Origin of the sequence: Enterobacter cloacae complex sp. R_G8 (genome assembly GCF_024599795.1) — a bacterium.
In the GTDB taxonomy this organism is placed as follows: domain Bacteria; phylum Pseudomonadota; class Gammaproteobacteria; order Enterobacterales; family Enterobacteriaceae; genus Enterobacter; species Enterobacter dissolvens.
Genome location: NZ_CP102246.1, coordinates 4,474,014 through 4,529,526, shown reverse-complemented (window position 1 = coordinate 4,529,526; position 55,513 = coordinate 4,474,014). Strand labels below are relative to the sequence as shown.

The window sequence follows — 55,513 nt, the reverse complement described above, 5'->3', positions numbered from 1 at the left end:
CCATACGCCGTTAATATTGCTCACTTCATGGCGGGCAGCCCAGGGAATAAAGTGGTCAACATCCGCCAGTTCTGCGTCTCCCGGTACCAGGCTGATGGGTTTAAAGCAGTAAAAACACCGTCCTTTCTGGTATCCATTCAGACTGTCGCGACAGCTGGTGATGTCTACGCGACGCGCATTCACCCTCGTGAACAACAGCTGATTATCTTCGTCAAACTCCACGCCCACAAGGTTACGTGAAATCCCCATCGACCAGGCCTGTTCTACCAGGTTCCAGCGGGCATTGGTTTCAAAGGCGAGGTTTTTATACTGCAGGCGTTCGCCCAGTAAAAAGAAGTTGTCCGTCAGGCGGATCCCGTTGTGGGTTTTGCGCTCATCGAGGAAAAAACGTTTATCGATCTCACCCTGGTTCACGTAGTGAAAGGCATCAATCACGTTGTTAAAGCCAAGGCGCACCGTCACTTCAATGAGCTGAGCGTGGGTGATTTCACCTCTGTTGAACTTCAGGCAGGTTTCCAGAAATTGACTGCTGCGGGAGGTGATCTGTTTTGGTGCATGCTTCAGGTGCTCGCAAAGATAGCGGCTGAACGGCACGGCAAGCTGGTCGAGCGTAATCAAATCTCTGCCCGTCTTATCTACTTCATACAACGCTGATGCCAGCGCGAACTTGTAAGATGCGACGTTCCTTCCAAAGAGGATCACACCACGCCAGTAGTTCTCAAGCGTCGGATCGGCCTGATAAAATTCCATCGATGAAGTCCTGTTACGGTTGGCTGGGCAGGGCGTTACTAAAGCCTGTAACAGGATCACATAACAAAATCAGGATGATGTAAATCGTTAATCTATAGGTTTGATGAATTTTTGAGAGGTCTGAGATAAAGGTGTTGAGGCAACCGATGCGGCATTAGCGCCAGGTTTGCGAACGAACAGATATCTGGAGGAGGTGAGTTGAACAGGTTTCCAGCCGAAGCGTTGTCATTTCTCGAATTAAAACCCTATTTCCTGAATCCCCCTCGCAAATTCCAAATTTACCCTACACCAAACCGCTGTATTTATATTCAGCCCTGTATAATGAGCACCAGAAATTACGCCGAACGGCAAAGGAAGTATCAAAGAAAAATTAAAGAAGAATTCGCGATATGAAGGTGCTGCAACACCCCCATACCGCTAACCACCAGCAACTGAAAAGGAGTTGAAAATGGCTGCGACGAATTTTAAGCCAGAGTTTACTGTTTGCAAAACAGAATCAGACGCTTTCACCGGCATGATTAAAAACCGCGAGCTGGTACGCAAAAACAGCGCCCGCCGTCTTCACGGCAACCCGCCCAACGCGGCACCCATTCATCCCCGCGCGGAAACGCCGCAGGACAGTGTAGCCTGCTGCGAACTGTATGCACGCATAGATATGAAATACCTTCTTCTGGGCGGAGACTGGTTAACCCGCGCGGGCTTTATCAACGGCATGCCGGTTAAAATACGCGCTATGAAAGACTGCATCGTGATTACGCCACAGCATACAAGAGAATTATGGGGATGCCTGGAAGGGATGAGTGTGATGAATATAAATAAACAGAAAGTCGCGCAGTGGTTAAAAACGTTTCCGGGGGCGTTGAATGATACCGGTGATATACCGGTCATTAAGCGTAATGCCTGAACATAGACCGCAGGGTGAAAATGAATTTCACCCTGCATCACTTTAGCGCGTCACGATCAGATTCACATCGTAACCGCCCGTGTTATTGGCATATTCCGATGCCTTATTGGTATCGTTAAAAATAAAGGCGATTTCACCCTCTACCGGGGCTTTCCACGGCTTGCCGCCGGAACCGATTGAATGGATGTGCTCGCCTGTTTTAATCAACAGCGCACCAGCAATGGCACCCGGCAGAACAAACGACGGGTCTGGTGCCTTAGCGGAAGGATGCTGGCTGTCGCCATCCGGTCCGAAGGTGCGCCCGCGGCTGTCATACTGGGCCTGACCTGCAGCAACCAGCAGAATGCTATCGCCCTGGCGGACGGTGATCCCGGTCTTCACCCATTCACTGCTGGTTGCAGGAATGTGGCCTTTCCACTGAACGGGGTCTTGTGTCGCGAGTTCTTCATCACTCCCAAGATAAACATCCGCCTGGAATGAACCGGTATTATCACTGTGGGATGAGTCGCTAATAAATAATCTCAGCTCGCCGCTTTCCGGTGTAGCCAGTTGATATACGCCGGTACCGATATCATAGCTTTTGCCAGATTCGCTAAAACGCGCCTTAAGGATGGCAATATCCTTTTTTTGCCCGTTCTTGCCAATATTACCGCCCGGGTAAGCCCATGCGTGATCTTCCTTGCCATATTTGATCAGGCCCGTAGCGATAATGGTGATCTTATCGCCTTGGTTGACCTTCAGACCGGTATTTATACCCTGTTCTTTTGTTGAATCAATGGCGCCAGACCATGCGCTTTTTCTAGACATGTTCTATCTCCCTTCGGATGTCAGGTTATGTATTTCAGCAGGGCTTAATTATTCCCGGCGTGATAATAGTTATCTGATATCAACGGTACGAGACCGTGTGACGTAGACAGCGTAGAATTGGTTATCGGTGACGGCAAATATAAAAATAACGAATTGATGGGCGTTATTTTGCTAAAAACAGGTCATGCCTGGGTTTGAGTATTTGCCTTTTAAGATAAATCTGAGTTAATTTGCGTTGGCAAAAAACGGTTCTGAATGAAAAGCGAGGGTTATATATAGCAATTTAATTCCCCTGAGAAAATACAGGTGTTTTCTCAGGGGCGGGATTATTATGCAAGCGCTACTGAATATTGACGGTTTTGCCGTCTACCCAGACGCAGCTGATATTATTGCGTCTGGCGTTATAGATAATTTTCTACAACCGGTCTTCCGGCGCGTCCTCAGCCGTATCAATATAAATGTCGCTCCCGGCGACCCGGGTATCGGGGATCCTGCTATCAGCTGAAAAAGACATGGCAGTGAAGTAGTACGCGAATAAGCCCGATTATATGTCGGCTAGCCTGAATGCATCCGCCATCTGTTCCTGCTCGCGAAAGGGCAGAGCAAGCCTTTCCGCAAGAGCTCTCCACTGACTGACTATTCCTCTGAAGTCAGCAATAATTTCATCCGCTTGCTTTAGATTAAGCCGGAAATAGTCAGAGACTTCCCGCGCTAACTCCAGATCAAGCGCATTGTCCGCCTCTGTAATATTTAACTTCAAACCGTCTGCTCTGGAGACCGGGTTCATATCGTAAGCTTCGGAGAGACGCCAGCCTTTACCAGGGACCAGAATAAACCCGTGGTTACGCAGGTGATCGTCAGTGTTCGATACCAAAATATTAAAAACGATCCGCGACCAGAGTTCGCGCAGGTCAGCCTGGGTTTGTGCGCCGTGCCTTATCAGAACTTCAGCAAGTTCCAGATAGCTGACGCCTGTTGAGGCATCCTCGCCATCCTGATGTCTGGTTAATGTCATGGCGGAAGCAAAATGAAGACGCTGGCCAGTATCGGTCCGGTCGAAACGGCGCACCATGAAACAGTGATGGTCGCTGGCAAATTTGTGCGCTTCGGCGGCAGCTACGTTGAGCCCGCAACCGACGGCAAGCGCATTAACGACCATCTCCCAGCCGCCAACATCATACTCATCTCTGGTGCTGGGAAATTTAGCGATATAAAGATGTCCATTGTCATCCGCAACGCTGGCCTTTGGGCGAGCGCCGCCCAGAGAACCGCCGGGTGCAATCAGCATCCTTAGCCATTCCTGGCCCATGAGTGCGCGGTTATCGGGATCGTCCTCCAGTGCCCGACTTGCTCTCTCTAATGCAGCGATTTCGGTAAAAGGCGGTGCCGCTATGTCGATTCGGTTATCGAGAAATTCACCTTCGTCTTCCAGTCGATAACGCAAAGCGCCAACCCGATAAAGATCGTGTACGCCCAGTAAATAGTCGGATTCATACAGTTGCGTTCCTTCTGCCCTGATCCCTTCACGGATATCCCGTTCCAGACGTCGTTTCATCAACATCCGTCCCCAGCGGTCCGGGCTGGAGTCACCGAACATACCGAATTTATCGCGCGGAGGCGTTGGGTACTGAGCACCTGCAAACAAGCCAATTTCCGGGTCAAGCTGCAGGACATTTAACTGAGGATCGGCCAGTGCCTGTGGATCGTACTCAAATTCAAATAATTCACGTGCACGGGTTCGTCGGCTGTGCAGGAACCCAATCCTCTTGGGGCCATTCAAACCTTCCCAGTCTGCGTACACGCCGATCATTGTCATTGCCAGTTACCTGTTATGGTTTTTTCCTGGGTTTTAAAAGCGCCGCGAGTGAGGCCGATGTTGCACCTGTCGTTTTTGCCCGAGATTTTTTTTGGGGGGTAGGGGCGGTTGTGGGCGTTTCAGCCCACTTACCCCATGTGTTGGGCGTAATCGAGGAATTCACCTGCGCATTTCGCCTGGATGCTTTGAGCGGTCTTGCTGATAATCGCTCGCTATACGATTTCCTTATCAACCGGGAGTCCTGAAGCTGGCGTCCCAGGTCATCCTCAGCCGCAAGCTTGTTCAAATCGCTCTCAAGTCCCAAAACCTGCATAACGGACAGGTATGCGCCTATGGTGACTCCCGCTCCGCCCGCTTCAAGAGAACGCAACGTCATTGGCGACATGCCTGCCCGCTCTGCGACCTGTTTAGCGGTGAGTTTACGGCGCAGGCGCGCCAGCTTGAGCCGCTCACCAAAATCGATCAGCAACTGGTTCGTATCAGGAAGTAGTGGTGCGGTTTTTTTAGCCATAGTGCTAATATTTTATCTCTTTACGCTCAATGTTGCCATAATTCTATTCTTCCTTTTCCTTACGATACTGAACGTTCTTCAGGCGCTTGAATGAGACATAATAATGCTAATATTGCTGCTTTTATGGTAATAAAAGGCCAGAATATTTACACTTTTCACCTGAGGAACGAGTATGAGATGGTGTAGGTAAATCGTCCAGTGTCACTCATTCCTCACCCTTAAAACACCGGCACCCCCAGCCCAACCTTCACCTCCCTCAACGTCCCCTGCGTCACCCCCTGCGCCCGTTCCGTCCCGCGTTTCAGCATCGCCATCAGCTCGCCCCTGTCACGCATATACATCGCCCTCCGCTCCCGCATCGGCGCAATTAGCTCCTGCAGGCACGCCTCCAGCTCGTTCTTGCACGCCCTGTCACCCAGCCCGCCCGCCTGATAGTGCACCTTCATCGCCGCCACTTTCTCCTTGTCCGGATGAAACGCGTCGAGATACGTAAACACCACGTTCCCCTCAATCTGGCCCGGGTCGCTCACCTTCAGGTGGTTCGGGTCGGTGTACATGGCGCTGACCGCACGGTGGATGGTCTCTTCGCTGGCCGAAAGGTGCAGCGTGTTGCCCAGCGATTTCGACATCTTGGCGCTGCCGTCGATGCCGGGCAGGCGGCTGGTGTCGCTCAGCATCGCTTTACAGTGGCGCAGCACCGGGGCGGGCAGCAGGCTGTTCATCTTGTGCACAATCTCGTTGGTCTGCTCAATCATCGGCAGCTGGTCGTCGCCGACGGGGACGCACTCGGCCTTAAACGCGGTGATGTCCGCCGCCTGGCTGATGGGGTAGGCCATAAACCCGACCGGCAGCGAGCGGGCGAAGCCCTTCTGCGCAATCTCGTTTTTCACCGTCGGGTTACGTTCCACGCGGGCGACGGTGACGATGTTCATATACAGCATCGTCAGCTCGGCGAGGGCGGGCAGGGCGGACTGCAGGCAGATCGTGGTCAGGTTCGGGTCGATGCCCGCGGCGAGGTAGTCGGCCAGCACTTCGGGGATGTTGTCGCGGATCTTCTGCGGGTTGCTGCCGTTGTCGGTCAGCCCCTGCAGGTCGGCAATCAGCACAAACTGGTTGTGCGTCTGCTGCAGCGCCACGCGCTGGCGCAGCGATCCGACGAAGTGGCCGAGGTGCAGCGGGCCGGTTGGACGGTCGCCGGTGAGGGTGGTTGGTGCGTTCATAAAGACTCCTTAACGTTGTAATGCCGAAAGGGGTCTTAGATGTGAGAAAGCCGCCTTTCGGCGGCTATCTGAAAATGGGGAAAACTACTCCGTGCCGCCTTTAAGAAGGCAGCCACCAGCGGTTTACGGTGAGCACGGCGTGGTTTATGTTCATCTCTTTACCGTATCACGTCCGGCGCGAAAAACAAAAGGGCACGTCATGCTGCAATCACTCAACCATCTGACCCTCGCGGTCAGCGACCTGCAAAAAAGCGTCACCTTCTGGCACGAGCTGCTGGGGCTTGCGCTGCACGCCCGCTGGAATACCGGGGCCTATCTCACCTGCGGCGATCTGTGGGTCTGCCTGTCGTACGACGAGGCGCGCCAGTATGTGCCGCCACAGGAGAGCGACTACACCCACTACGCGTTTACCGTGTCGGAAGAGGATTTTGAACCGTTCTCGCAAAGGCTGGAGCAGGCGGGCGTTACCGTCTGGAAGCAGAACAAAAGCGAGGGGGCGTCGTTCTATTTTCTCGACCCGGACGGGCACAAGCTGGAGCTGCACGTGGGCAGCCTCGCCGCGCGGCTGGCGGCGTGTCGCGAGAAGCCCTATGCGGGCATGGTGTTTACCTCAGACGAGGCTTGAGGCGCGCACCTTCAGCCTGCCCGCCAGCGTCACGTGCGTGGCGGCATCTTCCTGATTGCACAGGTACTCCACCGCCAGCCGTCCCAGCTCGCTGTAGGGCAGTTGGATACTGGTTAGCGGTGGGGTGAGCTGCTCGGAGATCTTCTGGTCGTCGTAGCCCGCCAGCAGCATGTCCTGCGGGATGCGCACGCCGTTCACCGCCAGCGCCTGATAGCAGCCAATCGCCAGCCAGTCGCTGGCGCAGAAGATGGCGTCCGGGCGCTCGGCCAGTTTCAGCAGGGACGTGGTGGCGGTAAAGGACTCGCTGAACTGCCAGTTGGTCTGCCGCACCAGGTCGTCGTCGCACGCGAGTCCGGCCTGCTGCAGCGCCGCCTGGTAGCCCGCCAGACGCTGGCGCGAGGCCTCCATCCAGCTCTCACCGGTGATGTGGGCGATGCGCGTCGCCCCGCAGGCGATGAGGTGTTTAGTGACCTGGAAGGCGTTGGCGTAGTCGTCCGGGATAAAGGACGGCAGCAGCGGCGAGCCGGGGTCGCGCTGGTTGAGAAGCACCAGCGGAATGCGGGTGCAGTCCTGGAAGGCCGTCATGTCCACCAGCGTGGTGACCGGAGAGGCGAGAATAATCCCGATGCAGTTACGCTTCTCCAGCTGGCGGATGATGTTCAGCGCCAGCTCGATGTCGTCGCCGTAGTCGTAGACGGTGAGCAGGGTCTCGTTGCGCCACGCCGCTTCCCGCGCCTGGCTGATGGCGTCGATAAACGGGTCGAAGCTCTGCATGGAGCTCACCAGCAGGGCGATCTCTTCCTGGTTGCGCGGGGCGTGAACGGCGGGGAGGCGGTCGTAGCCGAGCTCAGTGGCCACATTAATCACCCGCTGGCGAGTGTCGTCGCTGAGCTTGATGTTGCGGGACTGGTTAAGCACCAGCGATACCGTCGCCTGCGACACGCCTGCCGCCCGCGCAATATCGTTCATCGTTACTTTCGTTTTTCGCTTCATCCATCCTCTCCCTTTCGCGATTTCGCATCATACCCTAACCGCACGCTTTAGCGCCGTCGATCACGTTTCTCATTCATCGAAGCGTGAACTTTGTGAGGGGCATCGCTTTTCTCAACGCCGTGATTTGCGCATTTATCCCGCAGCTAATATTTATTAGCTAAATATTATCAGTAAGAGGACGCGTAATGAAAGAGCAGTGGAGCAGGGAGCAGGCACAGGCGTGGTACGAGCAAAAAGGCTGGCTGTGCGGGTTTAACTACCTGCCGTCGACGGCGGTGAACTGGACCGATATCTGGCAGGAAGAGACCTTCGATGCCGCCACCATCGAGCGCGAGCTGGGCTGGGCGGCGGAGGCGGGTTATAACACCCTGCGCATTAATCTGCCGTTTATCGTCTGGGAGCACGACCGCGACGGGCTGATGGCGCGCATCGACCGCTTTTTGACGATTGCCGACGGCCACGGCTTCAGCACCATGCTGACCCTGATGGACGACTGCGGTTTCTCCGGCGACGAGCCGTACCTCGGCCCGCAAAAGCCGCCGGTACCGGGCAAGCACAACAGCCAGGCGGCGGCGAGCCCGGGGCGCGACAAGGTGTGCGATCCTGACTGCTGGCCGCAGATTGAGCGCTATATCCGCGACGTTGTCCGTCAGTTCCGCGACGATAAGCGCGTGCTGCTGTGGGATCTCTATAACGAGCCGGGCAACCGCGGCATTTTCGCGACGGGCACGCAGGAGGTGCAGTACGACGCGAAGCTGGAGACTTGCGCGCACGAGTTAATGAAGCTGGCGTTCCAGTGGGTACGTGAAGAAGACCCGACCCAGCCGCTCACCGTCTGCGCGTGGCGTCTGCCACCGGAAGAGGAGGGCGAGACGTTCTTCCGGCATCCGCTGGACCAGACCGCGCTGGCGCTCTCGGACGTGGTGAGCTTCCACGCCTACACCCACACGGGGCGCATGACGGCGATTATTCAGCAACTGCAACAGCTTGGTCGGCCGCTGTTCTGCACCGAATGGCTGGCGCGCCACGTGGGCAGCACGATGGAAGAGCAGCTACCGCTGATGTATGCGGCGAAGGTCGCGCCGTACCAGTGGGGGCTGGTGCGCGGCAAAACCCAGACGTGGCTGCCGTGGCCGGTGGTGATGAAGGAGTCCACGGACTACTGCCGCCTCTGGTTCCACGACGTGTTCGAGGAGAACGGCATTCCGTTCTCACGCCGTGAAATCGCCCTGATGCAGCAGCTGCGCAAGATCGCCCCGCAGGCGCAGGGCTAATAATATCGACCCGGCGGCCGACCGCCGGGCAACCAGGCAGGCATATAACAATGGCAACGACAATGAAAATACCGTCTCGCGAGTTGTGGTCTTATTTTGGTTATGGATTAGGTCAGTGTTTTAGCTTTGGTTTAGTGGGCTCGTTTATTAACTATTTTTACACCGACGTGCTGGGGATCTCGGCGCTGGCGGCCAGTACCATCTTCCTGATTGCCCGCGCGTGGGACGCGGTTCACGATCCGCTGTTTGCCAGCATCATGGACACCATTAACAGCCGGTTCGGCAAGTTTCGCCACTTTTTGCTGATCGCCCCTTTGCTGATCACCGGGGTCACGCTGCTGTCGTTCTATAAAATCGAAGCGGACATGACCACCAAAATCCTTTACGCCGGGGTGACGTATATCCTGTGGGGGACGCTGTACGCCATCTCCGATATCCCGTTCTGGTCGATGTCGTCGGTGATGACCAACGACTCCGCCCAGCGCACCCGCGCGGTCACGGCGGCGATGCTCGGGGTGAACGCGGGCATTGCCTGCGCCAACATCTTCTTCCCGAAGCTGGCGGCGTTCTTCGCCCAGTACAGCAATGATAAAGGCTACTTTATGGCGGCGCTGGTGATGATGCTGGTGGGACTGCCGCTGATGCTTAACGGCTTTATGCAGATCAAAGAGCGCGTGCCGCCGAGCCCGGAAAAGGTGACCATCCGCGACACATTCCATAACCTGCGCCAGAACAAGCCGCTGTTTATCGTCCTGCTGTCGTTCTTTTTCTGCGTGTTCCACAACGTGGCGGGCGGGCTGTATATCTACTTCTTTATCAACAACCTGGGCGACGGCAGCCTGCAGATGGCGATTGGCGTGATGGGGATTGTGGCGGCGGTGCTGTGCCTGGTCGCCCCGATGCTGACGCGCCGGATGCAGAAGCGGAAGCTGTTTATGATCCTCTGCGGGCTGGACGTGGCGGTGCGCGTGGTGATGTGGTTCATCGGCTATCAGCAGGTGACGATGCTGTTTATTCTGCTCGGCCTGAGCACGCTGTTCGTGATGATGACCAACATCCTCACCTCGTCGATGATTGCCGACACCATCGAGTACGCGGAGTACCACACCCACAAGCGCTGCGCGGCGATCACCTTCTCCGGGCAGACCTTTACCGGCAAGATGTCGGTGGCGGTGGGCGGCGGGCTCATCGGCGTGTTCCTGACGATGATCGGCTACGTGCCGCAGGCGCAAATCCAGAGTGCAGGCGTGCTGTCGGGGCTGTTCTTCGGGATTTGCCTGCTGCCGGCGATAGGCTCGCTGATCCGCATGGGCTTTATGTCGCGCTTTACCTTTACCGAGGAGAAGCATGCGGAGATTTGTCGGCTGCTGGCGGAGCGGAACGCGTCTGTGAAAGCGCCGGGTGGCGGCTGCGCCTTACCCGGCCTGGAAAAAATTACAACGACTTCACAAACGCCAGCAGATCTTCGTTGAGCTGGTCCTGGTGGGTCAGCGCGAAGCCGTGCGGGGCGTTGTCGTACACCTTCAGCGTGGCGTTTTTGATCATCTCTGCCGCCAGCTTGCCGGTGCTTTCAAACGGCACGATCTGGTCATTGCTGCCGTGGATCACCAGCGTCGGCACGTCGATTTTCGCCATATCCGGGCGGAAGTCGGTTTCGCCGAACGCGGTCACGCAGTCGATGGTGCCCTTCAGCGACGCCAGCAGGGCGATGTTCAGCGTCTGGGTCAGGGCACCGGCAGAGACGGTCTGCCCGGCATTGATGCCGTAGAACGGCGTGGCGAAGTCGCTGATGAACTGGGCGCGATCTTTACGCAGCCCGTCGCGAATGCCATCGAACACGCTCTGATCCACACCCTGCGGGAAGGAGTCGGATTTACCGAAGATTGGCGTGACCGCGCCCAGCAGCGCCAGACCGGCGACGCGTGCGCTGCCGTAGTTGTTGATGTAACGGGTCACGTCGCCGCCGCCCATGGAGAAGCCCACCAGCGTGACGTCCTGAAGGTCCAGGGTGGTAATCAGGTCGTTGATGTCGGACGCAAAGGTGTCGTAGTCGTAGCCGTTCCACGGCTGATCCGAGCGGCCAAAGCCGCGACGGTCAAAGGCGATGGCGCGGAAGCCGCGCTCGGCCAGGTAGTTCAGCTGGCTGTCCCACATGTCGCCATCCAGCGGCCAGCCGTGGCTGAACAGAACCGGTTTACCCGCGCCGCAGTCTTTGTAGTAAATCTGCGTGCCGTCTTTTGCCTTAAACGTTGCCATAGTGTCTTCCTCTACAGGTGATTGTTATGTTTAAACCGGCGCGACCAGATAACGAATAGCCGGTGATGTTGTGCCCTGATGAAAAGCCAGAACGCGGCTCTGCAGCAGGAGGTCATTCATGGTGTGGCGCTCCTGCTGGCGCAGATGCTCAATCCACGAGCCCATCAGGAAGGTCTCGATAAACAGACCGGGGCGCTCAATATCTTCGTATACCGCCCAGCTCATCGCCCCGGCGCGACGGCGCACCCGGCGCAGCTCGTGCACCGCCTGCAAAAACGCTTTCGCGTTGTGCGGCTCGACGATGTACTCGTGCGACACCAGCACCGGGCCGCGCTCGTTCGGCAGGTCGATCTCCACGCCGTCCAGCGGCTGGCCGCTGAGGTCGAGATTTAAATCCGGATCTTTCTCCAGCTTCCAGCGGAACACCGTGGTGCTCGCCAGCACCATCCCCAGCGTGGCGACCACCAGCGAGGTCGGGGTACCAAACTGCGACGCGATCTGCCCCCAGAGGGCGCTGCCTGCGGTCATCGAGCCGAAGAACACCGTCAGATAAACCGCCAGCGCGCGGGCCTTCACCCAGCGTGCGGCACTGCGCTGCGCGCCGAGGTTGAGGGTGGAGAGCACCGCAATCCACGCGAAGCCGGTGAAAAACTCAAACAGGTTCAGCAGCCAGAAGTGGCGCACGAACGCCAGCGCCAGCATGGTAAGAGCAAACGTCAGGCTGGCAGCCACCATCAGCCGATCGGCATTCAGCCGCTGGCGCAGACGTGGCAACAGGATCGCCCCGGCAATCGCCCCCAGGCCAATGCACGCCAGCATCACGCCGTAGCCCGCCGGGCCTAAGCCCAGCTCGCGGCGCGCCACCAGCGGCAGCAGGGCCCAGCCCGCGCTGCCGAAAACGAAGAAGGCCACCGTGCGCACCAGCACGTTGCGCAGCACCGGCGCGGCGTGCACGTAGCGAATGCCAGAGCGCACCGCCGAGAAGAAGTGCTCCGGCGGCAGACGCTGCACTGTCGGTGCGGGACGCCAGCGCCACAGCACCCACGCCACGCCGACCACGGAGAGCGCGTTCAGGGCAAACACCATCCACGGCCCGGCCAGCGACAGCAGAAAACCGCCCAGTGCGGGGCCGATGGCCCGGCTGATGTTCACCCCGAGCGAGTTGAGCGCCACGGCGGCACCCAGCTCCGGCTTGCTCACCAGGTCGGGCACCACCGCCTGAAACGGCGGCGAGCTCATGGCGGCACCCACGCTCAGCAGAAACGTTGTTACCAGCAGAACCGCAGGCGTGACGTGGCCGGTGAAGGAGAGCACCGCCAGCCCGGCGGCGGCGATAAATACCCACAGCTGGGAGAAGAGCAGGTATTTACGTCGGTCGACGATGTCCGCCATCACCCCTGAGGGCAGGGCGAAGAGGAACATCGGCAGGCTGCTGGCCGCCTGTACCAGCGCGATATCCAGCGGATCGGCGCTCAGGCTCAGCATGCTCCAGTTGATGCCGACGTCGCTCATCCATGAGCCGACGTTAGAGACCACCGTGGCGATCCACAGCATGCGGAACACCGGCTGGCTCAGCGGCTGCCAGGGCGAGACCGTCTGCGCGGATGTCGGCTCAACGTGTGCGTCGCGAACGTCGTTAACCTGAGTCATGCGAATTTCTCCGTGGCGTTACGCTGCAGCCGCCACTGGCCAGGCCCGGTCAGGGCAAGGGTGGTGAAGATGATCAGTAGCAACCAGCCAAACTGCCCTTCGGCAATCGACCAGTCCGGATGCACCGCCAGCATCGCCACCAGCAGCACGGCGATGATCGGCAGGCAGGCCAGGCGGGTGTAAACGCCCACAATGATAAACAGCGGGCAGATCACCTCCGCGACGATCGCCGGGATCAGGCTCATATACGGCCCCAGGCCAAACGGATCTTCGATGCGCGTCAGCTCTTCGCTGAAGTGCAACACCTTCGGCAGGCCATGCACGTAGAGCAGCAGCAGGCTGCCGGTGAGGCGCAGGAAGAACAGCCCCAGGTCGACCCGGGGCGGAGCAATGGTATTTTTCATCAGAATGCAAAGCAGCTGCAGCCCAGCGCCCCCCAGAAAGCGTTATCGTCGGACACCGGCATCTCTGACGTGCGCGCAAAGTCATGCTGGTGGCTGTGAACCCCGCACGGGCCGCTGCAGTGGTGGACGGCATTCATACCTACGCGGGTGGCCTGTGGCGGTGCGCTGCGGTAGTGGCCAGGGACTTTTACCACCGGTGACCACTCGGGCAGAACCGGAATGGCTGGCGGGGCCAGCGGGCCAAAGGTACCTGCGGCGTAGACGATATCGCCGTTGACCACGGTGAGAACGGACTCGATGCCCTTGATCTCCTCTTCCGGCACGCGGAAGTAGTCTTTGCTCAGCACGGCCAGATCAGCGAGCTGGCCGACCTTGATCTGCCCCTTCTGGTTCTGCTCGCTGGAGAACCACGCGCTGCCCTGGGTCCAGAGCATCAGGGCGGTATCGCGATCCAGTCGGGCGCTGTGGTCGTACATCTGCATCCCGCCGACGGTACGGCCGGAGACCAGCCAGTAGAGGGCGGTCCACGGGTTGTAGCTCGCCACGCGGGTGGCATCGGTGCCTAAGCCCACCGGTACGCCGGTCTCGAGCATTTTTGCCACCGGTGGCGTATGGCGGGTGGCTTCAATGCCGTAACGCTCGGCAAAGTATTCGCCCTGGAAGGCCATGCGGTGCTGCACGGCAATGCCGCCGCCGAGCGCTTTGATGCGGTCGATGTTGGCCTGGGTGACGGTTTCCGCATGGTCGAAGAACCAGTGCAGACCGTTGAACGGAATGTCGCGGTTCACTTTTTCGAACACATCCAGCATGCGGCTGATGGACTCGTTGTAGGTGGCGTGCAGGCGGAACGGCCAGCGGTGCTCTACCAGATGGCGCACCACGCGCTCCAGCTCATCCTCCATGCCCGGCGCGAGGTCAGGGCGCGGTTCGAGGAAATCTTCGAAGTCGGCAGCGGAGAAGACCAGCATCTCGCCCGCGCCGTTGTGGCGGAAGAAATCGCTGCCCTGGCCCGGCGTGAGCATGTCGGTCCATTTCTCAAAGTCTTCCAGCTCGTGGCCCGGACGCTGGGTAAAGAGGTTGTAGGCGATGCGGACGGTCATCTGCTTTTTCTCGTGCAGCTCGGCAATCACCTCGTAATCTTCCGGGTAGTTCTGGAAGCCGCCGCCCGCGTCGATGGCGCTGGTCAGCCCCAGGCGGTTCAGCTCGCGCATGAACTGGCGGGTGGAGTTGACCTGCTGCTCCAGCGGCAGCTTCGGCCCTTTGGCCAGCGTGGCGTAGAGGATCATGGCGTTAGGACGGGCAATCAGCATCCCGGTCGGGTTGCCGTTGGCGTCGCGCTGGATCTCACCGCCCGGCGGGTTCGGCGTGTCTTTGGTATAACCCACCACCTTCAGCGCCGCGCGGTTGAGCAGGGCGCGGTCGTACAGGTGCAGGATGAAGACCGGGGTGTCCGGCGCGGCGTCGTTGATCTCATCCAGAGTTGGCATGCGGCGCTCGGCAAACTGAAACTCGGTCCAGCCGCCCACCACGCGCACCCACTGGGGCGACGGCGTGCGCAGGGCCTGCTCTTTCAGCATCCGCAGGGCATCGGCCAGCGAAGGGACACCTTCCCAGCGCAGCTCGAGGTTGTAGTTCAGCCCGCCGCGAATGAGGTGCAGGTGGGAGTCGTTCAGGCCGGGGATGGCGGTGTGGCCTTTTAAATCGACCACTTTGGTGCCGTCGCAGTGGTGTTGCATCACCTCGGCGACGGTACCCACTTCCAGGAATTTACCGTCGCGCACGGCGACGGCTTCGGCGACAGGATTCTCGCGATCGACGGTGTGAAACTGGCCATTAACCAGAATGAGATCGGCTTTTCCAAGGGTAACCATAACTGCTCCTGACTGAGAGGGGAATGGTCAGGATTATGGGAACCGGTTTCGGCAAAGATCCAGTTATACAATAGGATAGGTATACCAAAGTATAACTATACCTAAGGTTAACTATACGAAGAGATAATTACGCACAGGGACGGAAAACCGCAGGATGAGGGTGACTTTATCGTCGTGGCACTCACGGCGATTTCACCCTTAACCACTGGAAAATGCTATGACCACTTCAAAGCTCGAAGTTTTAACCCCTGCGAACTGTCAGATTATTTTCATCGACCACCAGCCACAGATGGCGTTTGGCGTGCAGTCTATTGACCGCCAGGTGCTGAAAAACAACACCGTGGCGCTGGCGAAAGCGGCCAAAGTGTTCAACATCCCGACCATCATCACCACCGTAGAGACCGAAAGCTTCTCCGGTAACACCTACCCGGAGCTGCTGGACGTGTTCCCGGGCCAGGACATCCTGGAGCGTACCTCCATGAACTCCTGGGATGACCAGAAAGTGCGTGACGCGCTGAAAGCCAACGGCAAGAAGAAGGTGGTGGTTGCCGGTCTGTGGACCGAAGTGTGCAACAACAGCTTTGCCCTGTGCGCGATGCTGGAAGGCGATTACGAGATCTATATGGTGGCGGACGCCTCCGGTGGTACCTCAAAAGAAGCCCACGACTTCGCCATGCAGCGCATGATCCAGGCGGGCGTGATCCCGGTGACCTGGCAGCAGGTGATGCTGGAGTGGCAGCGTGACTGGGCGCGTAAAGAGACCTACACCGCGGTGATGGACATCGTGCGTGAGCACTCCGGCGCGTACGGCATGGGCGTCGATTACGCTTACACCATGGTGCACAAAGCGCCGTCTCGCCAGAAGAGCGAGCACCGTACCTTAGCGCCAGTTCCGGCCCGCTAAGTCCCGGCGGCAGGCTGGTCCCTCATCCGGCCTGCCACTGACTGCTTTCTGGAGTTCTCTATGAGTACAGGGTTGATATCCCTTGCGGCAGGCGTGTTGATCGGCCTGATGTATGCCGTGCTGAAGGTACGCTCTCCCGCGCCGCCTGCGCTGGCGCTGATTGGTCTGCTGGGGATGCTGGCCGGGGAGCAGGCGACGCGCCATCTGTTAGCCCGCGACAGCGTAGCCAGTGTTCCGGTAGTGGTTCACCATCCGGCAGGAGAGTCGTCATGAAGGCCTGGATAATTTCGCTGGTGTGCGGCGTAGTGGCTGGGGTAATTTACGCTCTGCTCGATGTCCATTCTCCGGCACCGCCGGTTGTCGCCCTGCTTGGCCTGTTTGGTATGCTGGTCGGCGAACAGTTGATCCCGGTGGGACGTCGGCTGATGAGTCGCGAGCCGCTGACCCTTGCCTGGTTTCGTCACGAATGTGTGCCGAAAATCAGCGGCACGGCGCCTCCCGCGCCTGCGAAGGAAAATCGCGACGTTTAATGATTTGTTTGAGGAAAGACCGCATGACGCTGCCGTGGCGCATTGCCATCATTGATGACGAACGTTCTGTCCGCAGCGGGCTGAGTAACCTCCTGGAGTCGGAAGGGTATGCGACCCATGCCTTTGATTCGGCAGAGGTGTTTCTGAGCCACCCTTTCGCGCTGCCGAATGCGGCCCTGGTGATCACCGATATCAAGCTGCGGGGCATGAGTGGCCTGGAGCTGTTCGAAAAGCTGCGGCTGCTGGCCGCACCGCCACCGCCCGTGCTCTTTATCTCCGGTCATGCTGATGAAAATATGCAGCGGTACGCCCTTAGCCTGGGCGCCGCTGCATTTTTGCGTAAGCCCATTAACATCGATATTCTGCTGGATCATATTCAGCGGGAGCTGGCCCGCCGACAATAAGGATCGCGGATGAACGAAAACGAGCTGCCTGCATTCTGGCCCGCCCAGGGAAATCTCCATGATGGGCGGGTTTTTGTCCTGAAAGAGGATGTGATTTTTACCGTGCTGGCGCAGGAGGGCGGGATCTCCTGGATGAATGCGCGACATCCCCATTCTGGCGGCTCCTTTATCATTGCCACCGCGGTCAGCGACGAAGAGGAAGAGCGGGCCACCCGGCTGCTCAAAAATGAGTTCGCGTTGCGCGATCACCTGCAGGACAACTGGGCCATCCGCGCCGTGGCCTCCACCCAGTACCGGGGGCGTTTTGCGCTGGTCTATGCGCCGTTTTCGTTTGAGCTGCTGGCGCGACGCGCGGGCAGGGCGATCTCCGGGATCGCGCGGTTTATCGAGCTGTCGATCCAGATCTGCGCGCCGCTGCGCCAGATGCACCTGCAAAACCTGATTCATGGCGATATCAAACCCGGCAATATCTTCGTTCATCACGATGCCACCTGCCGTCTGGGCAGCTTTGGCCTTTCATGCAGTATCTCCGGGGCCTTTTCCCAGACCCGGCTGGCCGTCTCTGGCGGAACGCCCGCCTATATGTCGCCGGAGCACACTACCCGCACACAGCGGGCCGTCGATTGCCGCAGCGATCTCTACAGCCTCGGCATTGTGCTTTATGAGCTTTTGACCGGACGCCTGCCGTTTGAGCTGGGCGCGGACGAGCAGACCAACTGGGCGCATTACCACATTGCTTCTGAGCCACTTTCTCCTGACGTGATGCGTCCGGATGTGCCCGGCATGCTGTCAACCATCATTCTCAAGCTGCTGGAGAAGAATCCCGATAACCGCTACCAGACCGTCGACGGGCTGATTGCCGATCTACGACGCTGTCAGGCAACGTTAACCTCGGAGGGCGAAATCGTCGCCTTTACGCCCGGCCAGCAGGACCGGACGCCGGCGATCCATCTGGCGGACTCTCTCTTTGCGGCGCATCCGCAGGCAAACGACGTGATCGCTGCGTTTGAGCGGGTGGCGCAGAATATGGTTCCGGAGCTGGTGACGATCGGCGGGCCCTCGGGGATCGGTAAATCGTCGATCATTGCGACGGCGCTAAAAACGCTGCAGCAGCGCAAGGTGCTGCTGGCAGTGGGTAAAGTGGATCAGTTCTCCCCGACGTTACCCTACGGTGTATTAAGCTCGGCGTTTCGCACCCTGACGCTGCACCTGCTCGGGCTGCCCGCGGAAGAGGTGGCGAAGTGGAAAATCCGTCTCTCACGCGCCCTGGAGGGGTATGAGGAGCTGGCCGTCAGCCTGGTGCCCGAGCTGGGTCTGCTGCTGGAGAGTAAACCCCGCTTCTCGGCAGATACCTTTTCCATTGATGCCCGGGCGCGCTTCAGCCATATGGTACTGGCGCTGGTGAAGACCTTTGCCTCTCAGGGCTGTCCTTTGGTCTTGCTGCTTGACGATCTCCAGTGGAGCGACGCCGCCAGCCTGCAAACGCTGAAGCACCTGCTGGTGACCTGCGGTGCCATCCCGCTGCTGGTGGTGGTGGCGCACCGGGACATCGCGTCGTTATCCGACCCGACGCTACAGCAGCAGCTCGCGAGCCTGCCGGCGTCGGCGCAAAACACCATCGAGGTTATTCCGCAGTCGCTGACGGTGAAGGCGGTAGCACGCTGGCTGGGCACGCTATTTCGCGTCCGCAGCGCCACGACCACCGATCTCGCCACGCTGATCCACGAGAAAACCGGCGGTAACCCGCTGTTCGTGCATGAGTTTTTCCGCCGCATTGTTGATGACGGTCTGGTGGTCCACAACAAGTACCAGGATAAATGGCAGTACGATCTGCAGGCGATCCGAGCCCGGCATTACACCGAAAACGTCGTCACCCTGGTGCTGGAAAAGCTCGAAGATATGCCCGACGAAACGCGTCGACTGCTGGGCAGCATCGCCTGTCTTGGCGGCACGGGCGAGCTGGAGATGCTGTGCCGGGTGGTCGGGATGTCGGTGGCGGAAATCCGTTACGCGCTGCACCCGGCGGTGATGGCGCAGCTCATTGTGCTGACGGAAAAAGAGTACGCCTTTACCCACGACAGGGTGCAGGAAGCCGCTTTTGCGCTGCTGGACCCGGGTGAAAAAAGCCACCTGCACCTGACCACCGCCAGCCTGCTGGCCGAGGCCGCGCGCCAGGCGGCGGGGAACGAACTGCTGTTCCGCGCCGTGCACCACGTGTCGGCTGCTCTGGACAGCATCCAGCCCGCTCCGCAGCGGCAGATGTTTCGCGAACTCAGCCTGCTGGCCGCACGGCGGGCGAAGCGCACGGGCGATTATCATTCGGCACTGAGCTACATACAGACCGCCAGGGCGTTGGGCAATACCGGGACGGTGTCTGACTTTATGCTCGACATCGAAGAGGCGGGCTGTGAATTTGCGCTCGGCCACCTGGAGCGTACCCGAGAACTGTGTGATTTGATCCTCGGCTGCCCCGGCGGTCTGACCGAAAAAGCGCTGGCGGCTAACCTGCTGGTGGAAGTGTATATCCGAAAGTCCGACAGCCGTCTGGCGCTGGAGGCGGCGCTGTGCTGGCTGGGGATTTTTGGTATCCAGATCAGCCACTACCCGGAAGACAACGAATGCGACGAGGCCTGGGAACAGTTCTGCAACCGCGCGGGTGACGCGCCGCACCCTCTTTTTGTTCAGCTCTCGCAGATGGACAACCCGGAAACCGAAGCGGTGATGAATCTGCTCTACAGTGCCAGCATTTGCGCCAGCTTTATCTGTCCGCGCCTGCACTTTTTGCTGCTCTGCCGCATGATGCACCTGACTCTCGACCACGGTATCACCGGCGCCTCCACCACGGCGATGGCCTGGTTTGGGGTGTTGATTGGTCAACGCTACGCCGAGTATCGCCTTGGGTTCCAGTACGGCACGCTGGCCCGCGAGCTGGTAAACCGTCACGGCTACGATGCCTTTGAAGCCAAAACCCTGCTGCCGCTCGATCAGCTCAGCGTCTGGACCCAGCCGCTGTCGTTCACCATTGAGTGCGCCAAGGCCTGTTTTACCGCCGCCGTCACCCACGGTGATATGACGGTGGCCTGCTTTGCGGCCTGTCACCAGGTGATCAACTTCCTCTCGCGGGGCGATCATCTGGATGGGGTGCTGACCAGCATCGATCGCGGTCTGGCCTTTGTCCGCAAAACCCACTTCCAGGACATCGAAACGATTTTGATGCTCCAGCGCGGCTATGTTGAGTTTCTGCGTACGCCGGTGATCGGCACCTGGAGCGCCGTGCAGGTGCTGCCTGAAGCGATGCTGCCGGCGGCGCCTGAGCAGGCCCCGGAGCAGACCTCGACCATGCTGTTCTGGTACTGGCTGTACCGCGGGATGGCGCACTTTACCTGCGGGGAGTATGCCGCCGCGCAGAGGGAGCTGGAGCAGGCGGGCTGGTTCGCGTGGTCTGCGCCCGGCCATATTCACCTGCTGGATTACCATCTCTACAGCGCCCTGTCGCTTTCCAGACAGCTGACGCCGGAGACCTTCTCGGCGGATCACCGGCGCAGTATTCACGCCCATTACGACAAAATTGCCCTCTGGGCGCGGATTAATCCGGGCACGTTTGCCGACAAAGAGGCACTCATCTACGCCGAAATCGTGCGTCTGGACGGGATGAACAGCATTGCGCTTGAGCAGTATGAGAAAGCGGTGCGCCTCTCGCGGGAGGGCGGTTTTAATCCCCTGAATGCCCTGGCCCACGAGCTGGCAGGGCGCTTTGCCCTTGCCTGCGGCTACCCGACGGCATCGGACGCCCACTTCCGTGGGGCGATCGCCGCCTGGGGTCGCGCCGGCGCACAGGCAAAAGTGCGCCAGCTTGAGCAGGATTTCCCGCATCTTCTGAGCTCCGCGCAGGCCAGCGCCTACGACACGGTGGCCTTCGCACAGAATGAAGTGATCCGCGATCTGCAAAGCGTGATCAAGGCGTCACGCGCGCTGTCTGAAGAAATTAACCTTGAGCGGTTGATCGAAAACCTGATGACGCTGCTGCTTGAACGGGCCGGGGCGCAGCGCGGCCTGCTGCTGCGCGTGAGCGACAACCATATTCCGGAGATCGAGGCCAGCGCGTGGACCAGTACCGACGGCGTGCGGGTGCGGATCGTGAAAGAGGTCCCGATGGCGACCGATATGCCGCTGTCGGTGCTGGCGGCGGTGATCCGCACCGGGCAGGAGATCCGCACCGGCAAGCCGGAAGAGTTCCACCCCTTCAGTCAGGATCCTTATCTTGTGACCTCGGGGGCGGCCGTGATGTGCGTCCCAATGTTCAAACAGGCGCGGCTGGTGGGCGTGCTCTACCTCGAAAACCGTCTGATGCCGGAGGTCTTTACCGCCGAGCACTCCCGCGTGGTGAGCCTGCTGGGGGCGCAGGCGGCGGTCTCGCTGGAGACGGCACGTCTTTATGCCGAACTGCTGGCGGAAAACATCCAGCGTCGCCGCGTGGAGAAAGAGCTGCGATCCAGCCAGACCTCGCTGATGCTGGGCGAGCAAATCAGCCACACCGGCAGCTGGCGCTGGGAGCTGGAGCAGGATCTGATGTTTATCTCTGAGGAGTACGCCCGCATCCTCGGCCTGCCTGAACAGCAAAAAATGATCTCGATGGCCGAGTTTCTGACCTTTGTGCATCAGGACGATTACGCCCGGATCAGCGCCATTGTCACCCAAAGCGTAGGTGAAGGGCTCTCCATGCGGGCGGAGTTCCGCATCAACCGTACCGATGGCTCAATCCGCTATATTCTCGGCATTGGCGATCCGGTGGGCGTGGGCAGCGAGGTGAATGAGTATTACGGCATCATCACCGACATCACCAGCCAGCGTGCGGCGGAGGATGCGATGCGGGTGGCGCAGGCAGATCTGGCGCGCGTTTCCCGGGCCACCACCGTCGGGCAACTGACCTCCTCCATCGCCCATGAGATCAACCAGCCGCTGATGTCGATCGTCTCCAACGCCGGGGCGAGCCTGCGCTGGCTCAGCCGGGAGCCTGCCCGGCTGGATAAAGTGCGGGAAGGGCTGGAGGAGATCGCCGCTGAAGGCGCGCGGGCGGGGGAGATCATCCGCAGCATTCAGACTCTGACGCGTAAGCAGGATCCAACCTTCTCACGCATCGATCTGCACTACCTGATCCACCATATCATCGCACTCTCGCGCAGCGAGCTTGAGCAGCGACACATTAGCGTTGATTATCTGTTGAAGGCCAGTGACAGCTTTATCACCGGCGATAGCGTGCAGATCCAGCAGGTATTGCTCAACCTGGTGATGAATGCAGTAGAGGCGATGGCCGAGGTGAAAGATCGCCCTTGCACCATCACCATTACCACCAGCAACGCGGAAGGGAGAGTGCTGGTTGAGATAGCCGATACCGGCAGCGGCATTGAGCCTGAGCGGCTGGAGAAGATTTTTGACTCGTTCTATTCCACCAAAGTGCAGGGCATGGGGATGGGGCTGACCATCAGTGCCAGCATCATTGAGCGGCACTGCGGGAAACTGAGCGCGCGCCGCCGGGAGCCGCACGGCACCGTCTTTGCCTTTGCGCTGCCGCTTGCGGCACAGGAAGGGTAACGGTTACTCCGTCGGCAGACTTTTGCTCAGGCGTTCCACGACCCTGACCAGCTCTGCCACGGAGCGCACCTGCATCTTCTCCATCACGCGGCGGCGATGGACTTTCACCGTGATTTCGCTGACGCCCAGCTCGGCGGCAATCTGCTTGTTCAGCATGCCGCTAATCGCCAGCTGGAGCACTTCATGTTCGCGCGGGGTGAGGGACATATGGCGCTGCTTCAGAGCATAGTGCTCTTTATTGCGTGCGGCGTTGTTTTCCGCCAGCCGGAGCGCGGATTCAATGGCGTCGATAAGCGCGGTGGATTCAACCGGTTTGGTCAGAAACTCGTAGGCTCCGCCTTTGATGGCGCGAACCGACATGGGAATGGTACCGTGGCCGGTGAGAAAAATAATCGGGATCTCGCGTCCGCTGTCCCTGAGGGCATCAGCAACCTCGAAACCGGAGATGGTGGGCATTTGCATATCGAGGATCACGCATGAGGGCAGGTCCTCGAAGCGGTGCTGAAGAAACGCTTCTGCCGAGGAAAATCCGATGGCCTGTAAGCCTGCCGATTCCAGCAACCCGGCGACCGAGTGCCTGACGGCGTCATCGTCATCAACCACATACACAATGTGTTCCATTCACCGCCCCGGTGTGTGATCAGCAAAATTTGAGAGTAAAAACAGTCCCTTTCGATGGAAAGAGACGGTTTGCCATGCTCATTTATACTAACACATTAGCGACCATTATCATTTAACAATATGATAATGATATGAATATGAAGTGTAATCAAAATGTGGCCAGGTGGTGAGTGACGAAGCGCTGTTTTTATGCACCAACAAGCTCAATCCGGTTACCGTCGGGGTCGGCAATCACCGCCTCATAAAATCCGTCTCCCGTCATGCGCGGCGCGCTGAGCAGCGTGCCGTTTGCCCGTGCCGTCTCCGCCATGCTGTCCACCGTGGCTTTGCTGCCAACGTGCAGGGCGATATGCGCCCAGCCGATAAATTCCGGGTGGGCAGGCGCGTCGGGCAGGTCCGGAATGGTCATCAGCTCAATCGTCGGCCCCTCGTCCAGGGTAATAAAATGGGATTCAAAGCCCGGACGATTTTTACTGACGTAGCGTGCGTTGCTGCGGCCATTAAACACCGTTTCCCAGAACTGAACCTGCGCGTCCAGGCTGCGGGTCCAGAGTGCGACATGTGCAATATTCATTGTAACCCTCGTTGTTTGTGTTGCGCGGTTATGCAACATTATGCGCATTGATACTCGATTAGAATTCTTAAAGGACTTTCAGTGCTCGATTATGCAGCTTTTCCTGAACAGCGACAAGAGCGGATCCGCCAGATCCTTCAGAAGAGCGGAAGGGTGGTCTGTACCGAGCTGGCGAGCCAGATGAACGTATCCGAGCACACGATTCGCCGTGATTTACATGAACTTAGCAAAGAGGGCTATTGCAAAAAGGTCTACGGCGGCGCGGTGCTTCAGCTTCCGGATGCGGGTAATTTTTTAAGCCGCGAGCAGAAAATAAGTGCAGAAAAGCACACAATCGCGCATAAAGCAGCAACGCTGGTTCAGGCGGGCGGGTGCATTTTTATCGACGCGGGGACAACAAACCTGGCGCTGGCGAAAGCCCTCCCGGCGGATCTCCACGTCACGGTGGTGACCAACTCCCCGGCCATCGCAACGGAGCTGCTGCGCCATCCCCTGTGCGAGGTGATCATCACCGGCGGGCAGATCCAGCGGGCATCCGGCGGGTCGGTGGGCGCCACGGCCGCTGGTCAGATCCAGGGGATTATCTTCGATCAGGCCTTTATTGGCGGCTGCGCGATGGATCCGCAGATGGGGCTCACTGGCTTTGACTTTGCCGACTGCGAATTCAAAAAAGCGGTTATCGCCCAGAGCAACCAGACCATCGTGGCCCTGACGGCAGATAAACTTCCCGGCGTGGCGCGCTTTGTGGTGGCGACGTGCCAGAACATCGATATGCTGGTGGTGGAAGAGGCGATGGCGCAGGACCTTGTCGACGCGTTTGCGGCACAGGACATTCGCATTGTGTGCGCCTGAGGACTTTCACGGGTAAAACAGGCTACACTCTGGTTTTGAGCGCTAAATGCTGAGGACATAACAATGCACTACACACTGAAAGACGGCGACAAGGATAAAGCGGAAGGGACACAGGGCGCACTGCAGCAAAAGCTGCTGGAATCCCGCTCGATTGTTATCTCCGGTGAAATCAACCAGGCGCTGGCTGAGAAAGTCATCACCCAGCTGATCCTGCTGCAAAGCGTGAGCAACGATCCGATCAAACTGTACATCAACAGCCAGGGCGGTCACGTGGAAGCCGGTGATACCATTCACGACTTCATCAAGTTCATCCGCCCGGACGTGCACGTGATCGGCACTGGTTGGGTGGCGAGCGCCGGGATCACCATCTTCCTGGCGGCGAAAAAAGAACATCGCTACTCGCTGCCAAACACCCGCTTTATGATCCACCAGCCGCTGGGCGGCGTGCGCGGTCAGGCGACGGATATTGAGATTGAAGCGCGCGAGATCATCCGCATGCTGGATCGCGTGAACAAGCTGATCGCTGATGCCACCGGCCAGCCGCTGGAAAAAGTGAAAAAAGATACCGATCGCAACTTCTGGATGTCTCCTGCAGAAGCGCTGGATTACGGCATTGTGGGTAAACTGATTACCCATTATGACGATCTGAAGCTGGATTAAGTTTTTATCGCCGTGTACGTGTCGGGTGGCGGCTACGCCTTACCCGACCTACGCGTGCTGGTTTGACCCATGACAAGTTCCCCCTCTGCCTTCTTGCCTATAATCGCGCCTGTTTCCCCTCTCACTGGTGCTATCCATGGCGTATCAACTGAACCTGAACTGGCCGGAATTTCTTGAGAAATACTGGCAAAAACAACCCGTTGTGCTGAAAAATGCCTTTCCGAATTTTGTCGACCCGATTACCCCGGACGAGCTGGCAGGTCTGGCGATGGAGCCGGAGGTCGACAGCCGTCTGGTGAGCCATTGCAACGGAAAATGGCAGGCCAGCAATGGTCCGTTTGAGCACTTCGACGGTCTGGGCGAAAGCGGCTGGTCGCTGCTGGCGCAGGCGGTAAACCACTGGCATATGCCGGCGGCGGAGCTGGTGCGCCCGTTCCGCGTGTTGCCGGACTGGCGTCTGGATGATCTCATGATCTCCTTCTCCGTGCCGGGCGGCGGCGTGGGGCCGCATATCGATCAGTACGATGTGTTCATCATTCAGGGGATGGGCAGCCGTCGCTGGCGCGTGGGTGACAAGCTGCCGATGCGTCAGTTCTGCCCGCATCCGGCGCTGCTGCATGTGGATCCGTTTGAACCGATCATCGACGAAGATCTGGCCCCGGGCGATATTCTCTACATTCCACCAGGATTCCCGCACGACGGCTTCACCCATGAAACCGCGCTGAACTACTCTGTGGGTTTCCGTGGGCCAAACGGCCGGGATCTGATCAGCAGCTTTGCCGATTACGCCCTGGAAAACGATCTGGGCGGGGAGCATTACAGCGATCCGGATCTGACCTGTCGCGAACACCCTGGGCGCATTGAGCAGTACGAGCTCGATCGCATTCGCCAGATGATGATCGACATGATCGGTAAGCCTGAGGATTTCACAAAATGGTTCGGCAGCTTTGTCTCCACGCCGCGTCACGAGCTGGATATTGCCGCCGCCGAGCCGCCGTATGCGCCGGAAGAGGTGCTGGACGCGCTGCAGGGGGGTGAGAGGTTGTCTCGCCTGAGCGGCCTGCGCGTGCTGAATATCAACGGCAGTTTCTTTATCAATAGCGAACAGCTGGAGACGGTAGACGCGAAGGCGGCGGATGCGCTGTGCCGCTACACCGAGCTGGGTCAGGCCGAGCTGGGCGATGCGCTGAACAACCCGGCGTTTGTCGAGGAGCTCACCGGGCTGATTAACCAGGGGTACTGGTACTTCGACGAGTAGTGCTGTACGGTTTTTTCCCTCTCCCTGTGGGAGAGGGCCGGGGTGAGGGCATCAGGCCGCACTAGCCCTCCTCCATCGCAATCACAATCGCTTCACCCATCTTCTTCAGCGCCTCGCGATGTTTCTCCGTCGGCGGTAGCGCCACGTTAATCCGCAGGCAGTTGCGGTACTTTCCGGAGGCGGAAAACAGCGACCCGGCCGCGGCCTGGATCTTCAGGCGACACAGCTGCTTGCTTACGCACACCATATCGACCTTCTCCGGCAGCTCCACCCACAGTAAAAAACTGCCCTGCGGGCGCGTCACGCATATGTCTGCCGGAAAATACTGCCGTACCCAGCAGGTATAGGTTTCCATATTCTGCTGATAAATCTGGCGCATACGTCGCACGTGGCGATGATAATGGCCGTCGCGGATAAACGCCGCCACCGCCATCTGCGTGCCCGGCACGTTAAACCCACCCGCGGCGTATTTCATGTGCATCACCCGGTCGTAGTAGCGTCCCGGCACAATCCAGCCGACGCGTAACCCCGGCGCCACGGTTTTGGTAAACGAGCTGCAGAGGATCACGCGGCCATCAATATCCATGGAGTGAATGGTCCGCGGGCGCGGGTATTCCGCCGCCAGCTCGCCGTAGATATCATCCTCAACGATCACGATATCGTGCCGCTGGGCCAGGGCCAGCACCTGCTTCTTACGCGACTCCGGCATGATAAACCCAAGCGGATTATTGCAGTTGGGCACCAGGATCACCGCTTTGATGGGCCACTGCTCCAGTGCCAGCTCCAGTGCCTCAATGCTGATCCCGGTTTGCGAATCGGTCGGAATTTCTATCGCCTTGATGTCAAACCCGCGCAGCATCTGCATGGTGCCGTGGAACGACGGCGACTCGACCGCCACAATGTCTCCTGGTTTACAGACCGACAGCAGGGCGATGGAGAGCGCGCCGTGGCAGCCGTTGGTGATCACAATCTCGTTCGCCGCCACGGTGGAGCCCCCGTCGAGCATCAGCCGGGCGATCTGCTCGCGCAGTTCCAGACGGCCGTCGAGTACGTCATAGCTCAGCATTTCGGCGGGATTGTGCTGTGCGATGCGGCTCATCTCACGCCACAGGGGCTTCAGGCTCGGCTGGTTAACGTCTGGCGAACCGCCGCCAAAGGAGATCATCTCTTTGTCGGCGCGGGCATCCAGCAGCATCATCACCTCATCCCACTGGGTGACGTCCACCGGGCGCTGCACCGGACGCGTCATGGCCGGCACCGGCGGCTGGGCCTTGCGCTTAGACACAAAATAGCCGGAGCGCGGCTGGGGGGTGATGAGCTGCAGGTTTTCGAGGATCTGATAGGCCTGCTGTATGGTGCTGATGCTCACGCCGTGCTCCTGGCTCAGCGCACGTACCGACGGCAGACGTTCACCGCTGCGATACAGCCCTTGTTCAATGCGTTCTGCCAGTAGATTGGCCAGATGTTGGTAGCGCGTCATGCTGTATCCTTTGTTGTCACCATACAGATTACAAAACCAGTACAGATTGCCGCAAAAAATGGCATGCAGATACTGTTTTAGCGAATCTGTATGTTAAACAAAAGTTGTTTTTGAGTCTGTATTGCTAAAGCCGTTTTCCACGATCATAGCCCCACTGACACGGTGAGGAGAGCATCATGGAATACTACGAAAATCGTTCAAAACGTCCGTTTATCGCGTTTGTGTGGGTAGCGAAAACGCTGCGTAACTGGTATCGCGTCAACCGTACCCGCCGCATTCTGAGCCAGATGAGCGACGAGCAGCTCAAGGACGTTGGATTGTCCCGCAATGATATTTAAACCGTAAGCCGGGTAAGGCGCAGCCGCCACCCGGCAATGCTCAGCTGAACAGTTCAAGCGTCTGCTGTTTCGGCCTTTCCAGCAGTTCAACCGCCTCCTGATATGACCGCACGTTGTTATAGCCCATCACCAGCCCGTAGCGCTTCCCGGACCCGCGATACCACTCTGAAAGGGCATTCACCTGCAGCTGCTGTTCCTGCCAGCAGCGCGCCACCTCCCGATCGTTGCTGCCTTTTGCCAGAAACGCCACGATATGCATTCCGCCGTCGTTTTGCTCGGTGAAAAACAGATCGCCATACACCTCACGCAGGGCGGCAATCATCCACTCCCGGCGGGTCTGGTACAGCGTGCGCATCTTCTTGAGATGACGGAAAAAATGTCCTTCGTTGAGAAAGGTCGTGAGGATTTTTTGCGTCAGTACCGGCTGGCCGCTGGCGACGATGTCGGCGCAGTCGGTAAACGCCTCAACCGTGCTGGCGGGCATCACGATGTAGCCCATGCGTAAGGACGGCATAATGGTTTTGCTGAAGGTGCCCATAAAGATCACCCGGTCATGGTGGTCGAGGCTTTTCAGCGACGGCAGCACCTTGCGGGTGTAGTGAAATTCCCCGTCATAGTCATCCTCAATGATCCACGCCTCATTCTGGCTCGCCCAGTCGAGAAGCTGCTGTTTACGCGGCAGCGAGAGTGTCACCGCCAGCGGGCTCTGGTGCGACGGGGTGACGATGGCAAAACGGGCGTCGCGGTGATGGCGCAACAGGTACTCCGTGTCGATACCGCTGCGATCGACCGGTACGGTGTGCAGACGCGGGACGATCCGCTTAAGCAACTGCTGGCCCATAAAATAGCCCGGATCTTCAAACACCACTTTGTCGCTGCGACTGGCGAGCGTATCAAGGATCAGGCGCAGGCTGCCGCTGTAGCCGCTGGTGATCGCGACCTGTTCGGCGGTACACGAAAGCCCACGCGAGATATTCAGATAGCGGGCAATAGCCTGGCGCAGCGGATACCAGCCCAGAACCGGCGGGTTGAGCATCTCTTCCGGACGCATGGAACGCGTCGCCTGACCTGCCAGCAGCAGCCATTTTTTATAGGGAAAGCTGTCGAGAGAGGGAATGCCGGGGCGCAGAAAACCTGCCCGTTCACGTTGGCTGATAAGCGAGGCCGGGAGCGTACCGGTGGTCTGTTCCGTTGGCGCTGGCGTCGCCGGCAGCAAGAGATCCGGATTGACCCGCGTGCCGCGTGCGCCCTGGCTCACCAGATAACCTTCGCCGATCAGAATGGCATACGCCGTTTCGACGGTTTTGCGCGCCACTTTCAGCTCTTCGGCCAGTACGCGGATGGCGGGCACCTTATCGCCAGGCTTCAGCATGCCGCGGGTAATATTGTCGCGATAGCGGGTATAAATGTCGTGATAGCCCGGCTTCATGTCCTACCTCATTTCACGCTTTTTGTACCTTTTTACTATGTCATTATCCGCGTAGATTGTCCTCATCGCATGACACATACCGTGTAAATAAGAGGAAAGACAATGAGCACTCGCGTAAACCACCATAAAGCCACCCCTGCCCTTGCCAACGCGCTGTCCGCCCTGAGCATGGAAGTAGCGAAAACCTCCATCGACCCGGCGCTGAAGCACCTGATCGACATTCGCGTTTCACAGCTGAACGGCTGTACCTTCTGCCTGGACATGCACTCGAAAGAGGCCAAAATTGCCGGTGAGCGCGAACTGCGCCTCTACCATCTGGCGGCCTGGCGTGAGTCGCCGCTGTTCAGCGCCCGCGAGAAAGCGGCGCTGGCCTTCACTGAAGCGCTGACCCAGATTGGCGTTCACGGAGTGAGCGACGCGCTGTACCGCAGCGTGGCGGAACACTTTTCGGACGTGGAGATTTCGGAGCTGAACTTCGCCATCGTGGCGATCAACGCCTGGAACCGTTTAGGTATCACCTCGCGCATGGCGCCCGGCTCGCTGGACGCGGCTTACGGCCTGAACAAGGCTAACCTGGAATAATCCCGCGCTCGCGGATCATCGCCACCAGTGCCCGCAACCCCGGCGGGACGTGGCGATGGCCCGGATAGTAAAGACGCAGCCCGGCAAACGGCTGCGTCCAGTCGTTTAACACGCTCACCAGTTCCCCGCTTATCAGCTCATCCCGGATATAGAGTTCCGGCAAAAAGCCAATCCCCAGACCCGCTTTGACCGCGCGGATCGAGGCAAAAAGATCGGATGTCGCAAAACGCGGCGGCACGGCCAGGGCATACTCTTCTCCCCGGCGGGCGAGCTCCCAGCGGTAGATCCCGCCGTGGGCCATGCGCATCCCGATCCCCTGATGCAGCAGCAGATCCTCCGGCGTGTACGGGATACCGTGGCGGGCAAAGTAGTCCGGTGTGGCGGTCACGAGCTGGCGGATCTCACCGGTCAGCGGCACGGCGATCATGTCCTGCGGCACCGCCTCTTCAAGGCGGATCCCGGCGTCGTAGCCTTCGGCGACGATATCGATCATCCGTGCCTCGCTCACCGTTTCAACACGCATTTTCGGGTAGCGGATCATAAAGTCGATCAGCAGCTGGTCCAGAAACAGGGTGCCAATATTGTTCGGCACGTTCAGGCGCAGGGTGCCTGCGGGTTCGCCGGTGTCGCTGTGGATCTCTTCCCCGGCCTGACGTATTTCCTGAAGCGCCGGGCCGATGCGCGCCACATAACGCTGCCCGGCGTCGGTGAGCGCCACGCTGCGGGTAGTGCGGTTAAAAAGACGCGTCTCGAGGCGGCTCTCCAGCCCGGCGATGGCATTGCTCACCGCCGTGGCGGACATGCCCAGCTCAAGGGCCGCACCGCGAAAACTGCCGCGTCGTACCACCGCCATCACCACTTCCAGCTCTGTTAACCCTGAACGATGCATAGATTATCCTGAAAATCGGAATAACCCTTGCAGCATAGCGTGGATTATCGCAACAGAGAAGCCGTGCCAGACTGTGCTCACACAGCCTGAGGAGGTTTATATGCACCACATCGAACAGATTTTTATCAACGGCGAGTTTGTTACCCCGCATGGCACCGAGCGTTTTGATTTATACAACCCGGCGACGGCACAGGTCATAGGGCAGGTGCGTCTGGCAGATGAGGTCGACGCTGAACGCGCCATTGCGGCAGCCAAAGCCGCTTTTCCGGCGTGGTCGCAGACCACAAAACAGGAACGCATCGTCGCGCTGAAACGCATGCATGCCGCTGTTGCCGCCCGTCATGACGAACTGCTGGAGGCGATTATCGAAGAGTACGGCGCACCGGCCGCGCGCTCGGCGTGGATGGCCAGTTATCCGGCCGATGTCATAGCCCAGGCGATTGAGGCCCTGGAGGCGTTTGAATTTTCATTTTCAGCGGGGGCGGCATCGGTGCAGATGACGCCGCTAGGCGTTGCGGGCCTGATCACGCCGTGGAACAGCGATGCGGGGTTTATCTGCGGCAAACTGGCGGCGGCGCTCGCGGCGGGCTGCACGGCGGTGATCAAGCCCAGTGAAATGAGCGCCCTGCAAACGCAGATTATCACCGGGGCGCTGCGTGATGCCGCATTGCCACCGGGCGTGTTTAATATCGTGACGGGGCGGGGTGATACGGTTGGCGAGACCATTAGCCGTCACCCGGACGTGGCGAAAATCTCGTTCACGGGGTCGACGAATACCGGCAAAGCGATTCTGCGTAACGCAGCGGAGAGTTTTAAGCGCGTCACGCTGGAGTTAGGCGGTAAATCGCCGACGATTTTGCTGGATGATGTCGATCTGGCCCAGGCGATCCCGCTGGTGATTCAGGCCGGATTTATGAACAGCGGCCAGGCGTGCGTGGCCGGCACCCGTATTCTGGTGCCGCAGTCGCGCAAGGCCGAGATGGAAACCGTCCTCGCGCAGGCGGTGGCGGCGGTGAAATCGGGCGATCCGCGCGATAGCGCGACAGAGATTGGCCCGATGGTCAGCGAAAAGCAGTGGCTGCGGGTACAGGGGTATATTCGCAAAGGGCTCGACGAAGGCGCGCGACTGCTGGCGGGGGGAGAAGGACGCCCCGAAGGCACGCGAGACGGCTGGTTTGTGCGCCCGACGCTGTTTACTGATGTGAACAACCAGATGACCATCGCGCGTGAGGAAATTTTTGGCCCGGTGCTGTGCATTATTCCTTATCAGGACGAAGCGGAGGCTGTCGCGATGGCCAACGATACCGAGTACGGCCTGAGCGCGATGGTGCTGGGGCGTGATACCGGGCGTGCGCGTCGCGTGGCGCAGCAGATTATTTCTGGCCGCGTGCTGGTGAACACCCTCGCGCATGAGCCAAAAGCGCCGTTTGGCGGGTTTAAACATTCCGGGATGGGGCGTGAGATGGGGGAATGGGGGATCGGGGCGTTTATGGAGCCGAAGTCGATTGTGGGTTAAACCCTGCCCGGTGGCGCTACGCTTACCGGGCCTACAAAAACCGTAGGCCGGATAAGCGCAGCGCCATCCGGCACAACACTTCGCTCCATACCGAAGCATCCTTGTAATCTGTCCTGCATTCTCTCCACACCATCACAACGGAGAGACCTTCATGATCGCAGTCATTTTCGAAGCCAACGCCGCGCCGGCGCATCAGGCGCGCTACCTGCAGCTCGCGGCCGAACTTAAACCCCTGCTGGCAGATGTTGACGGTTTTATCGATATCGAACGTTTCCAGAGCCTGACCACCGACGGCAAAATTCTCTCGCTCTCCTGGTGGCGGGACGAAGAGGCTATCCGCAACTGGAAGCAGAACGTCTTTCATCAGGCCGCGCAGGCCGAGGGGCGGGAGTCGATTTTTACCTACTACCGCATTCGGGTGGCACAGCTGGTGCGGGAATACAGCGCCGAAAACGGAGGGCACGCGGATGTATGATGTTCATGTGATTTTTAACGATACGCCGGGTGAACTGGCGCGCTTTGGTCAACTGTTGGGCAGTAAGGGGATTGGGCTGGAAGGCGGTGGCGTATTCGGCGTTGAGGCACATTTTCTGGTGGAAGACGGCGAAAAAGCCCGCCATGTTCTGCTTGAGGCCGGATTTAACCTGAAAGCGGTTCGTCGGCCCATCATCAGAAAACTGCGGCAGGAACGCCCCGGCGAGCTGGGGGAGATAGCTGCCGCACTGGCGGCTCGCGGGGTGTCTATTCTTACCCAGTACAGCGACCACGCGAATCACCTCATTCTGCTGACGGATAATGATAAGCTGGCCGCAGCGATCACCGAATCCTGGGCAACCTATGTTAAAGACGAGCTTACCGCCAGATAACAGCGCGGCGCTGGAGCAGGCCATTGCCGCAGTGGCAGCCGCAATGGCCGATCCGTCGCGCGTGAAAATGCTTTGTGCGCTGATGGACGGACGGGCGTTGACGGCCACCGAGCTGAGCGCGGCGGCGGATGTGGCACCGTCTACCGCCAGCGGGCACCTTGCGCGGCTGCTGGACGGAAAGCTCATTACCTGCCTGTCGCAGGGGCGCCATCGCTATTATCGCCTGGCAGGGCATGACGTAGCGGAGCTGGTCGAGCAGATGATGGGGCTGTCGTGGCACCGTATTTCCCCGCCGGAAACCAGCGCGCCAAAAGCCCTGCGTGAAGCCCGCACCTGCTACGACCATCTGGCGGGCGCGGTGGCGGTGCAGATCTACGATTTCATGCAGGCCGAGAGTTGGCTGGAGCCAGACGGTTCGGCACTGACCCTGTATGGCCGGGAGCAGTTCCTGAAACTCGGTATTCCGTTAAGCACGCATCCCCGCCGAAAGGCCTGTTGCGCCTGTCTGGACTGGAGCGAGCGGCGGTTTCATCTGGGCGGCGAAGCCGGTGCGGCGCTGCTCATGCATCTGGAAAGCAAGGGCTGGATCCAGCGGGTAGCGGGGTATCGGGAGGTGGTGCTTACGGCTTCGGGGAAGGGGGCCATTACCCGACATTTTAGCCGCTAAACTCCGCTGCGGGCTGTACCCTCACCCAAACCCTCTCCTGCCGGGCTGAGGGTTCCCCAGTAATTTTTTAACCATAAGCGATAACGCTGCTCTCAGAATGACTGAGAGCATTCAGCGATGCCCAGGTCCGGCTGTAAATCGCTGAGGCGTTTCCTGCAGGCCGGGGCGAGGCGCATGGATGCGCCGAGAGGGCGGCTTTACAGGGACGTTACATCCGCCCGTCCCCGATAAGCCGGAAGGAATAAGCCGAAGGCACCGCGAAGCGGCGATTTACCGCCGGGAGCCCGGGTCGCCAGGGTGGTGGCGATTGAGCCGCCCTGGCACGTTCACAAGTCATGCCGTTACAGAGTAGCAAGGAACATAAAGTGAACGGAATTACCTCTATAGCCATATGTTCCCCCTCACCCCAACCCTCTCCCTCTGTACGGTCCGGGGACATAGTGAACACTTGTTCGGGGACATGGTAGACACTTACAACTAAGGCATAAGAACCCGTTTATGGAGTCGCTTATGCCCTGGGATGCGAGAGATACCATGTCATTACGTACCGAGTTTGTTTTGTTCGCCTCGCAGGACGGGGCGAACATCCGTTCCCTCTGCCGTCGCTTCGGCATTTCACCTGCCACCGGCTACAAGTGGCTTCGTCGCTGGATGGAGGAAGGTTCCTCCGGCCTTCAGGACCGCCCGCGCATACCGCACCATTCCCCGAACCGCTCATCTGACGACATCACTGCCCTGCTGCGTATGGCCCATGACCGCCATGAACGCTGGGGCGCACGCAAGATAAAGCGCTGGCTGGAAGACCAGGGGCACCGTATGCCCGCCTTCAGCACCGTTCATAACCTGATGGCCCGTCACGGCCTGCTGCCGGGCACTTCACCGGGCATTCCCGCCACGGGACGGTTCGAACATGACGCGCCGAACCGGCTCTGGCAGATGGATTTTAAGGGCCACTTTCCCTTTGGCGGTGGCCGCTGCCATCCGCTCACCCTGCTGGATGACCACTCCCGTTTTTCCCTGTGCCTGGCGCACTGTAGCGATGAACGGCGTGAGACCGTGCAGCAACAACTGGTCAGCGTGTTTGAACGCTACGGCCTGCCGGACAGGATGACGATGGACAACGGCGCCCCGTGGGGAGACACCACCGGCACCTGGACGGCGCTCGAGCTGTGGCTGATGCGCCATGGTATCCGGGTGGGACACTCCCGGCCGTATCATCCGCAGACGCAGGGCAAGCTGGAGCGTTTTCACCGCAGCCTGAAGACGGAGGTGCTGCAGGGTAAATGGTTCGCGAGTGAGGGCGAACTGCAGCGCGCCTTCGACCACTGGCGGACGGTCTATAACCTTGAACGCCCGCATGAGGCGCTGGATATGGCGGTACCGGGCTCGCGGTATCAGCCGTCATCGCGACGGTACAGCGGCAACACAACGCCCCCGGAATACGACGAGGGCGTGATGGTCAGGAAAGTGGATATCAGCGGAAAGCTGAGCGTGAAAGGGGTAAGTCTGAGCGCAGGCAAGGCGTTCAGGGGAGAACGGGTCGGGCTGAAGGAGATGCAGGAAGACGGCCGCTACGAGGTGTGGTGGTACAGCACAAAAGTGGGGGTGATCGACCTGAAGAAAAAGTCGATCACCATGGGTAAAGGATGTTAAAAAGTGTTCACCATGTCCCCGAACACCTGTCTACCATGTCCCCGGACCGTACACCCTCAAGGGAGAGGGGGCCTCCGTGCAGGCATTATTTATGGGGATCCCTCAGCCCGCCGGGAGAGGGAGATATCCTTTCACAATTCCTGCGCTTTTGCCTCTCGTTTCTTGATACTTACCCTGATAACTATTATCTTGACGACGTGTTTCGAGAGGTCCCCCCATGAGTGAAGAACAACTGTTTTGCCGCAGGCCGATGGGCATGCGGATGGCGATGATCGTGCGTCAGTGGCGCGCCGTTATTGACGACGCCATTCTCGATACCGGGTTAACTCAGTCGAGCTGGACGGTAATGATGCAGCTTCATCAACTGGGGGATAACGTCTCGGTGAGTGAGCTGGCGGAGGTGCAGGGCATTGAACTGCCCCCGCTGATGCGCACCCTGACACAGCTGGAAAAGCAGGGATACCTGCTGCGCACCGTATCGCCTTATGACAAGCGCATCCGGCTTCTGACGCTGACGCCTGAGGGAAAAGCCATACTAAAAAGGCTCACCCAGGTGATTGAGACGTACCAGACGCGCGTATCGCAAAACATCGCGCCTGAGCATATCGAGATTTTCAGCGCCACCTTGAATCAAATCGCCTGCAATTTGCGGACAATCCGCGAAGAAGATAACAAGACCGAAAAATAATGACTCCTGAACAAAAGTTTGCCCGCTGGGTAAGGGTGAGTATTGCCTCTTTCCTGCTGATGTTTGTCTACTTTGTCGTCGCCGATATCTGGATCCCGCTGACGCCGGACTCCACCTTGATGCGCGTGGTGACGCCGGTTTCTCCGCGCGTCTCCGGGTATGTAGCGGCCGTACACGTGCACAACAACAGCCAGGTGAAGCGGGGCGACCTGCTGTTTGAGCTGGATGACACGCCGTTTCGCAATAAAGTGGAAGCGGCGCAAATCGCGCTTGAGCAGGCACGTCTGTCCAATGAACAGCTGGACGCGCAGATCGCCGCCGCCCAGGCCAGCCTGAAAACCGCCGTGCTGACCGCGCGTAACGACAAAGTGACCTTTGACCGCTACCAGAAGCTGAGCACGTTACAGAACGTCTCGCAGGCGGATCTGGATAAGGTCCGTACCACCTGGCAGAGCAGCGAGCAGTCCGTGAGCTCGATTCAGGCGAACATCCATAACCTGCGCATCCAGCGCGGCGAGCGGGAAGAGCACCGCAACGTGACGCTGCAAAAATACCGTAACGCACTGGATGAGGCGGAGCTGAACCTCGGCTGGACGAAAGTTTACGCCCAGGCGGACGGCACGGTCAGCAACCTGCAACTAAGCCCCGGGTTTTATGCCTCGTCCGGCTCGGCCGCGCTGGCGCTGGTGAATAACCAGACCGATATTGTGGCGGATTTTCGTGAGAAGAGTCTGCGTCACACCCGTCAGGGGACCGATGCCGCCGTGGTGTTTGACGCCTTTCCGGGCCAGGTTTTCCGCGCCCACGTGACCAGCAGTGATGCGGGGATCCTTGCCGGACAGGAGGCGGTGAGCGGCGAACTGTCCGCCCCGGAAACGTCCAACCGTTGGGTGCGCGATGCCCAGCGAATGCGTATTCACGTGGCGCTGGATGAGGCGCTGCCGAAGCCGCTCCCGACCGGTGCTCGCGCCACCGTGCAGCTCTACAACAGCGAAGGGCCGTTTGCGCGCTTCTTCTCCGGGATGCAAATCCACCTGGTGAGCCTGCTCCACTATGTCTATTAGCACCCTGGCGCGGGTCTTTACCCCGCACGGCAACATCGTTTACACGGCCAATGACTTCCGCCAGACCCTGCGCATCGTCTTCGCCGGGATGATCGCCCTGAGCATTTCGAGTTTCTACAACACCAGCTACGGCGTATTTTTCGTAGTCTACCCGATCATGCTCCTTTCGCTGGTGCCAGTATTTAACCGCCACGTGGCGAAGCAGTTTATCTTCAGCGCGTCGCTGAACTGCGTCGAAATGGTGATTATCATCGGCTATTTATCGCAATGGCCGGTCATTATGACGCTGGTGGTATTTGCCCTGTACGTGATGCGTTTTCGTTTTATGAGCAAGGGGCCGCTGTTCCTGTTCGGCTCAATGGGCGTGGTATGCCAGAGCGTGATGCTCAACTTTATGAGCTACCCCACCACCAACTGGCACACGCTTTTGTTCTCCAACATCGAAGCGAGCGTAATGGCGGTGTGTCTGAGCGCGTTGATGAACTACCTGCTGCCGGATGTTGAGCCGCGTAGGCCCCCGCCGCTGATCGAAAAAGACGCCGCCCGGGTTCGCCATGAGTCGCTGCTCTCCGGCACCGTCGCGACGATGATTTTCGTCGTTTTTCAGATGAGCGATTTGAGCGATTCACTCTCGGCGCTGATGGCGGGGATTTTGATTCTGTTCCCGATGCACTATCGTGGCGCGGTGATGAGTTCTATCTGGCGCGTGGTCGGCGTGGTGCTGGGCTGTCTCTATATTCTGGTCGTCCAGCTTATCCTCTACGATCACAGCAGCCATATGTTGCTGATGATGCCGCTGATCGGACTCGGTCTGGCGTTTGGCGCGCGCCTGCATGTGATGGAGAAAGTCGGTGCCGGAGTGGGGTTTTCCAGTATTACCACCATCGGCATTATGTTCGGGCAGAACATGCACCCGGACAGCGACCTTGTGTTCAGCGATCTGTATCGCATCACGTCCGTCACTTTTTCGCTGGTGGCGACGCTGACGATGGTTTTTCTGGTGCACTTGATCCTCAATCGCTTTGAGGCGACGCGCTACGTCATTGCGCCGCCCAAAGCGGATTAATGCGTAAGCACAGTGGGCAACTGCGAGAGTAAAAACAGGATCAGACCAATCGTCCCGCCCACCAGCGTGCCGTTGACGCGGATAAACTGCAAATCTTTGCCGATATTAAGCTCGATCTGGCGGGACATGTCTTTGGCATCCCAGCTTTTGACCGTGTCGCTGATATGGCGAGTGAGAAACACAGCGAAATCCGGTGCCACGCGGTGCGCCGCCTGCTCCAGGTGCTCGTTCAGCGATGCCCGCAGGCTGGCGTCAGCGAGCAGCGTTTCGCCAAACCACAGCCCGGCGTTAGCGATGCGCTGCTTCACGCGTGAATCCTCACGTTTCATATCCGCTTTCAGCCACTGACGCAGGTCGGCCCACATTTCACCCAGATAGCGGTTAAACGCGTCATCGTTCTTCAGGTAGTGCTTGATGTTCTCTGCCTTCGCGGCCATCTCCGGATCGTTTTTCAGGTTGTCGATAAACTTCAGCGTGGCGCGGTCAAACGCCTGGCGGATCTGGTGCGTGCGGTCGTGGCTGATATCGTCCAGCAGGGTATTCACCGCGTTCGACACCATCTCCGCGCTCTGGTCGCCCAGCCACTCGGTGGGCAGCACCATCGCCTTGCGCGGATGCTCGGTCTTGAGCCAGTGGACAATCTGGTCGGCAATAAATTCCCGCGTGCTGTCCCGCTGGATAAGCGTAATCAGCCGGTTGATGATGGCGTCCAGCAGTGCCTGATGACGATTGTTACGGGTCATGCTCTCCAGCATCACCGCGCTGGTTTCGGTGAAGTCCACCTTGTCGATGGCCTTATGCACCGCCCGTTTGAGCAGGCGCTGAATGCGCCCGTCATCGGTCAGCTCCAGAAAACCGCCCATCACCTGCATCAGATGCAACCCGACACGCTGGGCATTGTCGGGCTTGCTGAACCAACTGCCAATCATCTGCGCCGGTTCATAGCGGCGGATCAGCGCCACCAGCGACTGGGTATCGAGAAACTTCTCCTGCACGAACTGGCCGAGATTATCGCCAATCCGGTCTTTATTGCGCGGGATAATCGCCGTATGGCGCGAGATAAACGGAATGGGCACCCGGCGAAACAGCGCGACGACCGCAAACCAGTCTGCCAGCGCGCCAACCATCGCCGCCTCGGCAATGGCCTTCACGCCGCGCACCCAGAAGGTTTGCGGCAGAAACAGGGTGGTGATAAACGCCGCGACGGCAATCAGCAGCAGCGACAGCGCCAGCAGCTTGGCGCGTTTGAGTTCAGCGATTTTTTCCATGGGTTAAGGATAGAGGTAAGTGAACCAAAAATGCAAAGCTGGTGTTAAGGGGGGAAGATGTATTCATTGAGTAAACAGACCGCTATTATATTAAAAATATATGCATTGGAATTATTTATTATTAATTTTTCTATGTTTTTTGTGCTCCTCTATTCTCAGATGTAAGATTTTGTGACCGTTGAGGTAAATTTAACTCTCTTGTTAGTCATAAGATAAAGAACTATTCGTGAAAGGAGAGTTTATTAATGACATGGGAATACAAAGTATCGACAGGGGTATTAAGTCACAATGGCGAATTTGTTGCTAACTGCTATAGCGGTGCTGGTGAGTCGAAAGATAAGCCTGAGTGTGAGCGACAACGGAACAAAGGGCCCATTCCACGGGGTATTTATTTTATCGCAGGGTGGAACAACCATAAAAGCGCAGAAGCCATTATTCTTGAACCTATTGCTGGTACCAATACATTTGGTAGAGACCATTTTCAAATCCATGGAGATAAAAAAGGTCAACCACCAGGTTCTGCATCAGCAGGGTGCATCATTATGAACGGCCAGGATAAGCGTCATATGATTTATGAGTCGGGTGACACAATACTGGTGGTGCGGTAATGAAGTATTTGATTGCGCTAATATTCATGTGTTTCCCGATGACTCTCCTGGCCAAAAGCTACACTCCAGCGCAGATTATCCAGATGATAAACGATAAAGGTGCAAGGCGTGTTGTAGCAGAATTGTATGCTAATGATAGCGGTGGGTCAGAATGGTGGAATCATGTTATTCCTGAGATCGGTAAAGGAACTCAGGAATGGTTAGTCGTAGCGAGTGAGCTTGAATCTGGGGTCGATGCCAGTACGGCCGAAGATCTAAAGGCGGCACTTTCTGAAGCCATCCCGCATAATCCAGCGGGTGTTTTGGCAATTTTAAAGGACGATAAACCGTTACTCACTATTGAACAGGTTTGCGCTTTTGCCAATTTCCCCCAGACAGAAGCAGAGAGTAATAAACTTATTGTCGATTCAATCAGGGAGATGTTTAAGATTAAAAATCCGGCGGGTAAAAGATGTCTCGCCGTTATGATCGAAACCGTTGAACACTCTGTTCCATTCGATAAGGATATTTAAATGGCCATTCCAGGATATATGTCATTAATTGACGATGCGGGTAATATTATAAAAGGTAGCGTGAGAGTTAAAGACCGTGAAAATCAGATTGAAGTTTTAGGCCTCTATCATAACGTAAGCTATAACTCTGATCTGCATAATGGCAGAATGTTGAGCAAACGGCAGCATCGTCCATTTCTAATCGAGAAGGAAATTGATGCCTCTAGCGTTCTCCTGTATAAAGCATTGAGCACGGGGGGCACGCTCAGGAAAGCAACTATCGACCTGTATAGAATCAATGATGCCGGGCAAGAAGAAACCTATTTTACGATAACGCTGGAAGCGGTGAAGGTCGTCACGGTGTTTTCAGTGATGCATGACGTGAAAGATACTTACCATGACAAACAAGGGCATCTTGAGCTTGTTGCGCTTCGTTATGAAAAGATTACCTGGCATTACCGTGACGGTAACGTTATTCATTCGGATGACTGGGATTATCGGTTAGGGGCTTGATTAACTGGCTACGGGAGAGAGACGGTTTCCCGTAGCCAGGGTGAAATGTCTGCTGTATTTCAATCTTTTAACCGTGTAATTTGTTTTTTATTGAAAACATTAATGTTTAAGTTCTTAAAGATTTTCCCTTCACCCCAATGCTTAATTGTTGGACGTACTTTACCGATAACGATAATCTCGTCTTTAGCTCCGAGGTTTTCAAAAAAGGTAGTATCGTTACAGGTTAAACCTGGAGCGAAAAACTCTTTGCTTTTATCCTCATGCTCCAGTGTACATAACTCTCCTTTGAGGGAGCAGAAACTGCCTCTTTCAGTATTAATGTGTTTCTGTGCTTGTTTAACAGTAATAAGAATTGCGACGGGATGAGCGATTTTCTCGGCTTTTTTAAAAAGGATGGGATAACGGTCTTCATCATAGAAAAAGTCATTCCAGCTAATTTTCTTGCCGTTATAATCTATCTTCACCAGGTCAGATAGTGTTTTCTTATCGCTACTTTCCTCAATTTTTGCTCTGATTTTGGCAATGCCTGCAGCCGTATTAAAGTAATCAGCGAGACGCTTTTCTGTTTTCTTATATCGAATTCGCTTGCGTGCTTTCTCTTCCGAATCGGCTTCTTCATCTGGTGTAAAACTGGCTTTTCTTAGGGCTGCACTGGCTTCAATAAGGACGTTCATTCGGAAGATAAACGCTGAATCCTGCGCTTCGAGAAGAAGTTTTCCGTCTTCAATATTCTGTGAATGAGCGACAAGAGAAGTGATTGCTGATTTGACGCTGTTTTTACAATCGAAAGTATGTTCCTCGTTTTTCTGTAAACGTAAGAACGCTGAAATATTCTTACCGTTACGTTTGTGAGCCTTGACCCAGCTAATTTTAGCGGGGCAGAACTCACATATCAGCCTGTCTCTTTCACTCTCTTTAATGTCTGCTACAGGAATATGAGAGTGTATATTGCGCGCATCACGCGCGTAAAACATTTTTAATCCTTCTGCCATAACATGCTCCTTATAATCATTGTTGCACCGTAAGAACACTCTTTGCCAAAATGATTTATGAAGTTACATAGAGTGTGCTTTTGATGGAACTGGTAGAAGAGAACTTTGAATGCTGATGTAAAAAAGCCTGCCATTCCGGGAGTAAGTCAGCACGACGGGACATTTCACGTCCAGCAAGCAGTTCAAGAAGTTGCAGTAACCCTTCTTTATCGTCCAGCGCGCGTAGTGTGGCGTCATCATCATTCAGGAATTGATGCCCGCGCTGGGTGGGTTCCCAGGTATTTTTCGGCGTCGTTTCCATCAGTTCGAAAACAGAAGAGTTAAGAAACAAATAGCTACCGTAACTATGACGGGGATTGAGGATGTGGTTATCCTGGTTCCAGATTTTCAGCGCGATCTCAGCGTCTTCGTCTTTCAGGCGTTCCTTGATCCACATATCGGGTTCGGACCAGTCGACCGGGTTTTGCGGCGTGCCGGTTTGTTCCTGAATTGCATTGATCATGTTACGTACAGAATTTACTGAATAGCCGGAGATGGCTTTCATCATTGCCTGAACCTGCGCATAGGTTGGAAAAAGTGGCGTGATGACTTTGTAATTTTTCACGTTGTTCCCTTAACGATTGCTGTGACTTTAGCTTGCCACGTCAGGGAAGAAATACTAATAGCTAAGTCACTTATTTTGTAAGGCAATGAAGGCGTTGTTTTCTATATGGGCAAAACACTATTTGATAGCAGCCGCCACAGCACCCACCCACCAAACCCCATCAGCACGACCCCCGCCGTGCGCTCAATCAGCCACAGCGCACGGCTGAGCTTCTGTTGCACCGCGGGCAGCCCCATCAGTGATACCAGCGCCAGATCCCACACCAGCACCACCATCACCATCCAGACACCGCAGGTCGCCTGCTGCAGTAGCGTGACGTCCGGCCCCAGTAACGCCGTCATCAGCGCCAGATAGAACAGGGCGTTCTTTGGATTTAACAACGCCGAGCCAAGTCCCAGCAGGATCTGCTTACGCAGTGAAGGGAAGCGCTGGTGGGTTTCATTCAGCGCCAGCGCGTGCGGGCGGCTGCGCACCAGATGCGAGCCAATCCACAGCAGGTACAGCGCCCCGCAAAGCTCGATAAGGGTAAACAGCCACGTAAACTGGCGCAGCGCGCTCCAGCCAATAATCACCAGAAGGATATACAACCCGTTGCCCGCGGCGATGCCGATGCACAATCCAGCGCTGCCGCGCACCCGGTAGCGCGCCGCGTAGCCCACCAGCAGGAAGAAATCCGGGCCCGGGCTTAACAGGGCGACAAAATGCGCCAGCGCCAGAGCGAGAAAAGCGGAAGGGAATAACAGTTCCATAGCAACCTCTGTGTAAAAAACCGAGGTCAGACTACGGTGATGCAAACGCTATTTATTGTCCGATATTGATCGGCCCGTGGCGTACTGGCGCGGCGTGGCGGCGGTATAGCTTACAAAGGTCTTATGAAAATGGCTCTGATCGGCAAACCCGCTCTGGTAGCCGACATCGGCAATATCATCCCCGGCGCGCAGCCGCGCTTTGGCGTATTCCACGCGGGAGATGTTGAGAAAGCTGCCCGGCGTGAGGCCAGTGTCCTGCCTGAAGGTGCGGATCAGCGTCTCTTTGCGCAGCGAGAAGCGGTGGGCAAGGTCGTCGAGTGACGGCGGGCTGGTTAAATCGGCAAGAAACGCCTGCTGGATGTGCTGGCTGGTTGAGCGTAGCTCACCCGTGCGGCTGGCGCAGCGCGGAAGGGCAGCAATCAGCATGTTCAGGGAATTAGCCGACATGTTCTCAACAACGTTCAGGTAAAGAGCAAACAGCGTGCTGTCGCGAATGACCTGTTCTGCCAGGGGATAATCCGTGTCGATATAGAGCATATGATAGCTGCGGGGCTGTCCCGCAACGGGGTTGCAGCTGTGCGGCACATGCGCCGGGATCACGATGAGATCGCCTGGGCGGAGGATGTACTGCGTGTCATTGCACCGGCAGCAGGTCTGGCCTTCCACTATCGCGCCAATCGAGAGTTGGGGGTGACAATGACGTTTATACGCCACGGTACTCTGCCAGGTGCTGCGCAGCTCAAGGCCCGGAAGGCGGTTAAAGGTCTGGCGGATGTGTCGGGTATGGGTCATAGGCGCTCCTGTCAGGAACATTTTTATACCATGCCCTGGCCCCACTAAGAACCTTCCGGATATACCCAACTTTACGTCCATCACCCGTCATGTTGTCTACCCTTACTACCCTAAGCGGTAAAACATGGAGATTCGATATGGCTTATCAGACAGTAAATCCTGCCACCAACCAGCTCATCAAAGAATATCCCTCTCATACCGACGCGGATATCGAAGCGGCGCTGAAAGCGGCCGACGCCCTTTACCATTCGCAGTGGGCGAAAGGTGATATTGATCAGCGCCTGCCGGTGCTGCATAAGCTTGCCGACCTGATCGACGAACGCACCGAGGAGCTGGCTAAAATTGCCAGTCAGGAGATGGGTAAGCTCATCGAACAAAGCCGCGGCGAGGTGAAGCTGTGCGCGCAAATCGCCCGCTACTATGCCGATAACGCGAAGCAGTTCCTGGCCCCGGTGAAGTACCCGTCTGAACTCGGGGAAGCGTGGGTGGAGCATCACCCCATCGGCGTGCTGATGGCCGTGGAACCGTGGAATTTCCCGTATTATCAGCTGATGCGTGTTCTGGCACCGAACCTGGCGGCGGGTAATCCGGTTCTGGCTAAACATGCCAGCATCGTGCCGCACTGTGCCGAAACCTTCGCCCATCTGGTGCGTGAGGCAGGGGCGCCGGAAGGGGCGTGGACCAACCTCTTTATCTCGTCTGAGCAAGTGGCGAACATTATCGCTGACGACCGCGTACAGGGGGCCGCGCTAACCGGCTCTGAGAAAGCGGGCAGCGTGGTGGCCGCGCAGGCGGCGAAGCACATCAAGAAATCCACCCTTGAGCTGGGTGGTAACGATGTTTTCGTGGTGCTGGACGACGCGGATCTCGATAAAGCGGTGAAGACAGGCGTGAGCGCGCGACTCAACAACGCCGGTCAGGTCTGTACCGCAGCGAAGCGCTTTATCCTGCATGAGAAAATTGCCGATGCTTTCCTGAGCAAACTCACCGACGCCTTTAAGCAGGTGAAAATTGGTGACCCGCTGGATGAAAGCACCACGCTTGGTCCACTGTCGTCTAAAGATGCGCTCGAAACGCTGACAAAACAGGTCAACGAGGCGGTGAAAAAGGGCGCGACGTTACACTATGGTGGTAAACCGGTGCAGCGCGACGGGAGCTTCTTTGAGCCGACGATCCTGACGAATATCTCCCGCGACAACCCGGCGTACTTCGAGGAGTTCTTCGGCCCGGTGGCGCAGATATATGTGGTGAAAAACGATGACGAGGCGGTCGCCCTGGCGAACGACTCTCACTACGGACTGGGCGGTGCGGTGTTCAGTCAGGATATTGAACGCGCTAAGAAAATGGCGTCGCGGATTGAGACCGGGATGGTGTATATCAACTGGCTCACCGATACCGCGCCAGAGCTGCCGTTCGGCGGCGTGAAGCGCTCCGGTTACGGACGCGAGCTGTCGGATCTGGGGATCAAAGAGTTTGTAAACCAGAAGCTGGTGGTGGTGCGAAAGTAAGCGGTAATAAAAAACCTGCCAGCCGGCAGGTTTTTTTTAGAGATTATTGCACTTCAATTTTATCCCAGCCGCTTTTGAACATGCAGCTGTCTACGAGGGTCGCCCTGCGATCCTCATTAGCGTCTTCAACCGTGTAGCTCGTGGAAATATCCTTTTTCTTGTTCTTCAGATCCGTTTTTTCCGAGTCCGAACCGGTCACGACGTTATCCGGGGGCAGATCGATCAGCGCCTGCGCTTCACATTCCGTGAGCTTTTTGTTCATTTCAGCGTCGCTGACGCCCGGTTTCACCCATTTGTACTGGACGCAGCCGGTGAGCAGAAGCGTGAGGCTCAGAACGCAAAGCGCGGTAATGCGGTGTTTCATCAGAAGGTGACTCCACCGCCAACATAGGCACCGTCAATCAGGGTGTGGCCTGGACGACCGTCTTTACCATCAACGCTCACGTGGCGGTAACCCACTTTCAGGGTCACAGGTGTAACTGGCGTCCAGCTTACGCCGCCGTTGGCTTCAACGTAGTTTTTCACGCTGTTGTTCATCCCTTCTGGTGCCACGTAGCCCTCACCATACAGATGAATGCTGTCGGTCAGGGCAACGTTTACGCCGCCACCAATCGGGAACGCCACGCCGTTATCGCCTTTTTTCGGGCCGATATAGATAGCTTTTGCGCCCGCGTTCAGCATGACCGGGCCAAGACCCAGGTTATACCCCGCACCTACACCGCCGGTCTGCGTACCGTCATCGGTGTTTTTCAGCCAGTTGCTTTCCACATACAGGCCGGATGAGGATTTACCCATCTCCAGGTTGAGGTTGGTGAAGTTTTTACCCTGCTCAACGCTGCCACCCAGAGCCAGTGCAGAACCCGATACAGCAGTCAATGTAGTCAAAAGAAGGATATTCAGTTTTTTCATCTCATATGCCTCGTCATCAATTTAATCTGGGCGCACCTTAACAAGCGATGTTAATGACTGCAAATGTGATGAAAGTCGCCGTTTTATGCTGAGTTTGTTAATTTTTTAATTTGGAGGTGTTGCGAGAGTGTTGGGTTGCGAAGCCGTCAACGGGTAATGATTTGGCGTTTAGAAAGTGTTTATTTTTTTAGCTAAACATAATCTGAACGAGAGCAGAAAGAGTGGTTCGCAGCGAATTAATTGGGTTTCTAATAATTTCCAGAAATGTTTCCACTGTTACAGATAACAACAGAGCTTTACATTTCTTTGGCGCTCCGGCCCGCGCAATGTTGCCATTCGATGTCATTTTCCTGACACGTTTCTTCTTTACGGTGTGAGCTTCACTTTATGGATGCTAACAATATGAAAAGAAAAATTATTCCTGTGCTAATCGGTTGTGCGCTCTCTTTCTCGGCCCTCGCGGCGCAGCCTACGGCTGAGCACTATGTCGTCAGTTTTCCTGAAGGTACGCACGTGAACTACACCGGCGCGTTTGCCAGTGCCTTCCCGAACAGCCTTCCGGTTGGGATAGGTTCTGGCCTGCTGTTTACCGGTAAACAGGGCGATGCCCTGACCTTCGCAACCATTACCGATCGCGGTCCGAACGCGGATTCACCGAAAGTGGGTAAAAACGAAGCCAAAATTTTCGTTACGCCAGATTTCGCGCCGCTGCTGATGACGATTCGTGTTCAAAACGGCAAAGCGGAGGCCATTGATGCCCGTCCTTTGCATGACGATAAGGGCGAGATTAACGGTCTGCCGCTGCAAAGCGACGTGATTGGCTCCACCAATGAAGTGGCCTTCAGCGACACGTTAAAGGCACTGAAGGGCGACAATCGCGGGCTGGATACGGAAGGTATCACCCCGGACGGTAAAGGCGGTTTCTGGCTGTGCGATGAGTATGGTCCGTTCCTGATTAACATCGACAGTAAAGGGAAAATCCTGGCGATCCACGGCCCTCAGGCGGCGGAAGGGGAAAAAGCGATTGCGGACGGTTTGCCAAATATCCTCAAATGGCGTCAGGCGAACCGGGGCTTTGAGGGCCTCACCCGTATGCCGGACGGGCGCATTATTGCTGCCGTGCAAAGTACGCTGGATATCGACGGCAAGAGCAAGAAAAAGGCGCTGTTTACGCGTCTGGTGAGCTTCGACCCGGCAAGCGGAAAAACCGCGATGTACGGTTATCCCATCGACAGCGCGGCCTACAGCAAAAACAGCGACGCTAAAATCGGCGACATCGTGGCGCTCGATAACCAGCACATCCTGCTGATTGAACAGGGGAGTGATAAAAACGACGGAATGCGTAACCTGATTTACAAGGTCGATCTCAGTAAGGCGAGCGACCTGTCAGGCTTCGACAAGCCGGGCGAATATCCAGAGTTTGATGATGAAAAAACCCTGGCACAGCGCGGCATTACCCTTGCGCAGAAAACGCAGGTTGTTGATCTGCGCGCCCTGGGCTGGCAGCAGGAAAAGGCCGAAGGGCTGGCGCTGATCGACAGCAAAACGCTGGCGGTGGCGAACGATAACGACTTTGGCGTGAAAGTGGCGATGCAACATCCGGTCGAGGGCAAGAAGCTCAAGGACTATCGGGTGAACGCGGAAGGAAAGTTGACGCTGGATGATAAGCCGGTTGAGACGACCCTCAGCGTGAAGCCGCTGGAGAAACCGGAGTCTGACAGTGAGCTGTGGATTGTGACGCTGCCGGAGGCGTTGGATTGAAAACGAGCGGCTTGCTGTAATCCACCAGCCATGAAGTACTAAAGCACTACAGTTATGTGAAAGTGATTGCAGTGCTTTTTTATTTACTTTTCATATGGATATGATTAAATTTTCTTTATACTTCTTAGGCTTAGCCTGTTTTTTAAACAAAATAGAGAAAGTACTGGGGAAGAAACTTATAATTTGTTATCGTATGTATTATAAGTATTTTTGAACTATATAGATAATTATGAATCCGACTACTCTTAATTTAAACGAATCTTTATTGAACTTGCAAATATTGGATTTTAATTTAGATACTGAAGTCCCGTACTCTGCAGTTGTTTATGGCGTTGATGGCAATTTTTTGATGCACTGTGGGATTTCGTTGTTATCTATAGTTCAAAATACACCGGAAAAAACGTTACATTTTTTCATTATTACTGATCAAAATAATGAGGTTGAATTTGCCAGGTTGCAATCCGTCATAGAAAATACGCAGCATGCGCTTACGATTATTATCATCTCTGCTGAAACGCTGACTATTTTGCCTAAGACATCAGTTTTCCCTGTTGCAATTTATTTTCGTCTTTTAGCTCCATATTTAATTAAAAATTATCGATATTTATTATATATTGACGCTGATATTGTAGCATTGAATAGCATTTCTGATTTATTAGAGGACTATAAACCTCAAGATCATATTTGTTGCGCAGTCAAGGAACCAGAGCAGCAATTGCTATTATCAAAATCTATTAATATTTCGTATGGCGATTATTTTAACTCGGGTATGCTCTATATCGATGCTCTGAATTGGAATGAAAACAATATTTCGCAAAAAGTTATTGAGTGTTTGTTGGAAAGGAGATCTGAATTTAAGTATTTTGATCAGGATGCCCTAAATGTTGTTCTACATAAAAGAGTTATGTTTGTTGATGGAAAATATAATCGGCAAATTAAGACGGGGCATAAGAGTGCAGATTTTATGTGTGAACCACCTCAAGAAACAATTTTTCTGCATTATGTTGGTAGTGATAAACCATGGCAACTTTGGAATCAACAGAATATTAGTGCTCACTATCGCAAGTATAAAAAATTATCCCCCTGGCGTGATGTTGCGGATGTTGAACCACGTTGTGCTAAAGAATTAAAGAAATACTATAAAATGCTCCTTATCAAAAAACAGTTTGTTGAGGCTTTCTATATTTTTATTAAATATCATTTTGTACGTCTCCTTGAAAAGAAGGCAAAAAAGTCATGTTAAGTCGTGCGTATATTAAAAAGTTAAACGTAAATCTTATTTTCATTCTTATTGTGTTTTCTATTGGTAGCGATCTTTTCATAGAGGCATATCCAAGAAAACTATTCTATATTAGTTGCTATCTTTCTATTTTGGGACTTGTTTTGTTGGAGAGTTGGAACCACTTTCGTCAGTGGTTGTTTAATAATAGAATAGCTATGGCTTTTATATTAAGTATTGTGCTTCTTGGGGCCAGTAAGTTGATATGGTCTATAAGTTATTCGTCAGCGCATTTGCAAGATATAAAGGATAATTACTATGCTGGTGGAAAGTTGCTTATCCTGGCTGGTCTAATAGCTTTTTATTTGCTTAAATCTGTTAGCGAGATAACTGTTCAAACTTGGAAATTTGCTGCTTGCATTAGCCTCGTGTTAGGTATAATTACAGTTTGGTTCGGTTATCAACAACAAGCTATAGGTGTAAATAGAATCAAACTTTTGGCCGATGCGGCAACAACAACTGCTTATATAATGGTTATTCAGTCAATAGTTTGCATGTCTTTATTAAAAAAAACTATCGCAAATCCGTCGTGGCGGATGTTAAGTTTTGCGGTAACATTTATTGTGTTTTCTTATTTGTTATTAATGACTGAAACCCGTGGTGCCATAGGTACTTTTTTTATTGTATGCTGCGTTTTTGCCTGTATTGAGCTTAGAAACGTAAAATTTCGATATTGGTGTCTGGCTGTATTGACGATATCGGTTATTGGAGGTGGCATAGCCTATAAGATGCAAAAAAGAATTGTTGAGGCATATGATAATATACAGCAACTTCAAAACGATAATGCTAATACATCATTGGGAGCACGTTTTGTAATGCTCGATGCAGGATTTCATGTAGCAAGCGTTTCTCTTTTTGGTCAGGATGCTGAAGATCGTTATAATAAAGCAAAGCTATATATTTCGGAAAATTACAAAAGTCGAGAGGCAATCCGAGTTATTAAGTATCATTTTCATAATGAAATAATAGAAAGCTTTAGTTTGCAAGGGGTTTTTGGAGTTTTTTCTCTGGTTTTATTCTATATTAGTGGCGTCGTGGCATCATTTGTAAAAAATAACCGACTAAATTCTGGATTGCTGCTTTATATTACAGCGCTACTCTTGATGGGACTCACTGATGTCCTGCTCATTCAACGAAATACGGCTATGGTGATTGGTGCTTGTGCAGTAGTCTTACTTCTCTGCCAGAGTGCGAAAAATAAAAATTTTACAAACCTTGATCGTTAGGTTAAACAGGGTCACTTGTATGTGACCCTGAATTATCTTATTTCCGCAGACCCGCAAACGCCGCCCGAATTTCTTCTTCCGGCAACTGGATGCCAATAAACACCATCACGCTGCGCGGTGTCTCATCGCCCCAGGGTCTGTCCCAGTCCGCGCTGTACAGTCGCTGTACGCCCTGGAACAGCAGGCGGTTTGGTTCGCCGTCGATCCACAGCATGCCCTTATAGCGCAGCAGCTTATCGGCAAACGACAGGAGCAGGTTCTCCATCACGCGGGAGACCTCGCTGATATCCACCGGATAATCCAGCTCCACCACAATCGACGCCACGTCGTTCTGCTTATCCGCCATAAAGTGAAAACGCGGTGTTGAGGTGACATGCTCTTCCAGCATAAAACCGTTGGTGTTGAACAGCTGAGACAGGTCGATATCGCCGTGCGTCACGGTGTAGACCGGTGCGCGGGCGTTGATACGTGCCAGGCGCTCGCGCAGTTTTTCGCTCTCGCCCGCCACGTCGGTTTTGGTCAGCAGAATACGGTCAGCGTAACCCACCTGAGACTGGGCGATGGTGAACTGGTTCATCTGATCGTCGGCGTGAACCGCGTCGACCAGGGCAATCACGCCGTCCAGCAGGTAGCGCTGGCAAAGGATGTCATGCGAGAAAAAGGTCTGAATAATCGGGCCGGGATCGGCCATGCCGGTGCATTCAATCACCAGGCGGTCAAAGTGGATGTCCCCACGATCGCGGCTGTCGAGCAGGTCCAGCAGGGCATCTTCCAGTTCGTTAGAGCGGGTACAGCAGATGCAGCCGTTGGTCAGGGTTTTGATCTGCGTGGCGCGATCGCCAATCAGCTGGTCGTCAACCGAGACTTCGCCGAATTCGTTTTCGATCACGGCGATTTTGAAACCGTGCTGCGCGTTCAGAATGTGGCGCAGCAGGGTGGTTTTACCGGCGCCGAGGAAACCGGTCAACAGGGTGACGGCAATCGGGGTCATGGTCTCTCCTTTAGCAGCAGCGGACGCCGCCTTCTCCACTTCCGCCGTAGCGCGCTTCCTGACGCTCGCGGAAGAATTCAGTGTAGGTCATGTAAGGCTTATCCGGATGGTTGGTTTTCATATGCTCAACGTAGTTGTCATAGTCCGGAATGCCAATCAGCATTTTCGCTGCCTGACCGAGGTATTTTTTTGCTTCGCCTAAGTTACCAAACATAACCTGTCCTGATAAGAAAAAGCCCGGCGATGTGAGTCCGCTGGGCTTGTGTTCCCCTCACCCCAGCCCTCTCCCAAAGGGAGAGGGGGAGGATTGCGGATTAATGGTGCGAAGAGGTCTTCACGCCGCCTTCCGGCACCGGCACGTACGGGGTCTCTTTGTCCGTACGACCTTCAGCGTTACGCACTTTCATCCAGGTTTTGATGCCGTAGAAGATGATGCTGTACACCACCACCAGGAACAGAATGCTCAGACCCGCGTTGGTGTAGTTGTTCACCACGATATGGTTCATGTTGGCAATCTGCTGAGCGGTGAGATCCGCGCCACCGGCGGCAATTTTCGCTTTGTACTGGTTAGCCATGAAGAAGAAACCTTCCAGCTGCGGGTTGGCGCTGAACAGTTTCAGACCCAGCGCCCAGGTGGTGCAGAGCAGCAGCCACAGTGCAGGCACCACGGTGACCCAGATGTATTTGGTGCGTTTCATCTTCACCAGTACCACGGTGCCGAGCACCAGGGCAACGGCGGCCAGCATCTGGTTAGAGATACCGAACAGCGGCCACAGGCTCTTCACACCGCCGAGTGGGTCAACAACGCCCTGATACAGCAGGTAACCCCACAGGCCAACGCAGCCCGCGGTACCCAGCACGCCCGCCACCAGAGAGTCGGTTTTCTTCAGGAATGGCACGAAGTTACCCAGCAGATCCTGCAGCATAAAGCGGCCTGCACGGGTACCGGCGTCCAGTGCGGTGAGGATGAACAGCGCTTCGAACAGAATACCGAAGTGGTACCAGAAGCCCATGTCCGCCCACGGCAGCACTTTGTGGAACACGTGTGCGATACCTACCGCCAGCGTCGGTGCGCCACCGGCGCGGTTCAGCACGGACGGTTCGCCGATGTCTTTCGCGGTCTGCATGATCTGTTCAGGCGAAATCACAAAGCCCCAGGAGCTGACGGTCGCCGCCGCGTGGGCGCTGGCGTCTTTCAACTGCGCCATGATCAGCGCCGCATTGTCACCGCCCATCTCATGCAGGTTTGGCATGGTGATGCCCAGGCCCGCCGGCGGGGTGTTCATCGCGAAGTAGAGACCCGGTTCGATGATGGACGCAGCAACCAGCGCCATGATCGCCACGAAGGATTCCATCAGCATGGCGCCGTAACCGATCAGACGCGCGTCTTTTTCGTTCGCCAGCAGCTTAGGCGTAGTACCGGATGAGATCAGGGCATGGAAGCCAGATACCGCACCGCAGGCAATGGTGATGAACAGGAACGGGAACAGAGCCCCTTTCCACAGTGGACCGGTACCGTCGATGTACTGGGTCACCGCGGGCATTTTCAGATCCGGGTTAATCAGGAGGATGCCGATCGCCAGACCGACAATCACGCCGATTTTCAGGAAGGTCGCCAGGTAGTCACGCGGGGCCAGAATCAGCCAGACCGGCAGCAGCGCGGAGATAAACGCGTAACCAATCAGCGCGAAGGTGATGGTGGTGTCTTTGAAGGTCAGCGCCGGGCCCCAGTATGGGTCATGCGCAATCACGCCACCAAAGTAGATAGAGGCCACCAGCAGCACAATCCCGATTACCGACACTTCGCCCACGCGACCCGGGCGGATAAAGCGCATGTAGATCCCCATGAACAGCGCAATCGGCACGGTAGAGCAGACGGTGAAGACCCCCCACGGACTTTCCGCCAGCGCTTTCACCACGATTAATGCCAGCACCGCGAGGATGATGATCATAATCAGGAAGCAGCCGAACAGCGCGATGGTACCCGGCACGCGGCCCATCTCTTCTTTGACCATCTCACCCAGAGAGGCACCGTTACGGCGAGAAGAGATAAACAGCACCATAAAGTCCTGCACCGCACCCGCCAGCACCACGCCGGCCAGCAGCCACAGGGTGCCAGGCAGGTAGCCCATCTGGGCAGCCAGTACCGGGCCGACCAGCGGGCCAGCGCCTGCAATAGCGGCAAAGTGGTGACCAAACAGCACATAGCGGTTGGTTGGCACATAGTTCAGGCCGTCATTGTTAATGACTGCCGGGGTGGCACGCGTCGGGTCGAGCTTCATGACCTTCTGCGCAATGTATAAGCTGTAGTAGCGATAAGCCACAAGATAGACGGAAACCGACGCCACCACGATCCACAGGGCGCTTACGTGTTCGCCCCGGCGTAATGCGACAACCGCCAGACAGAAAGCGCCGAGGATCCCGAGTAAGGCCCAGGGCACGTGCTTCAGTAGTTTTTTAGTATCCATAGTAAGACCTGGTTTTTTATGTAAAGAAAAAAGGGTCAGGGTTCGTTGTGAGGAGGTATTGAGTAATGCTGCTGCGATCGTGCCAGAAGGTTGCGCGCGTAAAGGCGGGAAAATGGGTGAGTGGTTGAAAGTGCCAGGTGAGCGGTCAAAGGGGGCGGCGAGTGGTTCAGGCTCGCCGCCAGCGGCAGAAATAATGTGATACAGATCACCCGGTTACCGGGGCGGTGCTCCCCGCCAGATAGCCTTCCAGCGTTTTAACCAGCTTCTCCTTCAGCCAGGCAGGCTCCAGGATCTGAATGTTGGGTAACCAGTAGAACAGCAGCGGCAGGATCTGATTCTCATGGGCCGCCTGACAGCGCAGCGTGACCCCGTCCTGTTGCTCCCCCAGCAGCTCTTGCGCCGGCAGGAGATCGCGGCGCAGGAAGTAATGTGAAATATTATCCCTGATAAATATTTTCACCTCGAAAGTATTTTCCGATACCCACGGGTCGAGGCTTTTTTCCAGCAGCCCGATCACATGCTCATCCGGCGTAAAGGTGGTTTTCTGAATATCGAGCCAGCGAATCTGACTCAATGAGAAGGATTTTAACTGGCTATTTTCGGTGGCTTGTAAATACCATATATTTTTTTTGTTAATGAG

54 protein-coding genes and 1 pseudogene (2 of these 55 only partly in view) are annotated in these 55,513 nt (G+C 56.3%); 29 read left to right on the top strand and 26 right to left on the bottom strand.

Annotated elements, in window-relative coordinates:
- On the bottom strand, positions 1-750 hold the 5' portion of the coding sequence (locus tag NQ842_RS21400; protein WP_221345956.1) for an HNH endonuclease domain-containing protein. 264 nt of this gene lie to the left of the window's left edge; the window shows 750 of its 1,014 coding nt (coding positions 1-750); its start codon is at positions 748-750; its stop codon lies beyond the left edge, outside the window.
- Positions 751-1,198: 448 nt separating this feature from the next.
- Here NQ842_RS21400 and NQ842_RS21395 point away from each other — a divergent pair, with 448 nt between their 5' ends.
- A complete protein-coding gene (locus tag NQ842_RS21395; protein ID WP_257256298.1) occupies positions 1,199-1,654 on the top strand; it encodes a type I toxin-antitoxin system SymE family toxin in 456 nt (151 codons plus the stop codon).
- A 42-nt stretch (positions 1,655-1,696) separates the two neighbouring features.
- On the opposite strand, the gene NQ842_RS21390 is transcribed toward NQ842_RS21395, so the two are convergent.
- The 4 genes from NQ842_RS21390 to trpS form a co-directional block, all read right to left on the bottom strand.
- Positions 1,697-2,461: a LecA/PA-IL family lectin gene (locus tag NQ842_RS21390; RefSeq protein ID WP_257256297.1), complete on the bottom strand. Its 765-nt coding sequence runs from the start codon at positions 2,459-2,461 to the stop codon at positions 1,697-1,699.
- 544 nt (positions 2,462-3,005) lie between these two features.
- Positions 3,006-4,277, bottom strand: a complete 1,272-nt coding sequence (locus NQ842_RS21385; RefSeq protein ID WP_257256296.1) for a type II toxin-antitoxin system HipA family toxin — start codon at positions 4,275-4,277, stop codon at positions 3,006-3,008.
- 13 nt (positions 4,278-4,290) lie between these two features.
- Positions 4,291-4,788 carry a helix-turn-helix domain-containing protein gene (locus NQ842_RS21380; RefSeq protein WP_257256295.1) on the bottom strand — a complete coding sequence of 166 codons (498 nt, stop codon included), beginning with the start codon at positions 4,786-4,788 and terminating at the stop codon, positions 4,291-4,293.
- A 218-nt stretch (positions 4,789-5,006) separates the two neighbouring features.
- The gene (trpS, locus tag NQ842_RS21375) at positions 5,007-6,008 is read right to left on the bottom strand and encodes a tryptophan--tRNA ligase (RefSeq protein WP_257256294.1); all 1,002 of its coding nucleotides are present in this window, start codon (positions 6,006-6,008) and stop codon (positions 5,007-5,009) included.
- A gap of 199 nt (positions 6,009-6,207) precedes the next feature.
- On the opposite strand from trpS, the gene fosA reads away from it, so the two are divergent.
- Positions 6,208-6,633, top strand: a complete 426-nt coding sequence (gene fosA / locus NQ842_RS21370) for a FosA/FosA2 family fosfomycin resistance glutathione transferase (protein WP_014830489.1) — start codon at positions 6,208-6,210, stop codon at positions 6,631-6,633.
- On the opposite strand, the gene NQ842_RS21365 is transcribed toward fosA, so the two are convergent.
- A complete protein-coding gene (locus NQ842_RS21365; protein WP_257256293.1) occupies positions 6,619-7,626 on the bottom strand; it encodes a LacI family DNA-binding transcriptional regulator in 1,008 nt (335 codons plus the stop codon). The two genes, fosA and NQ842_RS21365, sit on opposite strands and share 15 nt — an antisense overlap.
- A gap of 185 nt (positions 7,627-7,811) precedes the next feature.
- On the opposite strand from NQ842_RS21365, the gene NQ842_RS21360 reads away from it, so the two are divergent.
- Both NQ842_RS21360 and NQ842_RS21355 read left to right on the top strand, forming a co-directional pair.
- Positions 7,812-8,900 carry a cellulase family glycosylhydrolase gene (locus tag NQ842_RS21360; protein WP_257256292.1) on the top strand — a complete coding sequence of 363 codons (1,089 nt, stop codon included), beginning with the start codon at positions 7,812-7,814 and terminating at the stop codon, positions 8,898-8,900.
- Positions 8,901-8,950: 50 nt separating this feature from the next.
- Complete coding sequence (locus NQ842_RS21355) at positions 8,951-10,372, top strand: MFS transporter (RefSeq protein WP_257256291.1); 1,422 nt, start codon at positions 8,951-8,953, stop codon at positions 10,370-10,372.
- Here NQ842_RS21355 and NQ842_RS21350 read toward each other — a convergent pair.
- The 4 genes from NQ842_RS21350 to NQ842_RS21335 are packed head-to-tail and all read right to left on the bottom strand — an operon-like array spanning position 10,335 to position 15,081.
- Positions 10,335-11,156, bottom strand: coding sequence for an alpha/beta fold hydrolase (locus tag NQ842_RS21350; RefSeq protein WP_023293378.1), 822 nt, complete (start codon positions 11,154-11,156; stop codon positions 10,335-10,337). The genes NQ842_RS21355 and NQ842_RS21350 overlap by 38 nt on opposite strands.
- Before the next feature lie 30 nt (positions 11,157-11,186).
- Entirely contained in the window at positions 11,187-12,806 is a 1,620-nt protein-coding gene (locus NQ842_RS21345; protein ID WP_050859709.1) for an MFS transporter, read from the bottom strand.
- On the bottom strand, positions 12,803-13,210 hold the full coding sequence (locus NQ842_RS21340; RefSeq protein ID WP_063427384.1) for a DoxX family protein: 408 nt from the start codon (positions 13,208-13,210) through the stop codon (positions 12,803-12,805). Before NQ842_RS21340 ends, NQ842_RS21345 begins: the two co-directional genes overlap by 4 nt.
- A complete protein-coding gene (locus NQ842_RS21335) occupies positions 13,210-15,081 on the bottom strand; it encodes an amidohydrolase (protein WP_063411588.1) in 1,872 nt (623 codons plus the stop codon). The genes NQ842_RS21340 and NQ842_RS21335 overlap by 1 nt, the downstream gene beginning before the upstream one ends.
- Positions 15,082-15,298: 217 nt before the next feature.
- Here NQ842_RS21335 and NQ842_RS21330 point away from each other — a divergent pair, with 217 nt between their 5' ends.
- The 5 genes from NQ842_RS21330 to NQ842_RS21310 are packed head-to-tail and all read left to right on the top strand — an operon-like array spanning position 15,299 to position 22,511.
- A complete protein-coding gene (locus NQ842_RS21330; protein ID WP_003863053.1) occupies positions 15,299-15,985 on the top strand; it encodes a hydrolase in 687 nt (228 codons plus the stop codon).
- 60 nt (positions 15,986-16,045) lie between these two features.
- Positions 16,046-16,258: a DUF1427 family protein gene (locus NQ842_RS21325; RefSeq protein WP_063411587.1), complete on the top strand. Its 213-nt coding sequence runs from the start codon at positions 16,046-16,048 to the stop codon at positions 16,256-16,258.
- The gene (locus NQ842_RS21320; protein WP_014830499.1) at positions 16,255-16,515 is read left to right on the top strand and encodes a XapX domain-containing protein; all 261 of its coding nucleotides are present in this window, start codon (positions 16,255-16,257) and stop codon (positions 16,513-16,515) included. Before NQ842_RS21325 ends, NQ842_RS21320 begins: the two co-directional genes overlap by 4 nt.
- Positions 16,516-16,538: 23 nt before the next feature.
- Positions 16,539-16,919, top strand: coding sequence for a response regulator transcription factor (locus tag NQ842_RS21315; RefSeq protein WP_014830500.1), 381 nt, complete (start codon positions 16,539-16,541; stop codon positions 16,917-16,919).
- Positions 16,920-16,928: 9 nt separating this feature from the next.
- Entirely contained in the window at positions 16,929-22,511 is a 5,583-nt protein-coding gene (locus NQ842_RS21310) for an ATP-binding protein (RefSeq protein WP_257256290.1), read from the top strand.
- 3 nt (positions 22,512-22,514) lie between these two features.
- On the opposite strand, the gene NQ842_RS21305 is transcribed toward NQ842_RS21310, so the two are convergent.
- Both NQ842_RS21305 and NQ842_RS21300 read right to left on the bottom strand, forming a co-directional pair.
- Positions 22,515-23,132, bottom strand: coding sequence for a response regulator transcription factor (locus NQ842_RS21305; protein WP_257256289.1), 618 nt, complete (start codon positions 23,130-23,132; stop codon positions 22,515-22,517).
- Positions 23,133-23,319: 187 nt separating this feature from the next.
- Positions 23,320-23,706 carry a VOC family protein gene (locus tag NQ842_RS21300; protein ID WP_232943446.1) on the bottom strand — a complete coding sequence of 129 codons (387 nt, stop codon included), beginning with the start codon at positions 23,704-23,706 and terminating at the stop codon, positions 23,320-23,322.
- Positions 23,707-23,787: 81 nt separating this feature from the next.
- Here NQ842_RS21300 and NQ842_RS21295 point away from each other — a divergent pair, with 81 nt between their 5' ends.
- The 3 genes from NQ842_RS21295 to NQ842_RS21285 all read left to right on the top strand — a co-directional run bounded on the left by NQ842_RS21295 (position 23,788) and on the right by NQ842_RS21285 (position 26,476).
- Entirely contained in the window at positions 23,788-24,558 is a 771-nt protein-coding gene (locus NQ842_RS21295) for a DeoR/GlpR family DNA-binding transcription regulator (protein WP_192544971.1), read from the top strand.
- Positions 24,559-24,621: 63 nt separating this feature from the next.
- Positions 24,622-25,218 carry an ATP-dependent Clp protease proteolytic subunit gene (locus NQ842_RS21290; protein ID WP_014830505.1) on the top strand — a complete coding sequence of 199 codons (597 nt, stop codon included), beginning with the start codon at positions 24,622-24,624 and terminating at the stop codon, positions 25,216-25,218.
- Positions 25,219-25,354: 136 nt separating this feature from the next.
- A complete protein-coding gene (locus tag NQ842_RS21285) occupies positions 25,355-26,476 on the top strand; it encodes a cupin domain-containing protein (RefSeq protein WP_046887650.1) in 1,122 nt (373 codons plus the stop codon).
- Positions 26,477-26,537: 61 nt separating this feature from the next.
- On the opposite strand, the gene NQ842_RS21280 is transcribed toward NQ842_RS21285, so the two are convergent.
- Positions 26,538-27,956 carry a PLP-dependent aminotransferase family protein gene (locus tag NQ842_RS21280; protein ID WP_046887651.1) on the bottom strand — a complete coding sequence of 473 codons (1,419 nt, stop codon included), beginning with the start codon at positions 27,954-27,956 and terminating at the stop codon, positions 26,538-26,540.
- A 176-nt stretch (positions 27,957-28,132) separates the two neighbouring features.
- Between NQ842_RS21280 and NQ842_RS21275 the strand changes: the two genes are divergently transcribed.
- Complete coding sequence (locus NQ842_RS21275) at positions 28,133-28,294, top strand: DUF1127 domain-containing protein (RefSeq protein WP_046887652.1); 162 nt, start codon at positions 28,133-28,135, stop codon at positions 28,292-28,294.
- Positions 28,295-28,334: 40 nt separating this feature from the next.
- Here the strand turns inward: NQ842_RS21275 and NQ842_RS21270 are convergent, their stop codons facing one another.
- Positions 28,335-29,723: a PLP-dependent aminotransferase family protein gene (locus NQ842_RS21270; RefSeq protein ID WP_257256288.1), complete on the bottom strand. Its 1,389-nt coding sequence runs from the start codon at positions 29,721-29,723 to the stop codon at positions 28,335-28,337.
- 102 nt (positions 29,724-29,825) lie between these two features.
- On the opposite strand from NQ842_RS21270, the gene NQ842_RS21265 reads away from it, so the two are divergent.
- Positions 29,826-30,305, top strand: coding sequence for a carboxymuconolactone decarboxylase family protein (locus NQ842_RS21265; protein ID WP_008501331.1), 480 nt, complete (start codon positions 29,826-29,828; stop codon positions 30,303-30,305).
- On the opposite strand, the gene NQ842_RS21260 is transcribed toward NQ842_RS21265, so the two are convergent.
- The gene (locus tag NQ842_RS21260) at positions 30,292-31,194 is read right to left on the bottom strand and encodes a LysR family transcriptional regulator (protein WP_063427504.1); all 903 of its coding nucleotides are present in this window, start codon (positions 31,192-31,194) and stop codon (positions 30,292-30,294) included. The genes NQ842_RS21265 and NQ842_RS21260 overlap by 14 nt on opposite strands.
- Positions 31,195-31,294: 100 nt before the next feature.
- On the opposite strand from NQ842_RS21260, the gene NQ842_RS21255 reads away from it, so the two are divergent.
- The 8 genes from NQ842_RS21255 (at position 31,295) to NQ842_RS21220 (ending at position 38,714) form a co-directional block, all read left to right on the top strand.
- Complete coding sequence (locus NQ842_RS21255) at positions 31,295-32,710, top strand: aldehyde dehydrogenase family protein (RefSeq protein WP_257256287.1); 1,416 nt, start codon at positions 31,295-31,297, stop codon at positions 32,708-32,710.
- Positions 32,711-32,861: 151 nt separating this feature from the next.
- Positions 32,862-33,185, top strand: coding sequence for an antibiotic biosynthesis monooxygenase (locus NQ842_RS21250; protein WP_014830513.1), 324 nt, complete (start codon positions 32,862-32,864; stop codon positions 33,183-33,185).
- Positions 33,178-33,576 carry a hypothetical protein gene (locus tag NQ842_RS21245; protein WP_014830514.1) on the top strand — a complete coding sequence of 133 codons (399 nt, stop codon included), beginning with the start codon at positions 33,178-33,180 and terminating at the stop codon, positions 33,574-33,576. The genes NQ842_RS21250 and NQ842_RS21245 overlap by 8 nt, the downstream gene beginning before the upstream one ends.
- Positions 33,548-34,243 (top strand): helix-turn-helix transcriptional regulator, encoded by a 696-nt coding sequence (locus tag NQ842_RS21240; protein WP_257256286.1) that lies wholly within the window; start codon positions 33,548-33,550, stop codon positions 34,241-34,243. Before NQ842_RS21245 ends, NQ842_RS21240 begins: the two co-directional genes overlap by 29 nt.
- A gap of 498 nt (positions 34,244-34,741) precedes the next feature.
- Positions 34,742-35,896: an IS481 family transposase gene (locus tag NQ842_RS21235; RefSeq protein WP_373371034.1), complete on the top strand. Its 1,155-nt coding sequence runs from the start codon at positions 34,742-34,744 to the stop codon at positions 35,894-35,896.
- Between the two features lie 217 nt (positions 35,897-36,113).
- The gene (locus NQ842_RS21230; protein WP_013095432.1) at positions 36,114-36,584 is read left to right on the top strand and encodes a MarR family winged helix-turn-helix transcriptional regulator; all 471 of its coding nucleotides are present in this window, start codon (positions 36,114-36,116) and stop codon (positions 36,582-36,584) included.
- Positions 36,581-37,648, top strand: a complete 1,068-nt coding sequence (locus NQ842_RS21225) for an HlyD family secretion protein (protein WP_257256945.1) — start codon at positions 36,581-36,583, stop codon at positions 37,646-37,648. The genes NQ842_RS21230 and NQ842_RS21225 overlap by 4 nt, the downstream gene beginning before the upstream one ends.
- Positions 37,638-38,714 (top strand): DUF2955 domain-containing protein, encoded by a 1,077-nt coding sequence (locus NQ842_RS21220; protein WP_014830517.1) that lies wholly within the window; start codon positions 37,638-37,640, stop codon positions 38,712-38,714. Before NQ842_RS21225 ends, NQ842_RS21220 begins: the two co-directional genes overlap by 11 nt.
- Here NQ842_RS21220 and NQ842_RS21215 read toward each other — a convergent pair.
- Complete coding sequence (locus NQ842_RS21215; protein ID WP_248042406.1) at positions 38,711-39,982, bottom strand: DUF445 domain-containing protein; 1,272 nt, start codon at positions 39,980-39,982, stop codon at positions 38,711-38,713. The genes NQ842_RS21220 and NQ842_RS21215 overlap by 4 nt on opposite strands.
- A 245-nt stretch (positions 39,983-40,227) precedes the next feature.
- Here NQ842_RS21215 and NQ842_RS21210 point away from each other — a divergent pair, with 245 nt between their 5' ends.
- From NQ842_RS21210 to tssD, 3 genes are read left to right on the top strand one after another with little or no spacing between them, the layout of a single operon-like run.
- Positions 40,228-40,590 (top strand): tlde1 domain-containing protein, encoded by a 363-nt coding sequence (locus NQ842_RS21210; protein ID WP_072057279.1) that lies wholly within the window; start codon positions 40,228-40,230, stop codon positions 40,588-40,590.
- Complete coding sequence (locus NQ842_RS21205; RefSeq protein ID WP_248060537.1) at positions 40,590-41,102, top strand: hypothetical protein; 513 nt, start codon at positions 40,590-40,592, stop codon at positions 41,100-41,102. The genes NQ842_RS21210 and NQ842_RS21205 overlap by 1 nt, the downstream gene beginning before the upstream one ends.
- Positions 41,103-41,594 (top strand): type VI secretion system tube protein TssD, encoded by a 492-nt coding sequence (gene tssD, locus NQ842_RS21200; protein WP_014830521.1) that lies wholly within the window; start codon positions 41,103-41,105, stop codon positions 41,592-41,594.
- A 59-nt stretch (positions 41,595-41,653) separates the two neighbouring features.
- Here the strand turns inward: tssD and NQ842_RS21195 are convergent, their stop codons facing one another.
- The 4 genes and pseudogenes from NQ842_RS21195 to NQ842_RS21180 form a co-directional block, all read right to left on the bottom strand.
- Positions 41,654-42,586, bottom strand: a complete 933-nt coding sequence (locus NQ842_RS21195; RefSeq protein ID WP_257256285.1) for a hypothetical protein — start codon at positions 42,584-42,586, stop codon at positions 41,654-41,656.
- Between the two features lie 67 nt (positions 42,587-42,653).
- Positions 42,654-43,190: pseudogene (locus NQ842_RS21190) on the bottom strand (restriction endonuclease); the annotation flags it as partial.
- Positions 43,191-43,291: 101 nt separating this feature from the next.
- The gene (locus tag NQ842_RS21185) at positions 43,292-43,939 is read right to left on the bottom strand and encodes a LysE family translocator (protein ID WP_257256284.1); all 648 of its coding nucleotides are present in this window, start codon (positions 43,937-43,939) and stop codon (positions 43,292-43,294) included.
- Positions 43,940-43,987: 48 nt separating this feature from the next.
- A complete protein-coding gene (locus NQ842_RS21180; RefSeq protein ID WP_046889391.1) occupies positions 43,988-44,731 on the bottom strand; it encodes an AraC family transcriptional regulator in 744 nt (247 codons plus the stop codon).
- Between the two features lie 137 nt (positions 44,732-44,868).
- Between NQ842_RS21180 and NQ842_RS21175 the strand changes: the two genes are divergently transcribed.
- A complete protein-coding gene (locus tag NQ842_RS21175) occupies positions 44,869-46,239 on the top strand; it encodes an NAD-dependent succinate-semialdehyde dehydrogenase (RefSeq protein ID WP_257256283.1) in 1,371 nt (456 codons plus the stop codon).
- Positions 46,240-46,282: 43 nt separating this feature from the next.
- On the opposite strand, the gene NQ842_RS21170 is transcribed toward NQ842_RS21175, so the two are convergent.
- Positions 46,283-46,603, bottom strand: a complete 321-nt coding sequence (locus NQ842_RS21170; protein ID WP_013095439.1) for a hypothetical protein — start codon at positions 46,601-46,603, stop codon at positions 46,283-46,285.
- On the bottom strand, positions 46,603-47,148 hold the full coding sequence (locus NQ842_RS21165) for a YfaZ family outer membrane protein (RefSeq protein ID WP_047360259.1): 546 nt from the start codon (positions 47,146-47,148) through the stop codon (positions 46,603-46,605). The genes NQ842_RS21170 and NQ842_RS21165 overlap by 1 nt, the downstream gene beginning before the upstream one ends.
- A gap of 402 nt (positions 47,149-47,550) precedes the next feature.
- Here NQ842_RS21165 and NQ842_RS21160 point away from each other — a divergent pair, with 402 nt between their 5' ends.
- From NQ842_RS21160 to NQ842_RS21150, 3 genes are all read left to right on the top strand, one after another.
- Positions 47,551-48,909: an esterase-like activity of phytase family protein gene (locus NQ842_RS21160; RefSeq protein ID WP_257256282.1), complete on the top strand. Its 1,359-nt coding sequence runs from the start codon at positions 47,551-47,553 to the stop codon at positions 48,907-48,909.
- Between the two features lie 229 nt (positions 48,910-49,138).
- A complete protein-coding gene (locus NQ842_RS21155) occupies positions 49,139-50,152 on the top strand; it encodes a glycosyltransferase family 8 protein (protein ID WP_083021561.1) in 1,014 nt (337 codons plus the stop codon).
- Positions 50,146-51,414 (top strand): O-antigen ligase family protein, encoded by a 1,269-nt coding sequence (locus NQ842_RS21150; protein WP_257256281.1) that lies wholly within the window; start codon positions 50,146-50,148, stop codon positions 51,412-51,414. The genes NQ842_RS21155 and NQ842_RS21150 overlap by 7 nt, the downstream gene beginning before the upstream one ends.
- 37 nt (positions 51,415-51,451) lie before the next feature.
- Here NQ842_RS21150 and yjiA read toward each other — a convergent pair whose 3' ends face one another.
- The 4 genes from yjiA to NQ842_RS21130 form a co-directional block, all read right to left on the bottom strand.
- A complete protein-coding gene (gene yjiA, locus NQ842_RS21145) occupies positions 51,452-52,405 on the bottom strand; it encodes a GTPase (protein ID WP_194516628.1) in 954 nt (317 codons plus the stop codon).
- A 10-nt stretch (positions 52,406-52,415) separates the two neighbouring features.
- Positions 52,416-52,619 carry a YbdD/YjiX family protein gene (locus tag NQ842_RS21140; RefSeq protein ID WP_003856610.1) on the bottom strand — a complete coding sequence of 68 codons (204 nt, stop codon included), beginning with the start codon at positions 52,617-52,619 and terminating at the stop codon, positions 52,416-52,418.
- 100 nt (positions 52,620-52,719) lie between these two features.
- Entirely contained in the window at positions 52,720-54,873 is a 2,154-nt protein-coding gene (locus NQ842_RS21135) for a carbon starvation CstA family protein (RefSeq protein WP_014830529.1), read from the bottom strand.
- A 205-nt stretch (positions 54,874-55,078) separates the two neighbouring features.
- Positions 55,079-55,513: the final stretch of a YafY family protein gene (locus NQ842_RS21130; RefSeq protein ID WP_014830530.1), read on the bottom strand. The gene runs 468 nt beyond the window's last position; only the last 435 of its 903 coding nucleotides appear in the window; the start codon falls outside the window, past its right edge — the gene reads right to left on this strand; the stop codon is at positions 55,079-55,081.

Bases quoted from the DNA above. Each gene is read 5' to 3' on its own strand.
- NQ842_RS21395 (WP_257256298.1), top strand. From the start codon at position 1,199: ATGGCTGCGACGAATTTTAAGCCAGAGTTTACTGTTTGCAAAACAGAA.
- NQ842_RS21390 (WP_257256297.1), bottom strand. From the start codon at position 2,461: ATGTCTAGAAAAAGCGCATGGTCTGGCGCCATTGATTCAACAAAAGAA.
- NQ842_RS21385 (WP_257256296.1), bottom strand. From the start codon at position 4,277: ATGACAATGATCGGCGTGTACGCAGACTGGGAAGGTTTGAATGGCCCC.
- NQ842_RS21380 (WP_257256295.1), bottom strand. From the start codon at position 4,788: ATGGCTAAAAAAACCGCACCACTACTTCCTGATACGAACCAGTTGCTG.
- trpS (WP_257256294.1), bottom strand. From the start codon at position 6,008: ATGAACGCACCAACCACCCTCACCGGCGACCGTCCAACCGGCCCGCTG.
- fosA (WP_014830489.1), top strand. From the start codon at position 6,208: ATGCTGCAATCACTCAACCATCTGACCCTCGCGGTCAGCGACCTGCAA.
- NQ842_RS21365 (WP_257256293.1), bottom strand. From the start codon at position 7,626: ATGAAGCGAAAAACGAAAGTAACGATGAACGATATTGCGCGGGCGGCA.
- NQ842_RS21360 (WP_257256292.1), top strand. From the start codon at position 7,812: ATGAAAGAGCAGTGGAGCAGGGAGCAGGCACAGGCGTGGTACGAGCAA.
- NQ842_RS21355 (WP_257256291.1), top strand. From the start codon at position 8,951: ATGGCAACGACAATGAAAATACCGTCTCGCGAGTTGTGGTCTTATTTT.
- NQ842_RS21350 (WP_023293378.1), bottom strand. From the start codon at position 11,156: ATGGCAACGTTTAAGGCAAAAGACGGCACGCAGATTTACTACAAAGAC.
- NQ842_RS21345 (WP_050859709.1), bottom strand. From the start codon at position 12,806: ATGACTCAGGTTAACGACGTTCGCGACGCACACGTTGAGCCGACATCC.
- NQ842_RS21340 (WP_063427384.1), bottom strand. From the start codon at position 13,210: ATGAAAAATACCATTGCTCCGCCCCGGGTCGACCTGGGGCTGTTCTTC.
- NQ842_RS21335 (WP_063411588.1), bottom strand. From the start codon at position 15,081: ATGGTTACCCTTGGAAAAGCCGATCTCATTCTGGTTAATGGCCAGTTT.
- NQ842_RS21330 (WP_003863053.1), top strand. From the start codon at position 15,299: ATGACCACTTCAAAGCTCGAAGTTTTAACCCCTGCGAACTGTCAGATT.
- NQ842_RS21325 (WP_063411587.1), top strand. From the start codon at position 16,046: ATGAGTACAGGGTTGATATCCCTTGCGGCAGGCGTGTTGATCGGCCTG.
- NQ842_RS21320 (WP_014830499.1), top strand. From the start codon at position 16,255: ATGAAGGCCTGGATAATTTCGCTGGTGTGCGGCGTAGTGGCTGGGGTA.
- NQ842_RS21315 (WP_014830500.1), top strand. From the start codon at position 16,539: ATGACGCTGCCGTGGCGCATTGCCATCATTGATGACGAACGTTCTGTC.
- NQ842_RS21310 (WP_257256290.1), top strand. From the start codon at position 16,929: ATGAACGAAAACGAGCTGCCTGCATTCTGGCCCGCCCAGGGAAATCTC.
- NQ842_RS21305 (WP_257256289.1), bottom strand. From the start codon at position 23,132: ATGGAACACATTGTGTATGTGGTTGATGACGATGACGCCGTCAGGCAC.
- NQ842_RS21300 (WP_232943446.1), bottom strand. From the start codon at position 23,706: ATGAATATTGCACATGTCGCACTCTGGACCCGCAGCCTGGACGCGCAG.
- NQ842_RS21290 (WP_014830505.1), top strand. From the start codon at position 24,622: ATGCACTACACACTGAAAGACGGCGACAAGGATAAAGCGGAAGGGACA.
- NQ842_RS21285 (WP_046887650.1), top strand. From the start codon at position 25,355: ATGGCGTATCAACTGAACCTGAACTGGCCGGAATTTCTTGAGAAATAC.
- NQ842_RS21280 (WP_046887651.1), bottom strand. From the start codon at position 27,956: ATGACGCGCTACCAACATCTGGCCAATCTACTGGCAGAACGCATTGAA.
- NQ842_RS21275 (WP_046887652.1), top strand. From the start codon at position 28,133: ATGGAATACTACGAAAATCGTTCAAAACGTCCGTTTATCGCGTTTGTG.
- NQ842_RS21270 (WP_257256288.1), bottom strand. From the start codon at position 29,723: ATGAAGCCGGGCTATCACGACATTTATACCCGCTATCGCGACAATATT.
- NQ842_RS21265 (WP_008501331.1), top strand. From the start codon at position 29,826: ATGAGCACTCGCGTAAACCACCATAAAGCCACCCCTGCCCTTGCCAAC.
- NQ842_RS21260 (WP_063427504.1), bottom strand. From the start codon at position 31,194: ATGCATCGTTCAGGGTTAACAGAGCTGGAAGTGGTGATGGCGGTGGTA.
- NQ842_RS21255 (WP_257256287.1), top strand. From the start codon at position 31,295: ATGCACCACATCGAACAGATTTTTATCAACGGCGAGTTTGTTACCCCG.
- NQ842_RS21250 (WP_014830513.1), top strand. From the start codon at position 32,862: ATGATCGCAGTCATTTTCGAAGCCAACGCCGCGCCGGCGCATCAGGCG.
- NQ842_RS21245 (WP_014830514.1), top strand. From the start codon at position 33,178: ATGTATGATGTTCATGTGATTTTTAACGATACGCCGGGTGAACTGGCG.
- NQ842_RS21240 (WP_257256286.1), top strand. From the start codon at position 33,548: ATGTTAAAGACGAGCTTACCGCCAGATAACAGCGCGGCGCTGGAGCAG.
- NQ842_RS21235 (WP_373371034.1), top strand. From the start codon at position 34,742: ATGGAGTCGCTTATGCCCTGGGATGCGAGAGATACCATGTCATTACGT.
- NQ842_RS21230 (WP_013095432.1), top strand. From the start codon at position 36,114: ATGAGTGAAGAACAACTGTTTTGCCGCAGGCCGATGGGCATGCGGATG.
- NQ842_RS21220 (WP_014830517.1), top strand. From the start codon at position 37,638: ATGTCTATTAGCACCCTGGCGCGGGTCTTTACCCCGCACGGCAACATC.
- NQ842_RS21215 (WP_248042406.1), bottom strand. From the start codon at position 39,982: ATGGAAAAAATCGCTGAACTCAAACGCGCCAAGCTGCTGGCGCTGTCG.
- NQ842_RS21210 (WP_072057279.1), top strand. From the start codon at position 40,228: ATGACATGGGAATACAAAGTATCGACAGGGGTATTAAGTCACAATGGC.
- NQ842_RS21205 (WP_248060537.1), top strand. From the start codon at position 40,590: ATGAAGTATTTGATTGCGCTAATATTCATGTGTTTCCCGATGACTCTC.
- tssD (WP_014830521.1), top strand. From the start codon at position 41,103: ATGGCCATTCCAGGATATATGTCATTAATTGACGATGCGGGTAATATT.
- NQ842_RS21195 (WP_257256285.1), bottom strand. From the start codon at position 42,586: ATGGCAGAAGGATTAAAAATGTTTTACGCGCGTGATGCGCGCAATATA.
- NQ842_RS21185 (WP_257256284.1), bottom strand. From the start codon at position 43,939: ATGGAACTGTTATTCCCTTCCGCTTTTCTCGCTCTGGCGCTGGCGCAT.
- NQ842_RS21180 (WP_046889391.1), bottom strand. From the start codon at position 44,731: ATGACCCATACCCGACACATCCGCCAGACCTTTAACCGCCTTCCGGGC.
- NQ842_RS21175 (WP_257256283.1), top strand. From the start codon at position 44,869: ATGGCTTATCAGACAGTAAATCCTGCCACCAACCAGCTCATCAAAGAA.
- NQ842_RS21170 (WP_013095439.1), bottom strand. From the start codon at position 46,603: ATGAAACACCGCATTACCGCGCTTTGCGTTCTGAGCCTCACGCTTCTG.
- NQ842_RS21165 (WP_047360259.1), bottom strand. From the start codon at position 47,148: ATGAAAAAACTGAATATCCTTCTTTTGACTACATTGACTGCTGTATCG.
- NQ842_RS21160 (WP_257256282.1), top strand. From the start codon at position 47,551: ATGAAAAGAAAAATTATTCCTGTGCTAATCGGTTGTGCGCTCTCTTTC.
- NQ842_RS21155 (WP_083021561.1), top strand. From the start codon at position 49,139: ATGAATCCGACTACTCTTAATTTAAACGAATCTTTATTGAACTTGCAA.
- NQ842_RS21150 (WP_257256281.1), top strand. From the start codon at position 50,146: ATGTTAAGTCGTGCGTATATTAAAAAGTTAAACGTAAATCTTATTTTC.
- yjiA (WP_194516628.1), bottom strand. From the start codon at position 52,405: ATGACCCCGATTGCCGTCACCCTGTTGACCGGTTTCCTCGGCGCCGGT.
- NQ842_RS21140 (WP_003856610.1), bottom strand. From the start codon at position 52,619: ATGTTTGGTAACTTAGGCGAAGCAAAAAAATACCTCGGTCAGGCAGCG.
- NQ842_RS21135 (WP_014830529.1), bottom strand. From the start codon at position 54,873: ATGGATACTAAAAAACTACTGAAGCACGTGCCCTGGGCCTTACTCGGG.